This is a genomic window from Streptomyces alanosinicus, assembly GCF_014650595.1.
GTDB lineage: Bacteria > Actinomycetota > Actinomycetes > Streptomycetales > Streptomycetaceae > Streptomyces > Streptomyces alanosinicus.
This window is the reverse complement of sequence record NZ_BMVG01000010.1, coordinates 56,899-113,374: the sequence shown is the minus strand read 5'-3', so window position 1 is coordinate 113,374 and position 56,476 is coordinate 56,899. Positions and strand designations below refer to the sequence as shown.

Genomic DNA, 56,476 nt, shown 5'->3' with positions numbered 1-56,476 from the left:
GTGCCCGAGGACGCGGTCCGGCGGGTCTTCGAGGCGCGCTGGCGGGCCGGCGGCACCGTCACCGTGCGGGCCCGGCTCACCCTCGTACCGTGCGAGGGCCGGTTGCAGGGGCACGAATGGCGGCTCGTCGCCGACGCGGAGCGCCCCTGGGACGAGGCCTGGCCCTCGCCCGCGACACTGTTCTGGCCCGACGGCGCCACCGGTGACGACGGCTCCTGGGACCACCACGCCACGGTCGCCGGGCTGCGCTTCCGGCAGGTCAACGCGCTGCCCGCGGACGACAAGGAGATGCGGCGCCTGCTGCGGGACGCGGCGCGCGAGGCATGGTGCGTGAATGTCGTCGTGCACGAGGCGATGACCCCGGACGAGCAGGGCCGACTGCCGCTGACCCGGCTGCTGCCGCCGGGGCTGCGGCACCGCGTGGTGGAGCACCGGGCCGCGCCGCACCAGTTCCGTGCCGTCAACTGGGCGCTGAAGGACCTCGGTTGCGAGGTGCCGCGCGGCGGCGCGGTGCTGCTGCCTCCGGACCCGGCTCCGGAGGGCTACGACAGCCGGGAGCACAGCGTGCGTAGCGTCTTCCTGGACGGTTCCGAGCCGGCCGCCCTCCTTTCGGCCCTGCGTCACTTCGTCGCACTGCCCCGGCCGCTGCCGCAGGCGACCGAGGAGGCGCTGACCGAGCTGCGCGACGACTGGACCCTGATGACGCTCCAGGAGGAGCTGGAGCGCGAACGGCAGCGGGTCGCCATGTACGCCGAGGCGCTGGAGGCCATGACCACGTCCCGTGATCTCTACAAGGACGCGGCCGAACAGGCGCTGGCGGCCCTCGCCGCCTACCGCGACGTCCCGGCCCCCGCGCCGGCGCTGCCGAACCAGCGGCCCGAGTCCGGGACACCGGGCGCGCTGCGGCAGCTGACGCGGACGTTCGAGCGGCTCACGTTCAAGGGCCGGCGGCAGCCGGCACCGCAGACGCCGGACCTTGCCGGGGCCTCGGCGAACGGCGCGCCGGAGGCGCCGGCGTCGGCCGGGCCCGCCGCGGAGAACGGCGGCGCCGAGGCGACCGACGGCACGACCCGGTCGTCGTAGCGGCATGGACACCACCACGGCCCTGCTGGTGATCGCCATCGTCGTCGCGGCGGCGCTGCTCGCCGTCGCCCTCGTGCTGCTGGTCCGGCTGGTCCGGGCCCGGCGCACGCTGCTGCGGGCCGGGCTGCCGACGGGCCCGCGCTGGGTGTTCTGGGGCGCGGTCGCCTACCTACTGCTCCCCACCGACCTGCTGCCCGATCCGATCTACCTGGACGACATCGGCGTCCTGCTGCTCGCCCTGCGCAGCCTGCGCGCCGCCCGGCCACTGCCACCCGACCCGGTCGATCCCTGAACGGCCGCCGCGTCCTGCGGCGATGTGACGGGAGGCGGACGCCTTCCCGTTCGCCATGGCGGCCGCCCGGGAGGACGGCCGTCCGGTGCAGTGCCCGGCAGCAGCCGGGGGCGCGGAACCGCGGCCTGCGGAACCGACGCACCCGGCGGCCCGAGTCAGCCGGTGCCCTCGCGACGGGCGTCGCCCGCGAACAGGGCACCCAGCAGCACGGCCAGGGCCATGAGCGCGGCCGCCCCGGCCGACGTGACGGCGAGCCACGGCGGGGCCAGGGTCGCCTCCCACAGCCGGGGCGCGTCCGGCAGCCCGAACCGCCCGCCGAGCAGCTGCCCGGCGGCGAGCGCCGCCGTGACACCGGACGCGGCGGTCGCCGCGACGAGCCGGGCCGATGCCGTCCGGGCGGGCAGCGCGAGGGCCAGCAGCCCGCACAGCCCCGCGGCGAGCACGGTGGCCGTGAGGACGCCGTGGGACGGGCCGGTCCAGTGGCGCGGGGCGTGGGCCACTCCGCACAGCAGGACCAGCAGGGCGGTGCCGCGGGTACCCCACGAGAGCGCCGCGGCCTCGGTGGGACGAGCCTTCGTCACGCGCCCCCGCATGAACCGGCCCATCGTCGGCCGCGCCTTCACGGAACGGTTCTGCGCGGAACGGCCCTTCGCGGACCGCGCTTTCGCGGAGCGGTCCTTCGCGCTTCGCTCCTTCACCGAGCGCTCCACCGCCGACCGCTCCACCGACGACCGCCCCTTCGCCTGCCGCTCAGTAACCGGCCGCTCCGTCGCGGATCGGCTCTTGCCGGGCCCTTCCTTCGCGGGTGCTTCCTTCACGGGCCCTTGCGTCGCGGGAGGATCCGCCGCGGGCCCGTCCTGCGCGGGCCCGTCCACCGCGGGGCGTTCCCGCACGGGCGGGGTCTTCTGGCCGGCGGCCGCCGCGGCCCAGGCGTCGAACGCGGACACGGTCTCGGGGTTCACCGAGACCGCGCTGAGCGGGCCGGCGTTCAACGGGTCGGATTTCAGCGGGTTCGTCGACGACAGAGACGAGGACAGAGACGAAGGCACCGACGAAGGCAGAGACGGCAGAACGGCGGACGTCGGCTCGGACGGCGGGCTCTCGCGCCCGGTGCGGTCCGCCGTCAGCCGGCCGATCAGTTCGGCGAGTTCCTCCACGGGTCGGCTGACGGCCACGGCCCGCACCGCGGCCTGCCCGCAGTAGGGCCCCATGGACGTCCGGTGCAGCAGCTGCATCAGCCGGCTCACGTCGTCCAGCGGACGGCGTTCCGCGGCGACCCGGATCGCCTCGTCCGCGCTGGCGGTGTCCCCGGGCGACTCGGTCAGCAGGGTCACGAGACGGGCCAGGTCCTCCACGGACCGGTCGACCCCGACCGCGCGCAGTGCGTCGGCCGTGGTCCGGGCGTGCTCGGGGGAACCCTCCAGCAGCGTGATGAGACGGACGACGTCTTCGACCGGGCGGTTGGCGACGGCCGCCTGGACCAGGCCGGGCAACGGGTCGCCGTACGGGAGACCCTCCTCGTGCGGGAGACCGTCGGCGACCGCCTGAAGCACCTCGTCCTGAAGCATCTCGTCCTGAAGCACCTCGTCAGGAGCCAGGGACATCTCGGCCGGGCTCTCGTGGAGCGCTTCGTGGAGCGCCTCCGGGAGCGGCTTCGCGGGCAGTGCCGGCCGCATGGGCAGGTGGGGGTACAGGCTGGGGACGCCGGTGGGACCCGACCCGGAGGATATGCAGGCGTCGTCGGGACGGGGGCTGGGAGATCGGGTGGTCATCTCGCCTCCAGACGAATGGTGCGGCCGCGTCCGCGCCCCGCCTTCGGCCGCGGCATTACGCACCATTACTAGAAGCCGGTCGGTGGCCCCGCCACTCGGGTGGGGCACCGGTGTGAGGCGGCCGGGTGAACGCGCGGGCAGCGGGTGACGGCCTCGGCCGGGCGGCACGGACCCGCTCCGCCCGGACGGGCGGCGACCAGGCCGTGGGAACGGGCCGTGGAGACAGGCCGTGGGAGCGGGCCCTGGGAGCGGATAGGCCAACGGAGTGGTGCGGCTCCGCCGGTCGATCCGCACGGCTTCCCCGCTTCCGTGCCCTTCCCAGGTGCGTCGCACCGTCCTTCTGGCGCATTCTTGCTGTGTCATCCACCCGGAGGCGCATGGGACGAGGTAGGGGCGATGACTGGGAGCGGTGGCGAGCAGCTGGTCCGTACGCGGGACCGGCTCGCCGCGCTGCTGGCGGACACCTCGACCGGTGCGCTCGGTGCGGCCGGCGGCCGGGTGGCGGGCGTGTACCTGCGCTCCGGCACCCCGGGCCTGCTGCGCCTCGCCGTGCTCGCCGGGCTGCCCGGTCCGCTGTTCCGGCCCTGGTGGCGGGTGCAGGTCGGCCGGCCGTTCCCCGTCGCCGACGCCTACCGTCTCGGCGTACGGGTGGTGCTGGCGAACGCCACCGAGACGGTGCGCCGGTACCCGCAGTTCGCCGCGGGACTGCCCTTCCCGTTCGGGTCGGTGCATGTGCCGGTGCCGGGCGGGAACGAGCCGCTGGGCGTGCTCACGGTGCTGCGCCCGGCCGTCGCCGACTCCGTGGACGAGCTGCTGGACATGGAGCTGCTCGCACGGCTGGCCGAGGGGTTGGGTGCCGAGCTGCTGGGGCTCGCCGACGGGGACCCGGCCGCGGTCGTGTGGGACGCCGAGCCGCTGTGTGTCCGGCCGCCCGCGCGCCGGCCCGCGCAGCCGGCGGTGGCGCGGTTCGGCTGGGACCCCGTGACCCGCGCGGTGCGCCCGGACGACCGTCTGTACGCCCTCCTCGGGCTGTGCCCCGGCGAGTTCGCGGGGACGGACACGGCGCTCGCGGACGCCCTGGCCCCGGACGACGCGGACCGGATCCTGACCGCGCTGCGCGACACCGCCGCCGGAAAGCCGCCGGCCGAGCCGCTGAGCCTGCGGGCGCGGGACGGCGCGCCACGGCTGCTGGACCTGTGGCCGACCGCCGGGGACGGGGGTGCGGAAGGGGTCGGCGGGGTGGTGTTCGACCCCGGTCCCGGCGCGTGCGCGGACGGCGCGGCCGACCTGCTGCCGCAGGGCGTGTTCTGCCTGGACCGGCTGGGCCGGATCGTGTACGTCAACCGGACCGCGGCCCGGCTCGCCGGCCGGGAGCGGCAGTGGCTGCTCGGGCGGCTGCTGTGGGAGGCGATGCCGTGGCTGACCGGTGCACCCTGCGACGACCATCTGCGCGGCGCCCTGCTGGCCCCTGATCCGGTCCACTTCCATGTGCGCCGGCCGGCCGGCGACGGCGGCGAACCCGGCCAGGGCGACTGGCTCGCGGTGTCGGTGCATCCCGGCGAGGACCTGCTGACCTGCACACTCATGCCGGCGAGCCGCGTGGACACCCCGGTGGAGCCGGTCGTGCAGGAGCATGTGCCGGAGGACACGGTGCCCGGCGGCCACTCGATGGCGCCGCTGTACCGGCCGATCGCCCTGGCGATCGCGCTGACGGACGCGGTGACCGCCCGGCAGGTGTCGGCGGTGGTCATGCAGGAGCTGCTGCCCGCGTTCGGCGGCCGGCGCCTCGCCATCTATCTGCTGCAGGACCGGCATCTGTATCTCGCCTGGGAGACGGGTTTTCCGCAGGGGTTCCTCGCGCCGTTCGAGGGGGTCGGCCTGGACGCCCGGCTGCCGGGCGTGGAGTGCCTGACCACGGGGCGGCCGCTGTTCTTCGAGTCGATGCAGCAGCTGCCGGCCGACTATCCGGGCATCCCGCTGGACGCCGACGAAGGCGCCCGGGCCTTTCTGCCGCTGATCGCCTCGGGGCGGCCGGTCGGTTCGTGCATCCTCGGCTTCGACCGCCCGCGCGGCTTCAGCACCGAGGAACGTACGGTGCTCACCGCGCTCGCCGGGCTCATCGCGCACGCCATGGAGCGGGCGCAGCGCTACGACAGCGAGGCGGCGCTCGCGCGCGGACTGCAGCAGGCGCTGCTGCCCCGCCGGCTGTCGGCCCATCCGCAGGTGGAGACCGCGGGCCGGTATCTGCCGGGCACTCAGGGCATGGATGTGGGCGGCGACTGGTACGACGTGGTCGAGGCGGGTGACGGGCTCGCCCTGGTGATCGGGGATGTGCAGGGGCACGGGGTGCAGGCGGCGGCCACGATGGGGCAGTTGCGCAGTGCGGTGCGGGCGTTCGCGCTGGGCGACCGGCCGCCCGACGAGGTGATGAGCGGCACCAACCATCTGCTGATCGGCCTCGACCCCGGTCAGTTCGCCAGCTGTTGCTATCTGCGGCTGGACCCCGCGACGGGCCGGGCCCGGATCGCGCGCGCGGGCCATCTGCCGCCGCTGCTGCTCTCCCCCGACGGCCAGGCCAGGCTGGTGGACGTCCCGGGCGGTGTCGTCCTCGGAGTGGATCCGCAGGCCCGGTATCCGGTGGCCGAGCTGCTGCTGGAACCGGACGCGATCCTCGCCCTGTACACGGACGGGCTGGTGGAGCGGCCGGGCGCGGACATCGACGACGGCATCACCGCGCTGCGGCTGGCGCTCGCCAGGGCCGGGGCCGCGGCCGGCCGGCGCGGCGGGCGCTCGCTGGCCGGGGTCGCCGACCGGCTGACGGCCGCTGCCCGGCATGCCGCCGACCGCCCGGACGACGTGGCGCTGCTGCTCGCCGCGCGCCGTTCCGCGCCCGTGCGCCACCGGTGACCGGATCGCGCCGCTCCGACCGGCGCACGCCGCCGCGGGCGACGGTCTCGCCTGACGGGGCCGGGCAGTGTAGACATGGGCACATGGTGCGACTGCCCGGCCGGCCCGCGACCCGGCTGTCCCGTGCGTCCGGGGACACGCGTGCATCGCAGACCCCGGGAGCGCAGAGTTCGGGCCACACGAGTGGCAGGACCGCGGCCCTGCGGTCGGCGGTGAGCGGACGCAGCGTCGCCGGTCAGGTGTTCGTCCTCCAAGTGGTGATCGTGCTGCTGCTGGTCGTGTCGGCGGTGGTGGCCCAGGTGCTCCAAGTGCGGCGCGACAGCGATCTGGAGGCACAGAACCGTTCCCTCGCCGTCGCCGAGTCCTTCGCGAACGCGCCCGGCACGGCCGCCGCGCTGCGCACCCCGGACCCCACCGCCGTACTGCAGCCGCGTGCGGAGGCGGTCCGCAAGGCGACCGGGGTGGACTTCGTCGTCGTGATGAACACCGACGGCATCCGCTACACGCACCCCAAGCCGGACCGGATCGGCAAGAAGTTCGTCGGCACGATCGGCCCGGCGCTGGCCGGGGGCACGGTCACCGAGCACGTCAACGGCACGATAGGCCCGCTGGTCCAGGTCGTGGTGCCGGTGAAGGACGCCGCGGGCACGGTGGTCGGCCTGGTCTCGGCCGGGATCACGACGGCACATGTGGGCGGCGCCGCCGATCAGACGCTGCCGCTGCTGCTCGGCGCGGCCGCGGCGGCCCTCGCGCTGGCCACGGCGGGCACGGCGCTGGTCAGCAGACGGCTGCTGCGCCAGACGCACGGTCTCGGGCCGTACGAGATGACGCGGATGTACGAGCACCACGACGCGGTGCTGCACGCGGTCCGGGAGGGAGTGCTGATCGTCGGCGACGACGGCCTGCTGCTGCTCGCCAACGACGAGGCGCACCGGCTGCTGGACCTGCCCGCGGACGCCGAGCGGCGCAGCGTGCTGGAGCTGGGCCTGGACGACGAGACGGCGGCGCTGCTGGCCTCGGGCCGGGTGGCCACGGACGAGGTGCATCTGGTCAAGGACCGGCTGCTGGCGGTCAACCAGCGGCCCACCGATCTGCGCGGCGGCCCGGCGGGCAGCGTCACCACGCTGCGCGACTCCACGGAGCTGCGCGCCCTTCTGGGCCGTGCGGAGGTGGCGCGCGAGCGGCTGAACATGCTGTACGACGCCGGGGTGGGCATCGGCACCAGCCTGGATGTGAGCCGTACCGCCGGGGAGCTGGCCACCCTGGCGGTGCCCCGGTTCGCGGACTTCGCGACGGTGGACCTGTTCGACGCGGTGCTGAACGGTGAGGAGCCGAAGCCGGGCACGGCGCTGCGCCGTGCCGCCTGCGCCGGCATCCGCAAGGACTGCCCGCTGTACCCGGTGGACGAGCGGATCCGGTTCGTGGCGACCTCGCCACAGGCGCGCAGTCTGACCACCGGGCAGTCGGTGCTGGTGCCCCGGCTGCGCGACGCGTCCGGCTGGCGCGCACAGGACGTGGAGCGCACCGATCAGGTGCTGGCGTACGGCATCCATTCGCTGATCACGGTGCCGCTGCGGGCGGGCAGTCTGGTGCTGGGGGTGGCGAACTTCTGGCGTGCGGAGAAGCCGCAGCCGTTCGACGCCGAGGAGCTGGCCCTCGCCGAGGAGCTGGTCGCGCGGGCCGCGGTGTCCATCGACAACGCCCGCCGGTACACGCGCGAGCACAGCCTGGCGGTGACGCTGCAGCGCAGTCTGCTGCCGCGCAAACTGCCCGAGCAGGGCGCGCTGGAGATCGCCTACCGCTATCTGCCGGCACAGTCCGGGGTCGGCGGCGACTGGTTCGACGTCCTGCCGTTGTCCGGTGCGCGGGTGGCGCTGGTGGTCGGGGACGTGGTGGGGCACGGGCTGCACGCGGCGGCCACCATGGGCCGGCTGCGCACGGCGGTGCACAACTTCTCCGCGCTGGATCTGCCGCCGGATGAACTCCTCGGTCTGCTGGACGAGTTGGTGGGGCGGATCGACCAGGACGAGCCCGCCGCGGACGGCGCCGCGGCGATCACCGGCGCGACCTGTCTGTACGCGGTCTACGACCCGGTCTCGGGGCGGTGCACCGTGGCCCGGGCCGGCCATCCGCCGCCCGCGCTGGTGCACCCCGACGGCCGGGTGGAGTTCCCGGAGGTGCCCGCGGGGCCGCCGCTGGGCCTGGGCGGGCTGCCGTTCGAGACGGTCGAGCTGGACCCGCCGGAGGGCAGCAGGCTGGTGCTGTACACCGACGGGCTGGTGGAGGACCGTGAGCGGGACATCGACGAGGGTCTCGATCTGCTGCGCGACGCCCTGCGCGGCACGCCGGGTGCCTCGCCGGAGGACACCTGCCGGGCGGTGCTGGACCGGCTGCCGGCCCGGCCGAGCGACGACGTCGCGCTGATCGTCGCCCGCACCCGGGTGCTGGGCGCCGACCGGGTCGCCGAGTGGCAGGTGCCGTCCGATCCTGCGGCGGTGTCGCAGGTGCGGTCCGCGGTGACCGGGCAGCTCGCCGACTGGGGCCTTGAGGATCTGGTCTTCAGCACGGAGCTGATCCTGAGCGAGCTGGTCACCAACGCCATCCGCTACGGACGCGGCCCGATCGCCGTACGGCTGCTGCGCGACCGCACGCTGATCTGCGAGGTCTCCGACCGCAGCACGACCTCGCCGCATCTGCGGTACGCCGCGAGCACCGACGAGGGCGGCCGTGGCCTGTTCCTGGTCGCACAACTCGCCGAGCGCTGGGGCACCCGCTACACCCCGAACGGCAAGATCATCTGGGCGGAGCAGCCGCTGCCGTAGCTGTGCACGGCCGCTGGGCCCATGCCCCGTTCCCGGTCCGTCTGGGCGCGAGGGCCGGTCAGCCGAGGGCGAGGTCGAGGTTGAACGCGGCGCTGATCAGGGCGAGATGTGTGAACGCCTGCGGGAAGTTGCCCTGTTGCTCGCCGGTGCGGCCGATCTCCTCCGCGTACAGGCCGAGGTGGTTGGCGTAGGTGAGCATCTTCTCGAAGGCGAGCCGGGCCTCGTCGAGCCGGCCGGCCCGCACCAGGGCCTCCACGTACCAGAAGGAGCAGATGGAGAAGGTGCCCTCGTCGCCGCGGAGTCCGTCGGGGCTGGCCTGCGGGTCATAGCGGTAGACGAGGGAGTCGGAGACCAGGTCCTCGGCGAGGGCGTCCAGGGTGGACAGCCACTTGGGGTCGGTGGGGGCGACGAACTTGGCGAGCGGCATCATCAGCAAGGAGGCGTCCAGGACGTCGCCGCCCTCGTACTGCACGAAGGCGCCGCGCCGCTCGGACCAGCCGAGGTCCATGATCCGCCGGTAGATGGTGTCGCGGGCCTGCCGCCAGCGGGGCAGGTCGGCGGGGAGTCCGCGCCGGTTGGCCAGGCGGATGGCCCGCTCGATGGCGACCCAGCACATCAGCCGTGAGTAGGTGAAGTTCCGGCGGCCGCCGCGGGTCTCCCACACGCCCTCGTCGGGCTGGTCCCAGTGCACGCACACCCAGTCGACCAGCTGGCACACGTTGTCCCACTGGCCGCTGGAGATCGGCTGGGCCCACTTGTCGTAGAGGTAGATCGAGTCGATCAGGGCGCCGTATATGTCCAGCTGGAGCTGGCCGGCGGCGGCGTTGCCGACCCGGACCGGAGCGGAGCCCAGATGGCCCTCCAGATGCGGCAGGACGCGTTCGGGCAGCTCGGTGCGGCCGTCGATGCCGTACATGATCTGCAGCGGCGGGGTGCCGTCGGTATTGTCGCAGGGGCTGACATGCCTGGTCAGGAAGCGCATGAACGCCTCTGCCTCGCCGGCGAAGCCGAGCCGCAGCAGCGCGTAGACGGCGAAGGCGGCGTCGCGCACCCACACATACCGGTAGTCCCAGTTGCGCTCGCCGCCGAGCTGTTCGGGCAGGCTGGTGGTGGGGGCGGCGACGATGGCGCCGGTGGGGGCGTAGGTGAGCAGCTTCAACGTGAGGGCGGAGCGGTGCACCATCTCGCGCCAGCGGCCCCGGTAGCGGGACTGGTGCAGCCAGCGCCGCCAGTAGGCGACGGTGGCGTTGAACTCGTGCTCGGCCTCGGCGTGCGGGCAGCAGCGGGGGGCCACCACGTCGCTGACCTGGTCGAGGGCGAACACGGCCGTCTCGCCCTCGCCGAGCTTGAAGTCGGCGCGCGCGTCGCGGGCGTCGCACTCCAGGGTCACCGTGGAGGTCAGGGCCAGCGTCCGCTCGGCGGACTCGAACACGACGGTGCTGTCGACGGTGCGCAGGGTGTGCGGGGCGGCGCCGTAGTCGAAGCGCGGGGCCACCAGCACCCGGAAGGGCACGGTGCCGCGGACGCAGACCACGCGCCGGATCAGCCGGTGCCGGCCGGTCTCGGCCGCCCCGTCCGAGGTGACGGGCATGAAGTCCTGCACCTCGCCCACCCCGTCCTCGGTGAAGAACCGGGTGATCAGCACATTGGTGTCGGGGAAGTAGAACTGTTTGGTCCGCGCGGGTACGGCGGCGGCCAGCTCGAAGCTGCCGCCGCGCTCGGCGTCGAGGACGGCCGCGAAGACGCTGGGAGCGTCGAAGGACGGACAGCAGTACCAGTCGATCGTGCCGTTCGTGCCGACCAGGGCCACGCTGCGCAGATCACCGATGAGCCCGTGCTCGGCGATCGGCAGATAGCGAGGGCTGGGGCGGACATCCGCGGAGAACAGGGTCCCGGCCATCGGCGACCTCCCGGTGTGCGCTGCGAGACCCTTCCATGATGCGCCTGGAGATGCAGGGTGCGCCGATGCGGGCAATGGTGAGAGGGTGCCCCGTTCGGCGGCACCGGCACGGATGCGGTCATCCGGACCGATGGAGGAGGCATCATGTCGACAACCACACCCGATGAGTCCAGGTCGGCCGACGACCACTGCACCCCGGACGCCCTGCTCCACTCCGCTCCCTCCCGGGACATCACCGCGGAGGACCTGGTGCTGGCGGCGGGCAGGGACGTCACACCGAAGAACCTCGACTGGGCACGCCGCAAGATGGAGAAGGAGGGCCCGACAGCCATCGAGAGGCTGCTGCCGTAGGGCGGTCCGGGGAAGCAGGAGAGGAACGGGCGGGAGAAAACAAGCGGGGGATTTCGACGGCGGAGATCCCTTCCGGAGCGGACCGGAGGACTGACAGACTGCCGAGGGTGCCCGACTTCGACTTCGACATGCTCGTCATAGGTTCCGGACCCGGCGGTCAGAAGGCCGCGATCGCCGCGGCCAAGCTCGGCCGCAGGGTCGCCGTCGTCGACCGCCCCGACATGCTCGGCGGCGTCTCCCTGCACACCGGGACCATTCCCTCCAAGACCCTGCGCGAAGCGGTGCTGTATCTGACCGGTCTCAGCCAGCGCGATCTGTACGGGCAGAGCTACCGGCTGAAGGACGACATCACCGTCGCCGATCTGACCGCGCGCACCCAGCATGTCGTCGGCCGCGAGGTGGACGTCGTGCGCAGCCAGCTCGCCCGCAACCAGGTGACCGTGTACTCCGGCACGGCCCGTTTCAGCGACCCGCACACCGTCGCGCTGTCCGATGCCTCGGGGCGGGAGCGCCGGCTGAGCGCCGGGCACATCGTCATCGCCACCGGCACCCGGCCGGCCCGCCCGGACTCGGTCGAGTTCGACGGGCGGACGATCATGGACTCGGACAATGTGCTCTCGGTGGAGCGGGTGCCCAGGTCCATGGTGATCGTCGGCGCGGGTGTGATCGGCATGGAGTACGCCTCCATGTTCGCCGCGCTGGGCAGCAAGGTGACCGTGGTGGAGAAGCGTCCCGGGATGCTGGACCTGTGCGACGTGGAGATCGTGGAGTCGCTCAAGTACCACCTGCGGGACCTGGCCGTCACCTTCCGGTTCGGCGAGACCGTCGCCGCCGTCGAACGCCATCCGCGGGGCACGCTCACCGTGCTGGAGAGCGGCAAGAAGATCCCCGCGGACACGGTGATGTACTCGGCGGGCCGGCAGGGCCTCACCGACGGACTCGACCTGGACAGGGCCGGGCTGGCGGCGGACCCGCGCGGCCGGATCGCGGTGGACGAGAACTACCGCACCGAGGTGGCGCACATCTACGCCGTCGGTGATGTCATCGGCTTCCCCGCACTCGCCGCGACCTCCATGGAGCAGGGCCGCGCGGCCGCGTACCACGCGTGCGGGGAGCCCGTCGGGCGGATGCACCAGCTCCAGCCGATCGGGATCTACACCATCCCGGAGATCAGCTTCGTCGGCCGGACCGAGGACCAGCTGACCGAGGACCGGGTGCCGTTCGAGGTGGGCGTGGCCCGGTACCGGGAGCTGGCCCGTGGGCAGATCATCGGGGACTCGCACGGCATGCTGAAGCTGCTGGTGTCTCCGACGGACCGCACGTTGCTCGGTGTGCACTGTTTCGGGTCGGGCGCGACGGAGTTGATTCACATCGGGCAGTCGGTGATGGGGTGCGGCGGGAGGGTGGACTATCTCGTCGACGCGGTGTTCAACTATCCGACGCTGGCGGAGTCGTACAAGGTCGCGGCGCTGGATGCGACGAATCGACTCCGTCAGGTCGACCGGCTGGATTAGCGCCGGGAGGGTGTGGTTCGTCGCCGGGTGCGGGTCCCCGGGTGACGGGTGCGGGACCTCGGGAGAAAGGATCAGTCCGCTGACTGTTCCGCCAGGCCCGCCGTCCACTTCTCCTCGATGCGGCCCGCCTTCCACACCAGCAGGGCGATGGCCCAGGTGGTGAAGAACAGGCCGACGATGACGAAGCCGACGGTGTTGAGGTCGAGGCCGGAGACCCAGTCCCAGAAGGCACCGTGGAGGTCCAGCTTGTCCGCGAGGAGGCCGAGGAGTTCCACGGTGCCGATGATGAGGGCGACAGCCACGGACAGGCCGGTGATGGTGAGGTTGTAGTAGACCTTGCGGACCGGCTTGGAGAACGCCCACTCATAGGCGAAGTTCATGAAGGAGCCGTCGATGGTGTCCAGCAGGGACATACCGGCGGCGAAGAGCACCGGCAGGGTCAGGATGGCGTACCAGGGCAGGCCGGAGGCGGCGCCGGAGCCGGCGAGGACCAGCAGGGCGATCTCGGTCACGGTGTCGAAGCCGAGGCCGAAGAGCAGACCGAGCGGGTACATCTGCCAGGGCTTGCTGATCGAGCCGGTGACTTGGCCGAGCAGCCGGTTCATGAAGCCGCGGTTGTTGAGCTGGTGCTCCAGCGCGGCCTCGTCGTACCGGCCCGAGCGCATCTGCCGGAAGACCTTCCAGATGCCGGCCAGGATGACGAGGTTGATGCCGGCGATCAGGTAGAGGAACGTGCCGGAGACCGTCGTACCGATCAGGCCGGTGACCTCGTGGAGGTGCGAGTGGTCGTCGCGGACGGGTCCGGCGAGGGTCTTCATGCCGAGCGAGAGCAGCAGGACGAAGCCGAAGACGATGCTGGAGTGACCGAGGGAGAACCAGAAGCCGACGGACAGCGGGCGCTGCCCCTCGCCCATCAGCTTGCGGGTGGTGTTGTCGATGGCCGCGATGTGGTCGGCGTCGAAGGCGTGCCGCATGCCGAGGGTGTAGGCGGTCACGCCGATGCCGATACCGAAGGAGTCGGTGCCGACGCTGAGGTGCTGCGGCGCGATGACGCCGATCAGGGTGCCCCAGCCGATGATGTGCAGCGCGAGCACGAACCCGGCCATGCCGCCGGCCCTGATCCACTCCTGCCGTGTCATGGAGGCCCGGACACGGTGCCAGGCCGAGCGCTTGGCTTCGGCCTGGGCAGGGAGGGACGGAGCGGGACCAGGGGCGGCCGTCATCGGGAGGGTCTTCCTTCGGTGGTGCGGGTACGGCTGCGCGGCGCAGCCTTGTGCCATCCTCCCGTACTTGCGAATGATGTGCAGTAAAGGCAGCGGCAGGCCTTTCCCATGGAAAAGGAAAAGCCATGGCAAAGACCTGCCGCGGGTGAGGGCGGGGAAGGGAGTGGTCAGGCGGAGAGCATGCCCCGGCCGAGCCAGTCCTTGGTGTCCCGGACGCCGGGCAGGGCGAAGAAGTAGCCGCCGCCCGTGGGCGAGATGTAGTCGACCAGCGGCTCGTCGATCAGCCGGGTCTGCACGGCCTCGAACTGGCGCTTGACGTCCTGCTGGTAGCAGCAGAACACCAGGCCCATGTCGAGGTTGCCGACGTTGTCCACGCCCCGGTCGTAGTTGAAGCCGCGGCGCAGGATGCGGGAGCTGTCGGTCTTCGCGGTGCGCGGGTTGGCGAGCCGGATGTGCGCGTCCACCGGGATCGCGGTGCCGTGCGGGTCCTTGGCGTAGTTGGGGATGTCGGTCTCCTGGGCGCCGTCGAGCGGGGCGCCGGTGTCCTTGCGGCGGCCGAACATCTTCTCCTGCTCGGTGAGCGAGACCCGGTCCCAGAACTCGACGAGCATGCGGATGATCCGGATGACCTGGTAGCTGCCGCCCGCGGTCCAGGCCGGCTCGCCCTGGCCGTCGCCGACCCAGATCAGCTTGTCCGTCTCGCGGGCGGAGGTGACGTCCGGGTTGGCGATGCCGTCCTTGAAGCCGAGGAGGTTGCGCTGGGCGCCGGTGGGGCGCGGGGCGTTCTGGAAGCCGTCGATGCGCCACTTGATCTGCATGGCGCCGCGGGTGTGCCGGGCGATGTCGCGCAGCGCGTGCAGGACGGTGTCGGTGCTCTGGGCGCAGATCTGCAGGGACAGGTCACCGTGGCACTCGGCCGCGTTCAGGTTGTCGTTGGGGAACGTCCGCATCGGGGTGAGCCGGGCGGGGCTGGCCTTGGCGAGGCCGAAGCGGTCGTCGAAGAGGGAGGCGCCGACACCGACGGTGACGGTGAGGCCGTCCGAGGGGACCTCGGGGCCGAGGATGCCGCTGTCGGAGGGCGGCGCGCCGACACCCAGGTCGCTGGGGGTGCCGCCGGAGGTGAGGAAGCGGGCCCGCTCGGTGATGGTCTTCAGCAGGTCGGTCAGGCCCTTGCGGTCCTCGGCTATGACGTCCAGCGAGACGAAGGTGGCGGCGGCCGGTGCCGCCGTGACGATGCCGGCCTGGTGGGCGCCGTGGAAGGGGACCTTGGCGCCGCTGTCGGCGGCGGAGGTCTGCGCCTCGGCGGTGCCGCCGCTCTCGCCGAGGGCGAAGCCGCCGCCGGCCAGAACCGCTCCGGCGGCGCCGGCGCCCAGCGCGGTCCGCACGAAGGAGCGGCGGGCGGGGCCGACGGGGCAGGTCGGCATGTCGGCGGTCGGCATCGGAGGGTTCCCTTCGGAGTGCGGGTGCGCGGCGGTCATCAGGCGGACTTCCGGATCTCGAGCAGGTCCGGGATCGGGGCGAGGTCCTCCAGCAGCTGGCCGGTGGCGCCGTTCAGCTGCTGCCGGCCGGCCGGGGAGAGCCGGTCGACGGGGGTCCAGTGGTCGCCGTCGTGGGCCGCGTCCAGGAGCTTCTGCACCCGGGCGATGTCCGCGTCGACCGTCGGGAGCTGCCGGGGCGCGCGGGTGGTGAGCAGCGGCTTCAGGACGGTGAGCAGTTCACGGGTGCCGGCGAGGTTGGCGTCGGCGGTGGCGAGATTGGTGCCGCTGCCCTCGTCGGTGTCGCCGGTCAGCTCGAACTGGAGGGTGTTCTCCAGGATCTCGTGCGCGCGCAGCGGCAGGTCGCCGGGGTCGAAGTCCTGGCCGGGGAAGGCCTTCCGCAGTCCGGCGACGTCCGTGGCGAGCTGCTCGGCGGGGCCGGTGAGGTCCTTGGCCGACTGGCCGTGCCACAGGCCGTACTCGATCCGGTGGAAGCCGGCGAAGTCCTTGTCCTGGTCGCCGTCCGGCAGTCCGTCGGCCCGGCCGTTGATCTTCTGGTCGAAGTCCTCGAAGGTGCCGTAGGCGGCGCCGAGCGAGGAGTAGGTGCGGTGGGCGGTGAGCCAGTCGGTGCGGGCCTTGTCCAGGTGGTTGCCGTGGATGTCGTCGGCGAGGGTCCTGGTCTGGCCGGCCAGGGTGGCCAGACCCTGACCGACGTACGCCTTGTACGCCTTCAGGGGGGCGGCGAGGTCCTGTTCGGAGACGGGGACGACCGGCTTGGCCGCGCCGCCGCCGCTGACCGTGACCGCCTTGGAGGTGACGGCCTTGCCGCCGGTGGGGACGCAGCGCCAGGCGTAGGTGCCGCCGGCGACGGTGGCGACGAGGTCGCGGGTGGTGCCGGGGGCGAGGCCCTCGATCTCGCCGTAGACCGCGCTGGTCGACGGGTCGATGAGGTACACCTCGGAGGTCTTGCCGCCGGTGTTCTTCATCTGGAAGGTCTGCCGGCCGGGCTTGGGCGCGCTGAATCCCTTGCCGCACTCGGTGTCGGAGACGGCGACGGTCTGGTCGCCGGCCGGCTTGGGCCGGGAGAGGGCGACGACGAGTCCGGCGATCACGGCGGGTACGGCGACCACGGCGGCCGGCACCACCCAGACCGGGCGGCGCCGCACGGGCCGGCCGGCCTTCGGCTCCCGCGCGGGGCTCGCCTCCGCCTTCGCCGGCTTGGGCGTGTCGCGTACGCCGCGCACGAACAGGGTCATGACGACGACGAGATAGGCGCCGTAGGCCACGACCTGCAGCCAGGTCATGGTGGGGGTGAGGTTGAGGACGCCCTGGACCAGGGTGCTGTACCAGGAGCCGGCGTCGATGCTGCTCGCGAGGTCGACCGCGTAAGCGGTCTTGCCGGGCAGCACGCCGCCTTCCTGGAGGTCCCGCAGGCCGTAGCCGAGGACGCCGGCCGCGATGACGATCAGGACGGCGCCTGTGGCGGTGAAGAACTTCGTCAGGTTGATCTTCAGGACGCGCCGGTACAGGCCCCAGCACAGGCCGGCCGCGAGGACGAGGCCGATACCGGCGCCCGTCAGCGGTCCGGCCGACTCACCGGCCGCCTGCGCGGTGGTCCACAGGAACAGGGCCGTCTCCAGGCCCTCACGGCCGACCGCGAGGAACGAGGTGAGGATCAGCACGCCGGAGCCCATGGCCAGGGCGCCGGTCACCTTCTCCTTCAGCTCGCCGGAGAGGCTGCGCGCCGAGCGGCGCATCCAGAACACCATGGCGGTGACGAAGGCGACGGCGATTACGCTGAGGATGCCGCCGAACGCCTCCTGGGCGGTCTGCGGCATGGAGGCGGCGGTGAAGGTGAGCACCGCGCCGAAGCTCATGGCCACCGCGACGGCGGCCAGGACACCGGTCCACACCTGGGGCAGCCGGGAGCGCGCCTCGGCCCTGACCAGGGTGGCGACCAGAATGGAGACGATCAGTCCGGCTTCGAGTCCCTCCCTGAGTCCGATCAGGAAACTCGGAAACGCGTCGTCCCACATGCCCTGCTGCCCTCCCTGTTAGTTAGTGAAGGCATGCCTTACCTTCGCGGACCATCATGACGACGGCCATGTAGTCCGTTGGTCATAAAGCGGTAATGACAAGGCAAAGCCCGGGAACGATCGCCACTCTCCGTTCGTCTACAGTCCGGTAGACCGTCTACAAATGTGTAGTCGGATCTTGTCGAGGAAGTCGACGCAAGTCGATGGAAAGGGCGTACGGCGATGGCCGCTTCCCCCCACCTGGCAGCGCAGCTCGCGGTCAATGTGCTCGACGCCCACTCCCTGCTCGCCACCTTCGGCGTGCTCGGCGTCGGCGTGGTGCTCTTCGCGGAGACGGGCCTGCTGATCGGGTTCTTCCTGCCCGGGGACTCCCTGCTGTTCACGGCGGGCCTGCTGTGCACCGGGTCCGCGACCGGCACGGTGCACCTCTCCCTCGGTCCGCTGCTGGTCTCGGCGGCCGTCGGGGCGCTGGCCGGCTCGCAGTGCGGTTTCCTGATCGGCCGCAAGGCGGGCGGCGCGCTGCTCGCCCGCACCCGCTCGGCGAAGCTGCGCGAGGGCGCCCAGCGCGCCGAGGAACTGCTGGAGCGCTACGGCCACGCGAAGGCGATCGTGCTGGCCCGCTTCGTGCCGGTGGTGCGCACGGTGCTGAACCCGATGGCGGGCGCGCTCGGCGTGCCGGCCGGCACCTTCACCCTCTGGCAGGTGGCGGGCGGGCTCGTGTGGAGCCTCGGTCTCACCCTCGGCGGATACGCGCTCGGCTCCTCGATCCCGAACGTCGACCAGTATCTGCTGCCGGTGATCGCGCTGATCGTGGCCGTCTCGCTGATCCCCGTTGCCGCCGAGGTCCTGCGCTCCCGCCGGGCCGCGAAGGAAGCCCGCTGATGTTCCTGGCGCTCTCCGGTTCGTCGGTGGACGGGCCGCTGTACCGATACGTGGTGGACCTCGCCCGCCACTCCCCCGCCTGGCTGGACGGCCTGGTGGCGGTGTGGTCGGCGTACGGGACGGCGGTGTTCGCGCTGCTCATGCTCGTCGGCTGGTGGCGGGCCCGCCGGGCGGGGGCGCAGGCGGCCGTCACGGCGCTGGCCGTACCGCTGGTCGTGGTGGCGTCCTTCGCCGCGGACTCCGTACTGAAGCTGCTCGTGCGGGAGGACCGGCCCTGCCGGGGCCTGGCCTTCCGCACGCTGGAGGCGTGCCCGGCGCGCGGGGACTGGTCGTTCCCGAGCAATCACGCCACGATCGCCTTCGCGGCGGCGGTGGCGCTGTTCTTCGTCTCCCGGCGGCTGGGCACGGTGGCGGCCGTGTGCGCGGGCGCCATGGGGGCGTCCCGGGTATGGGTCGGAGTGCACTATCCGCACGACGTCGCCGCGGGGGCGGCGGTCGGCGCGGCCCTGGCGTACGTCGCGATGACCGCCCTGGGCCGGCTGCCGGAGGATCTGCCCAAGCGGCTTTCGGACACCCGGCTGCGCCCGCTGCTGGTGTCATGAACCGCGGCAGGGTCACGGAGCCGGCCGGCACGCTGGCGCTCGCCGGCTGGATGGCGTTCGCGGTCCTGGCCGCGGTGCTGGTGAGCGACCAGGGCGGCCCGCTCTATCTGGACCAGGGCCTGCTGTCCTGGTCCGTAGGGCACCGCACGCCGGTGACGGTGGCGCTGGCCCGCGGGCTGACCGCCACGGGCACGGGCGTCGTGCCGTACGTGATGGTGGCCGTGGCCGGGCTGATCGCGGTCCGCGGCGCGCGCCGGCGGCTGGTGGCCGTGCCGCTCGGCATGCTCTGCCTCGGTGCGGGCCAGGCGGTGCGCCTCGGCATGATGGAGCTGGTCGGCAGGGCCCGGCCGCCGGGGCAGGACTGGCAGACGCAGGCCTCCGGCTGGTCGTTCCCCTCCGGTCACACCACCACATCCGCACTGACGGCCGGGCTGCTGATCGCCGCCCTGTGCCTGCGCTCCCCGCGCGGCCGGACCACGCTGTGCGTGCTGGTCGCCTGCTGGGCGGCGGGGGTCGGGCTGACCCGGGTCTTCCTGGGTGTGCACTGGTTCAGTGATGTCGTCGGCGGCTGGCTGCTCGCCGCCGGCTGGCTCGGTGTCTGCGTCGGCGCGCTCGCCCGCTGGCTGCCCGCGCACCACGTCCCGTGTGCCCCGGAGCCGGGCACACCCCGCCCGAGCGATACGGCCGACAGACAGGTGGAGTGAGATGCGCCCCAGGATCCTCATCGTCGAGGACGATCACGCCCTGCGTGACGTGCTGCGCCGTGGTCTGCACGACGAGGAGTTCGACACGGTGGTCGCCCCGGACGGCGCCACCGCGCTGCGGCTGGCGACGGCGGACGTGGCCGCCACCGTGCTGGACGTCGGGCTGCCCGACGCCGACGGCCGTGACGTCTGCCAGGCCATGCGCGCCAACGGCTTCCTCGGCCCGGTGATCTTCCTGACCGCACGGCACGGACTGGCCGACCGGCTGTCCGGCTTCTCGGCCGGCGGCGACGACTATCTGCCCAAGCCGTTCCACCTCGCCGAGCTGACCGCGCGGCTGCGGGCCGCGCTGCGCCGGGCGGCGCCGCCGGTCACCGCCACCGCCGTCTCGGCGGGCGGACTGGTGCTCGACGGCGTCCGGCACAGCGCCACCGTGCACGGCAGCCGCGTCGACCTCACTCCGACGGAGTTCCGGCTGCTGGCGGCGCTCACCGCGGCCGGCGGGGAGCTGGTGCGCCGCCGCGATCTGCTCCGCGCGGGCTGGCCGGAGGGAGCACACGTCAGCGACAACACGCTCGACCAGTATCTGACCCGGCTGCGCCGCAAGCTGCGCGCCGCCGGCAGCGAGCTGACCATCGCCACCGCCCGCGGCATCGGCCACCGCCTGACATGAGTCTCCCCCGCCGTCCCCTCCTCCCCTGCCTCGCCCGCCTCCGGCCGCGCACCCTGCGCGGCCGGCTCTCCCTGGTCGCGCTGACCACGGCCGCGCTGCTGATGCTGATCCTGACCGTGGTCTTCAACACCGTGGTCCGCCATCGCCTGGAGCGGGAGGCGGACGACGAACTGCGCACCCGCGCGGCGGCGGTCGCCACGACCGTCGACGTCCGGGACGACCGGGTGCGGGTGCTGGAGACCTCGGGCGATCGGCTCCTGGACACCAACGCGTGGATCTACGCCGACGGCCGCCTGCTGGAGCAGCCGCCGGCCGGCTCCGATGCGCTCACCCGTGCCGCCGACGCCCTGGCCGCCGAGCCGCCTGCCGCCGAGGGCCGGCGCGGCTGCCGCACGGTGGGCGGCCCCGACACGGTACGGCTGTGCGCGCACCCGGTGCCGGGGGCGGCGGCGCGGGCCACCGTGGTCACGGCGCTCGACCTCGCGCCCTACCGCAGTTCGGCCCGGACGCTGCTGCTCGGTTCACTGGCGCTGGACGCGGTGATGCTCGTCTGCACCTACGCGCTGACCCGGCTGGCGGTGGGGCGGGCGCTGCGGCCGGTGCGGGCCATGACGGACCAGGCCACGCAGTGGAGCGCCGTGGCGTCCGAGGAACGTTTCGCGGGGCGGGGCCGGCCGGCCGAACTGGCCGCGCTGGGCGCCTCGTTGGACTCCCTGCTGGACCGGATCCGGGCGGTGCTGCGGCATGAGCGGCAGCTGACCGGCGAGCTGTCGCACGAACTGCGCACCCCGCTCAGCCGGATCGTCGCCGAGCTGGACTGGTGGCGGGCCCGCCCGCGCTCCGAGGCCGAGACCCGGGCCTCGTACGAGGTCGTGGCGGAGGCCGCGCAGTCGATGCGCACCATCTGCGACACGCTGCTGGACGAGGCCCGCGAGGGCATGCCCTCGGCCCCCGGCACCGCCGACGCGCCGACGGTACTGCGCCGGCTGGCCGCACACACGGACGCCCCCGGCGCGGTGCGCGTCATCGTCCCGGACGGACGGGTACCGCTCACGGCCGGAGTGCAGCCGGCACTTCTCGAACGAATCGTCAGCCCCCTGCTGGCCAACGCGGTGCGCTATGCCCGTACGACGGTCACGCTCGCCGCGTCCCGGTCGGACGGCTGCATACGGATCGGGGTCACGGACGACGGCCCCGGCGTGCCCACGGCCTTCACGGAGTCGCTCTTCCAGCCGGGCCGGCGGGCCGACCCCGGGGACGGGCACGGCGGAGCGGGCCTCGGCCTGCCGCTCGCCCGGCGTCTGGCCAGGTCAGCAGGGGGCGAGGTGACCTACGACCCGGGGTACGGGCCGGGGGCACGGTTCGTGGTCATCCTGCCGGCAGGCTGACCACGCCCGGCTCGGCCGCAGCGCCGGCAGCCCGGATGCAGCACTTGCGATGATGTTCAAGCTCGTCGCATCCGCTCAGGCCCGCCGGCGGGAGGACGCCGCCGCCTGATCACCTCACACGATCCTTCAGACCGTGATCGCAAGCTTGCCCTGCACGCCGCCGGCACCCAGTACCTCGTGCGCCTCGGACAACTTCTCCAGCGGGAACACCTGCTGGAGGTGCACCCGAAGACTCCCCGCCTCGACCAGCTCGGTCAGTGCCTCCAGGCCGGCCGGGTCCGGCTCCACGCCGACCGCCGCGAAGCGTACGCCGGACCGCTCCGCCAGCCCGGGCAGGGTGGTGCTGAGCCGCTCCACCGCCGTCACCAGCACTCCGCCCTGCCGCAGCACACCGAAGGAACGCTCGGCGTTCCCACCGCCCAGGGTCTCCAGCACCACGTCCACCGGCGCGTCCCGGAGCACCTCGGTGTAGTCCTGGGTCCGATAGTCGATCAGCTGGTCCGCACCCAGCCCGCGCAGGAAGTCGTGCTTGGCCGCGCTCGCCGTGCCGATCACCTCCGCGCCGAGGTGCTTGGCCAACTGCACCGCGACGTGCCCGAGCCCGCCGCCCGCGCCGTGGATCAGTACCCGTTGCCCGGGCCGCAGCTGTGCGATCTCCACCAGTGCGTGCCAGGCGGTCAGGCCGACCAGCGGCAGCGCAGCGGCCTCCTCATGGCTGATCCCCGCGGGCTTGCGAGCCAACTGCCGTGCGGGGGCGACCAGATACTCGGCGTTCGCCCCGGCCGCAGCCGGGAAGTAGGGCATCCCGTAGACCTCGTCACCGACCTTGAACCGGTGCACACCCGGATCGACCTGCTCCACCACCCCGGAGACGTCCCAGCCCAGGACGAAGGGCGGCTCGCCCAGCAACGGGAAGGCGCCGGAGCGGACGAACAGCTCCACAGGGTTCACGCTGGTCGCCTTGACCCGGACCAGCACCTGCGTCGGTCCGGGTGTCGGCTCGGGCGCGTCGTCGACGAGCTCCAGCACCTCGGAACCGCCGAAGGACTTCTGGGTGATCGCACGCATCGTCATGCACTCCTGTTCAGGGGGCCTTTCTGGATGTCCCTATCCTCGGCGCGGCGGTATCTGTTGAACAGAAGGCACTTCAGAGGTATATAGGTACCTCATGGGTACTATCGACAACCTGCGCTTCTACGGCGGCGCGGATGCCTATCTGGCCGCCTGCCCCTCCCGCCAGATCCTGGACGTACTCGCCAACAAGTGGACCATGCTGGTCATGGGCGCACTGTCCGGCGGCCCGATGCGCTTCGGCGAGCTGCGGCGCCGCCTCGACGGCATCACCCAGAAGATGCTCACCCAGACCCTGCGCACCCTGGAGCGGGACGGCCTCGTCACCCGCACGGTCTACCCGACCATTCCGCCGAAGGTCGAGTACGCGGCCACGGAACTGGGCGAGAGCGTCACCGCGCTGATGCACGCGATCCGCGCCTGGTCCGAGGAGAACATCAACGCCGTCCTGGACGCCCGCGACACCTACGACGCGCGAGCCGCCCAGGAGGTACAACCGGTCACGGCCTGACCGCCTTGCACTACCAGCCCGGCGACCCCACTGCGGGAGTTCATCGCCGCGAACGCCGAGGGGTCCAGCGGGCCGCGGAGCGGCTTTACCTCTCGCAACCCGCGCTGACGAAGCAGATCCGCCGCCGTACCGACCGCTTGGGAGCGTGCGCTGCACGTCATTTGAGGCGCCATGGCCCGTGCCGCACGCACGCTACGGGTCGGCTTCATGGCCACCGCCGCCGATGAGCGCACCCAGCTGATCACCGCCGACTTCTCTCCCTCCACCACGGGGACACCGGCCCCCGCAGCCCCCGTATCCGATGACCTACCGGCGGACACCCCTGGCCGCCCCCCTGCTAGAATGCCTGCCAGCAGGAGAGCCTTCTCGGCGCGGATTCCGATCCGCCGGGGAGGCTTTTTTCATGCTCGGGGCCGTGCCCCGGCACTGGCGGGCCCGTCGTGAGGCGCATGCCCCGCCGAGCGGCCTGAACCCGCCGCGCCCACCCGTCGGTTCCTCGTTTCCCAGCCCGCAAGAGGAGAGCCATGTCATGAGCCCACAGACGAACACCCCAGCAGCCACCGGGACGTGGCAGCTCGGCGACCTGACGGTCAACCGTGTCGGGTTCGGCGCGATGCGCCTGACGGGCACCGCGCCCTTCGACCGCGGCGTGCCGCGTGACCGCGAGCAGTCGATCGGCGTGCTCCGGCGGGCGGTCGAACTCGGCGTGAACCACATCGACACCGCCGCGTTCTACTTCTCCGCGACGCGCTCCGCCAACGAGCTGATCAACCGGGCGCTGGCGCCGTACCCGGAGGACCTGGTCATCACCACCAAGGTCTGGCCGGGCCGCGATCCCTCGGGCGCGTGGTGGTGGGCCGCTCCGGAGCAGTTGCGCGGCCAGGTCGAGGAGAACCTGCGCCAGCTCGGCCGCGATCACCTGGACGTGGTGAACCTGCGGGTGCCACCGAGCCGACGGACCGGATCGATCAGCGAGCACTTCGGAGCGTTGGCCGAGTTGCGCGACGCCGGGCTGATCCGCCACCTCGGCATCTCCAACGTCACGTCCGGGCAACTGGCCGAGGCCCGAGCCATCGCCCCGGTCGTCTGCGTGCAGAACCCCTACGGGATCGGTGCGGCGCGCGAGGACCGCGCGCTTGTCCAACTCTGCGGTGAACTCGGCCTCGCTTTCGTTCCGTTCTTCGCGATCGCCGGTCCCGGGCGCGAGGCGGGGCCGGCTCCCGGTGACAGCGAGGAGGTGCGCGCCGTCGCCCGCGCGCACGGTGCGTCCCCCGCGCAGGTCCGGCTGGCCTGGACCTTGCAGCAAGGGCCGCACGTGCTGGCGATCCCAGGGACCGGCGATCTGGGCCACCTCGCACAGAACGTGGCGGCCGGCGCGCTGCGGCTCTCGAAGGAGGAGATGGCACGCCTCACCTCGCTGCGGCCGGCCGACGCCGGCTGACCGAGCCGTTCCGGACGGTCATTTTCGGATGCGGCGTGCCCCTGCTGTTCGCCGACGCCGAAGAGCTCGGCCCGCTACGGCTGTTCGTGCGAAAGGAACCAGGAACCCCTTACTACGGCGGCCCGAGCCACGCTCAACCCGTCGCAGAGGGATCCGGGACCATCACCGCGGCCGACATCGCCCGGGTGCGTGCCCGGCAGCGCGAACTCGGCGTGCCGGAGGCATTCGAGTGGCTCGCCGAGGCAGCTCCAGAGCTTCGTGCCCGTGTCGAGGCCGCCGGCCTACCCGTGGAAGAACGCCCGCTGATGGCCCTCGACCCGCACCGTCCGGTTCCCTCATAGCCTTTGCCGGACGGTGTCACGCTCCGCGTGCTGACGGCCGACGATCCGGTCCTGCCCAAGGCACTCGCTCTGCCTCGCCTGGCCTTCGCCGAGCCGGGCACCGCTGTTGGCCCGGCGGGCCCCGAGCAACTGTCGGCGGCTGCTGAGGAGTTGGCCGCGGACGGCACGGTCGAAGCGGTCCGCCCCACGATCCGCGCCGGGCACAAGACCCTCATGGCCGCCCTTGCCCCGGACGGCACCCCCCTCGCCATCGGCCACTACCACCCGGCGGGCGGCACCACTGAGATCGGCGGCGTCGGCACTCTCCCCATCGCCCGCCGCCAGGGCCTGGCCGCGGCCGTCACGGCGGCCCTGGCCGTTCATGCCCGCGAGCACGGGGAGCGGACCGTCTTCCTCGCCTACGCGGAGGACACCGTCGCCCGCATCTATGCCTGTTTGGGGTTCCGGCCTGCGGACGTCACCCTTCTGATCGCCAACCAGCCCGCACGGTCGTAAGGCCTGGGACTCCTTCCTGACCGACGCTGTCTCGGTAGGTCCAACGGATAAGTACCGAGGGTTGGTTCCCCAGGGGGATGTGAGGTTTCGCCCGGTCCGTAGACCTGTCGCAGCACGCCGTGACCACCCCATACTCCAGAACCTGACAGGCCGGCGGACGAAGGAGCACGGTGAGCGCAGTGACAGCGGCGGGGACCTGGAAGCTCGGGGACCTGGAGGTGAATCGCATCGGCTACGGCGCGATGCGGCTGACGGGCAACGGCATGATGGGAAACTCCGACGGCACGCCGATCGACCGCGATGTCGCCGTCGGCCTGCTGCACAGCGCGTTCGAGCAGGGTGTCGATCACATCGATACGGCCGCCTTCTATTTCTCGCCGCTGCGGTCCGCGAACGAGCTCATCAACCGGGCCCTGTCGTCCTGGCACGGCGACGTGGTCGTGGTGACCAAGGTCGGCCCGTCGCGCGATGCCTCCGGGGAGTGGCTCGACATAACCCGCCCCGAGCAGCTGCGCGGCCAGGTCGAGGAGAACCTGCGCCAGCTCGGCCGCGATCACCTGGACGTGGTGAACCTGCGTCGCAACGGCCCCGGTATGGCCTCGGTCACCGAGCACTTCGGCGTCCTCGCCGAGCTGCGCCAGGCGGGCCTGATCCGGCACCTCGGGTTGTCGAATGTCCGCCCGGAGCAAGTCGCCGAGGCCCTGACGATCGCGCCCGTGGTCTGCGTGCAGAACTCGTACGGCCTGGACTGGCGCCGCGCCGACGAGATCGGACTGGTGGACCTGTGCCGGGAGCAGGGCATCGCCTTCGTCCCGTACTTCGCCGTCTCCGGCCTGCGGCGCGAGGCAGCCGCCGTTCAGGAGCGCGATGCGCGCGTCCACTCCGTGGCACGCGCTCACGACGTGACGCCGGCCCAGGTGCGGCTCGCGTGGACACTCCACCGTGGTCCGCATGTGCTGGCCATTCCCGGCACCACGAACCCGGCACACCTCGCGGAGAACATCGCCGCCGGAAACCTGCGCCTGACCGAGCAGCAGTTGGCTCTCCTCGACAAGCCGGGCGAGGGCACCGCCTGAGCCCCTGCCGACCATGCTCGATGAGGCTGCGCCATATCGAAGTGACTGCTCAGGCGTGACGTGGTGCGGAGCGTTCCTCGGTGATGTCCTTGCGGGTGACGATGAGGTAGACGACCAGGGCGAGGATGACGCCGAGGAACAGCGCGCTGGTCACCACGGTGCCGAGGCCGAGGCCGAGGCCGCCGTCGCCGGTGGGCTGGGAGAGGTAGTCGCCGACGGACGCGCCGAGCGGCCGGGTGAGGACGTAGGCGATCCAGAAGCTGGTCACGGCGCTGAGGCCGAGGGCGAACCGGGCGAGGGCGACGGCGGCGATGGCGGCGGCGAACAGCAGCGCCGACACCCAGTAGCCGAGGCCCATCTTCCCGGCGACCAGGTCGCCGGCGGAGGTGCCGAGCGCGAAGGTGAACAGCACGGCGAGCCAGTAGAAGGCCTCACGGCGGGTGGTGTCGATGTGGTGGATCGACAGGGTGCGCTCGGTGCGGTACCAGAGGGCGAAGACGACCGCCAGGGCGATCCCGAAGACGGTCGTGGTCGTCTCCAGGGCCACGCCCATGTTGTCGGTCAGGTTGTCGCTGACCAGGGTGCCGACGACGCTGATCAGGGCGACGGCGAGCCAGTACACACCGGCGCGGTAGGCCTTGGTGCGGAACTGGACCACGAGCACCACGGCGAGCAGCGCGCTCATCAGCAGCGAGACACCGGTCAGTCCGAGGCCGGCCTTCTCGTTCAGCAGGTCGGCGCAGGTCTCGCCGACCGTGGTGCACAGCACCTTGATCACCCAGAAGTAGACGGTGACTTCCGGCACCTTGTTCCAGCGCACAAGGCCCGGCAAGCCGGTGCCGGTGCCGGTGCCGGCCACCGTGGTCGAAGAGGTCTCTGATGTCATGGTGGCGCCGGTGCTCAGGGCGTGGCGTGCGGTCCGTCCGGGCGCTCGCCGCGCCACAGGATCATCTCCCGGCTCAGTTCCTCGGTCTCCGTCTCGGACAGCCGCTCGAAGCCGTCCTCGGTGATCACCGACACGACGGGGAAGATCCTGCGGGTCAGGTCCGGGCCGCCGGTGGCCGAGTCGTCGTCGGCGGCGTCGTACAGCGCCTGGAGCGCGGCGAGCGCGGCCTCACGGCGGGTCAGGCCCGGCCGGTAGAGCTTCTTCAGGGCGCCCCGGGCGTACGGGGAGCCGGAGCCCTCGGCGTAGAAGTCGGACTTCTCGTACAGGCCGCCGGCCGGGTCGAAGCCGAAGATACGGCCGCGGCCGCCGTCGGGCGCGGTGACGTCGTAGCCGGCGAGCAGCGGGACGACGGCGAGGCCCTGCATGGCCTGGGCGAGGTTCTGCCGGATCATGGCCGCGAGGCGGGTCGCCTTGCCGGCCAGGGTCATCGGGATGCCCTCGATCTTCTCGAAGTGCGTCAGCTCGACCTGGTAGAGCCGCACCATGTCGACGGCGAGGCCGACGGTGCCGGCGAAGGCGACGGCCGTGTGGTCGTCGGCGGGGTGCACCTTCTCCAGGTCGCGCTGGGCGATGAGATGGCCCATGGTGGCGCGGCGGTCGCCGGCGATCAGCACGCCGTCGCCGTAGACGAGGGCGAGGACGGTGGTGCCGTGCGGGAACCGGTCGGCGGCCACCCGTACACCGTCGGGCAAAGCGGGTGCGGTGGGCAGCAGCCCGGGGCGGTGAGCGGCCAGGAACTCGGTGAAGGACGACGTCCCCGGCGTGAAGAACGCCTCGCTCGGCAGCCCCGCGGTCTCTTGGCCCGGCATGGCCCTCCCCCTCCTGTGACGGCATGTGACACCCGACTCCTACCTGGGGTGGGCGCAGGGCAAACTCCCCGTCCTTCACAGGGCTTTGCGCCGCACCAGCACGCCGAGCACCAGCAGACCCGGGAGCAGCGGCAGCCATACGGTCAGCAGCCGGTAGCCGAGCACGGCGGAGGCGGCCGCCGCGCCGGGGGCGCCCGCGACGGTGAGGGCGAGGGCGAGCGCCGCGTCCAGGGAGCCGAGGCCGCCCGGGGTGGGCAGCAGGGCGGCGGCGCTGCTGGCGGCGAGGTAGAGCAGGGCCACCTGCTGCGGGGGCAGCGGCAGGGCGACGGCCTGGGTGACGGAGGCGAGGACCAGACAGTGCAGCGCGGCGAAGGCGAGGGAGCCGCCCCACAGGGCCGCCGCGCGTGCGGGACAGCCGTGCAGGGCGCGGATGTCGGCGCGGACGGCTGACAGGGCCTGCCGGCACCGGGCCCACCAGGGGGTCATCGGCAGGGCGCCGAGCACGACGAGGGCGGCCACGGCGACGGCGAGGGCCGTCGGGGCGGGGTGCGGCCGGCGCAGCAGGCCGGGACAGGCCGGGGCGAGCAGCGCGATCAGGGTCAGGCGGACGGCGGCACCGGCGGTGGCCTTGACGGCGAGGGCACTGGCCGAGCGCCCCGCGGGCAGTCCGCAGCGCATGAGGAACCGCAGGTTCACCGCGCCGGCACCGAGCCCGGCGGGCAGCAGATGGCCGACGGCGGAGGCGGCGAACTGGGCGGCGAGGAGCCGGGGTCCGGGCAGCCTGCGCAGGACCGCGCCCTGCTGGGCGAGTGCCGAGGCCGCCCAGGTACCGAGGGCCGCGGTGGCGCCGACCAGCAGCCAGCCCTGGTCGGCGCCGGCCAGCCGTCCGGCGCCGCTCTCGACGGCGGGCCAGTGCCGCCGGGCCAGATAGAGCCCGCCGCACAGGACGGCGAGCAGAACGCCGGCATGCCAGTGGACGCGGCGCCGGCCGAGGGAGGCGGCGCGGCGGGCCGGTGAGGTCGTCATCAGCTGTCTGCCCCCTCGGCGTGCGGAACCCTTTCCACCCTACAGTCTGTAGGGTCAAGGGCGGGGGTATGCACAGGCGCCGTCGGACCAGGGAAAAACATCAACAAAATACCCGGAATCGCGGCTTCTTGTCGGACGGACGGGGCCATCCGGCCGATGGCACTACGCGCTGTAAGGTTGGAACATGGGTGGCACAGGGGCTCGCGGCAGGGCGGAGCGGCGCAGCGCCGGTGAGCTGGAGAGTGCGGTACTGGCCGCGCTCTGGGCCACCGAGCGGCCGCTGACCCCGGCGGAGATCCAGGCCGAGATCGACGGCGAACTCGCCTACAACACGGTGCACACCATCCTCAAACGCCTCTACGACAAGGGCCTGGTGCTCCGGGACGCCGACGGGCGGCGCGGTGCGTACCGTCCGGCGAAGAACGCGGCCGAGCTGACCGCCGAGGCGATGCACGAGGCACTGAACCGCGGCCCGGACCCGATCGCCGCGCTCCAGCAGTTCGTGACGGGGCTGAGCCCCGAGGAGGAGCGGGCACTGCGGGAGCTGCTCGCCGAGGGCGGCACATGAGGTTCGACGTGTAGAGCCCGCCGGCGCCGTGCCTGCTGGTGCCGTGCCCGCTGCTGCCGTGCCTGCTGCTGCCGGTGGTGGGGCCGGATCGCTGGTCCTGCCGGCCGCCGCGCTGCCCGGGGGCGCACCGGCAGTGATCCACGAGGCCCACGAGGACGGGCACATGGTCACCGATCCGGCGCCCGGGGCGATCGCCCTCGCGTCCTCTCCCGCACGGGTGGCGATCACCGTACGCGCGCCCCGGGCCACACCCGCCGAGCGGGGCACTCGGCGGACACCCGAGCGTGAACGCGCCCAACTGACCTACGGACACGGGCCGTTGGTCGCGGCGACGACACTCGCGGCGGCGGGCCGACCGCTGCTCGCCGCGGTGCGTACGGCCGTCGGCTTCCCGGTGGAGCGGTGGCCCGGTGCGCCGACGAGCAGGCGGCGGCCATGGTCTGCGACCGGCGGACCACCGCCCACCCGCCGCGGCGGCCGTCCTCTCCTCGGAACCCTGTCGGCGACACTCGCGGTGGACGCGACGAGCGATGTGCCGGGTCGGCTGTCGGCGTGCGGAACTGAGACCGCCGACGGGCCGGCGGCCGGCGGTGCCGCCGTGGTTGGTCGCGCGGCCCCGCGTCTCTTCAGCGAGCTGACGTACCGTCAGTCATCGTGGTTCAGATGTCGTTCGGGGCGCGATGCGGTGGTTGCTCCGGGGTGGGCCGGCGGACCGCTGGAGGGACGGTCCGCACCGCCGGTTCCTCCGTGCTCACCGTCACCGGCTCCCCATGGTGACGCAGGGTCAGCGGTGGCCCGTCCAGCAGCGCGTACGTGGTCTTGTCCGCGCCGATGTCCACCCGCAGCCGCCGCCCGCGGAACTGGACGTGGAAGGCGAGCCGGCTCAGCCGCTCCGGCAGACGCGGGGCGAACCGCAGCCGCTCGCCGTCCCGGCGCATCCCGCCGAACCCCGCCACCAGCGCCATCCAGGTTCCGGCCAGCGAGGCGATGTGCAGCCCGTCGCGCGTGTTGTGCTCCAGGTCCTGCAGATCCATCAGGGCCGCCTCGGTGGTGTAGGCGTGGGCGAGGTCCGGATGGCCCGCCTGGGCGGCGATGACGGCCTGGCAGCAGGCCGACAGCGAGGAGTCCCGGACGGTCAGCGGCTCGTAGTAGGCGAAGTTCCGGGCGACCTGGTCCTCGTCGTACCCCGAGGTGAAGTGCTCGCCGCAGGTGTACATCGCCAGCACCAGGTCGGCCTGCTTGACGACCTGCTTGCGGTAGAGGTCGAAGTAGGGGAAGTGCAGCAGCAGGGGGTACTGGTCGGCGCGGGTGCCCGCGAAGTCCCAGCGCTGGTAGCGGGTGAAGCCGGTGTGCTGCTCGTGCACGCCGAGTTCGTCGTTGTAGGGGATGTGCATGGCCTCGGCGGCGTCCCGCCAGGCCGCGCTCTCCTCCTCGCCCACGCCCAGCCGGGACGCCTCGCGTGGATGGCGCTCGGCGGCGTCGGCCGCGGCGAGCAGGTTCTGCCGGGCCATCAGGTTGGTGTACGTGTTGTCGTCGGCGACCGCGCTGTACTCGTCGGGCCCGGTGACGCCGTCGATGTGGAAGACGCCGCGGGTGTCGTGATGGCCCAGCGAGCGCCACAGCCGGGCCGTCTCCACCAGCAGCTCCACGCCGGTCTCGCGCTCGAACGCGGTGTCCCCGGTGGCCTCGACGTACCGGATCACGGCGTCGGCGATGCCGGCGTTCACATGGAAGGCGGCGGTGCCGGCCGGCCAGTACGCCGAGCCCTCCGGTCCGGCGATGGTCCGCCAGGGGAACGCGGCGCCGCCGAGGCCCAGTTGGGCCGCCCGCTCACGGGCCTCGTCCAGTGTGCTGTACCGCCAGCGCAGCGCCTCGGCGACGGCCGCGGGCGCGGTGTGCGTGAGCACGGGCAGCACGAACATCTCGGTGTCCCAGAAGGCGTGCCCGTCGTAGCCGGAGCCGGTCAGGCCCTTCGCCGGAATGGCGCGCTGCTCGGCGCGGCTGCCGGCCTGCAGGACATGGAACAGGGCGAAGCGGACCGCCTGCTGGACCTCCTCGTCGCCCTCCACCTCGACGTCCGCGCGGGCCCAGAAGTCGTCCAGGCAGGCCCGCTGGTCCGCCACCAGGCCCGGCCAGCCGTCGTGCCCGGCGGCGGCGAGCGCGGCGTCGACCTGGTCGGCCATCGCGGGCAGCGAGCGGGTGCCGGACCAGCCGTGGGCGACGAGTTTCTCCACCCGCAGCGTCTGGCCGGGTTCCAGCACGGAGGTGACCGTCAGCCGGGCGACGTCGGCGCCGCTCTCGCTGCGTATGGTGGTGCGGTCGGGGCCGCTGACGACGTGGTCGGCGGCCACGGCCACGCGCAGACCGCTGCGCCGGGTGCGGTGCACGAGCCGCAGCCGGCTGCCGGCGGCGAAGTGGTCCTCCGGCTCCAGCGGGGACTGCAGCGCCATGGCGGTGCGCGGGTCGCCGTCGGACTCGGGCAGGGTCTCGTTGGCGACCAGTTCGGACTGGATCACCACCCGGCTGCGACAGCCGACGGCCTGGACCTCGTACGCCACCGCGGCCACCGCGCGCTGGGTCAGCGACACCAGCCGGGTCGAACGCACGCGGACCGTGGAGCCCGCCGGGGAGGTCCACTCGCAGGTCCGCTCCAGTACGCCACGGCGCAGGTCCAGGACCCGCTCATGGGCGACGAGCCGGCCGTAGCGCAGGTCGAACGGCTCGTCGTCCACCAGCAGCCGGAGCACCTTGCCGTTGGTGACGTTGATGACGGTCTGCCCGGACTCCGGGTAGCCGTAGCCCGCCTCGGCGTACGGCAGCGGGTGCACCTCGTGCACTCCGTTGAGGTAGCTGCCGGGCAGGCCGTGCGGTTCGCCCTCGTCGAGGTTGCCGCGCCAGCCGACGTGCCCGTTGGACAGCGCGAACACGGACTCGCTCTGGGCGAGCACACCGAGATCGAGGGCGGTCTCCCGTACGGCCCACGGCTCCACGCTGTACGACCGGTCGGTGATCACTGCTTGCCTCCCAGCTCGGCGAGATCCTTCACCACGACGCTCGCGCCGTGTGCGTACAGCGCGTCGGCCTGGCCGGCCCGGTCCACCCCGACGACATACCCGAAGCCGCCCGCGCGGCCCGCGTCCATGCCGGCCAGCGCGTCCTCGAAGACGGCCGCCCGCGCCGGCTCGACGCCCAGGTCGTGGGCGGCGGCGAGGAAGGTGTCGGGGTGCGGCTTGCCGGGCAGCCGCCGTTCGGCGGCGACGACGCCGTCGATGCGTACGTCGAAGAAGTGCTCGGCGTCGACGGAGCGCAGCACGTCCTGGCAGTTGGCGCTGGAGGAGACGATCGCCGTGCGCAGCCCCTGGGCGCGGACCGCCGCCAGATAGCGCAGGGTGCCTTCGTAGGCCTCCACCCCGCCGGTGCGGATCCGCTCCAGCAGCAGGATGTTCTTGCGGTTGCCGAGGCCGTGCACGGTCGGGGTGTCCGGCGGGTCCTCGGGGGTGCCCTCGGGCAGGTGGATGCCGCGTGAGTCGAGGAAGGCGCGGACGCCGTCGGCGCGGGGGCGGCCGTCCACGTACTCGTCGTAGTCGGCGACCTCGTCGAAGGGGCGCCCCTGTGCCCCCGCGTAGTCCCGCAGGAACGCGTCGAATGTCTCCTTCCAGGCGGCCGCGTGCACGACGGCCGTCTTGGTGACGACTCCGTCGAGGTCGAACAGACAGGCCTGGATCGCTTCGGGAAGACCGAGCTGAGTCATACCGGCACTCTTCCCCATGGGCGGCGCCGAGTGAGTGGCGCACGCCACAGCGGCCGGTTCTTCTCGGCCTCGTCTCGGCAAAGAATCGCGCTGCCCGGCCCCCGGCCGCGCCGGACCGCGAGGGTGCCACACTGTCCCGTGTGCCGCTGACCTTCGATGACCTTCTCGTTCGTGCGCGTGGCCTCGTGCGGGACGGCCGGCGTGCCGTGCTCGGGATCGCGGGCAGCCCCGGCGCGGGCAAGACCACCCTCGCCGGGCATCTGGTGCGCGCCCTGAACGGCGACGAGCCGCGGTGGGCCGCGCATGTCCCCATGGACGGCTTCCACCTCGCCGACGTCGAACTGGACCGGCTGGGCCGCAGGGACCGCAAGGGCGCGCCGGACACCTTCGACGCGGCCGGGTACGCGGCGCTGCTGCGGCGGCTGCGCGACGACACCGACGAGGTGGTGTACGCCCCCGGCTTCGAGCGCGTGCTGGAGCAGCCCCTCGCGGGCGCGATCCCGGTACCACCGGCCGCCCGGCTCGTGGTCACCGAGGGCAACTACCTTCTGCTGACCGAGGGTTCCTGGGCCCGGGTACGCCCGTGCCTGGACGAGGTCTGGTTCTGCGAGACGGACGAGCACGAACGCGTCCGCCGGCTGATCGCCCGCCACGAGGAGTTCGGCAAGGAGCACGACACGGCCGTGGCCTGGGTCCTGGGCACGGACCAGCGCAACGCCGACCTGGTGGCGGCGACCCGGGGGCGGGCGGACCTGGTGGTGCCGCCCGCCGCGCTGCCCGCCGTCGGGCTCCCCGAGGGGTGACGCTCAGCGGCGCAGGACGAGGGAGGGTTCCCCTCGGCTGTCGCCGGCCACGGGACCGACGACGGCTGTGAACGCCTCCGTGCGCACGACGAGGCCGCCGGGACTGCCGGGATCGCTGGGATTGCCGGGATCCTCCTCGAAGCGGGGCGCGAAGTCGCCGCCGGGGCCGTACCGTACGGCGAACACATGCAGGTGCTCCGGCGCACCCGGTGCCGGATCGGCCTCCAGGGCGCTGGAGGAGACCAGGTGGCGCCAGCCCTCGTCGGGGTTGCCGTAGCCGCGCGGGTCGGCGGCGAGGGTGAACGCCGCCTGTTCCTGGGTGAGTTGGGCCCGGGTGTCGAAGTCGTCGGGGCCGGCGTCCGTGGGATGGGTGAGGCGCAGGCCGCCCGCCGAGCTGACCTCGCTCTCGGCGGTACGGCGCACCCGGTCGCCGTCGTCGGCGGCGTACGGCAGCCCGGACAGCAGGTACGGCGCCCCGTCGAGCCGTTCCACGGCGACCGTGACCCACAGGCGCGTGCCGTCGGTGACGTACAGCGAACGCACATGGCGCAGGACGTGGTCGCGGCCGACGACCGGCTTGGTCACGAGTTTCGCCGTGAGCCCGTCGGCGCGGGCGTCCGCGACCCGGACCTCGCCCATCGGGCGGCACAGCAGGAAGCCGTCGGCGACCGGGCCGAACCCGTGCTGGCGGCGCACGGCGGCGGGCAGGTGGTAGGTGCCGCCCGCCTCGATCATGGCGGGGGTCATCCGGCTGTCGAAGGCCACCGAGACGGTGCCGGAGCGCAGTTGGTGGCGGACGGGCCGCCCCGATGGGGTGCGGTGCCAGCGGGTGGCGTCCTGGATCTGCCAGACCAGCATGAAGGCGAAGTGTCCGTCGATGCCGCCGTCCTGCTGGACGGCGTGCCGGCCCCAGCGGGTGTCGCCCCGGTAGCGGCCGAGGTCGGCGCCGACGCGGGCGCCGAAGTGGCGCAGGCCCAGCACGGACTCGAAGCCGGAGTGCTGTTCGCTGTAGCGGGGTCCGCCGTTGTCGTAGCCGCCCGAGGTCAGGCGGGCGTCGATGTAGCGGGCGAGGGCGTCGCCGTCCTCGGCGAACATCTCCTCGCCGCTGACGCGGTGGGCCTGGGCCAGGAAGGACAGGGAGATCGGGCCGTAGTTGTTGTCGTAGGCGCCGCCGTGCTCGGGCGGCAGCAGGGCGCCCCGGTCGGCCACGCGGTGCGCGCGGATCTCGTCGGTGTACAGGGCGAGGGCGAGGGAGCGGACCGCGGGGGCCTCCTGCGTGGGCAGATGACGGGCGAGCATCAGGCCGCCGACCACACAGCCGATGGCCTGGTTGCCCGCCTGCTGCGGGTTGAAGAAGGTGGCGTCGGTCAGCCAACGCCAGTAGCCGTGCGCCAACTGCCGTAGTTCCGTGCGCTGTTCGTCGTCCAGGAGGCCGTCGGCCGCGTCGAGGAGGTTGACCGCCTGGAGCAGTGCCCAGACGGTGCTCGGCCAGTCGCCGATGGGGTGGGCTCCTGCGGCGAGTACGTAACGGGCGTACGGCAGGCCCGAGTTGATGGTTCTGAGGTTGGGGTAGCCGGGGTTGTCCTCGGTGTGGACGCGCTCGCGCAGGTGGAAGGCGAGGCTGCGGCGGACCGCCGCCGGCAGCCGGGGGTCCTTGCCGCGCTGCCAGGCGAGGGCCAGCAGGGAGGTGATGCCGAGGGAGGTGTCGCCGATGTCGTCGTGGGCGCCGGGGTGTTCGAGGCTGCCCTCAGGGCCTGTCGTCAGCCGGGCGAGGGCCTGCTCGGTGACGTCGGCGAGGACGGCGTCGTAGGCCTGCGGGGTGTCGGGCAGGTCGTGCAGCGGGCCGCGCTGGTAGGGCAGATGCATGCTGGTCAGCCCTTCATTCCGGTGGTCGCCAGGCCTTCGACCAGTCTCTTCTGGAAGACGAGGAAGCAGATGAGCGTCGGGGCGAGGGCGAGTGTCGACATGGCGAACATCGCGCCGTAGGAGGAGCCGCTGGTCTTGTCCAGGAAGAGGGTGAGGCCGAGGGGGACGGTGAAGCGGGCGTTCTGCTGGAGGTAGACGAGCTGGCCGAGGAAGTCGTCGTAGGTCCAGATGAAGGTGAAGATCGTGGTGGTGATCAGGGCCGGCCTCATCAGCGGCAGGATGATCCTGAGGTAGATCTGCAGGGGGTTGGCGCCGTCCATCATCGCGGCCTGGTCCAGCTCGCGCGGGATGGAGCGGATGAACTGCACCATCAGGAAGATGAAGAAGGCGTCCGTGGCGAGGAACTTCGGCACGATCAGCGGCAGGAAGGTGTTGATCCAGGTCAGGTTGTAGAAGATCGTGTACTGCGGGATCAGCGTGGCCTGCATCGGCAGCATGAGCGTGGCGAGCATCAGGGCGAACCAGCTCCTCTTGCCCCGGAACTCGAAGCGCGCGAAGGCGTAGGCGGCCAGCGAGCAGGAGATGACGTTTCCGGTCACCGCGCCGATCGTGACGATCAGCGAGTTGGTGATGTAGAGCGCGAAGGAGTTGCCGGAGCCGCTCCAGCCCTCGGCGTAGTTCCGCGGGTGCAGCCGGTCCGGGATCAGACCGGGGTGGGTGAAGATGTCGGTGTCGGGCTTGAGGGAGCTGCTGAGCATCCACAGCAGCGGGTACAGCATGACGAGCGCGACGCCGATGAGCAGGGTGTGCAGGAGGACACGGCGGGGGCCGGGGAGCGACCGGAGCGAACGCAGCTTCTGGAGCGGCGGAACGCTCGGAGTGATGGCGGACATGATCGGGCGGTCTCCTCGCTCAGTCGTCGTAGTGGACCCAGTAACGGCCGGCGACGAAATTGACCGCCGTGAAACCCGCGATGACCAGGAAGAGCACCCAGGCCAGCGCCGAGGCGTAGCCCATCTGGAGGTCGGTGAAGCCCTTCTTGTACAGGTAGAGCGAGTACAGCATGGTCGAATTGAGCGGTCCGCCCGTGCCGTTGCTCACCACATAGGCGGGGGTGAACGTCTTGAATCCGTCGATGATCTGCAGCACCAGGTTGAAGAAGACGATCGGGGTGAGCAGCGGGAGGGTGATCCGGAAGAACCGGGTGACCGTTCCGGCGCCGTCGATCGCGGCCGCCTCGTACACATCCTTGGGCAACTGCTTCAGCCCGGCCAGGAAGATGACCATCGGTGTGCCGAACTGCCAGACGGCGAGCAGGATGAGCGTGTAGATCGATGTGTCCGGACTTGAAATCCAGTCCTGGCCCTTGATCCCGAACCAGCCGAGCAAGTCATTGAACAGGCCGTCCCCGCCGAACACCTGTCGCCAGACGATCGCCATGGCCACCGCGCCGCCGAGCAGCGACGGCAGATAGAACGCGGCCCGGTAGACACCGATCCCCTTCAGCGGCCGGTTGAGCAGGATCGCCACACCGAGCGCGAGGGCCAGCTTCAGCGGGACGGAGACGACGACGTACAGCAGGGTGGCGTGCACCGAGTCCCAGAAGACCGGGTCGTCGGAGAACATGTGTGTGTAGTTCCGCGCGCCGATCCATCGCGCGGGCGTCAGCAGGTCGAAGTCCGTGAAGGACAGATACAGCGAGTCCAGCATCGGATAGACCGTCAGGCCGAACAGACCGACGAACCAGGGGGCCAGGAAGACGTACGGCCACCATCCCCCGCCGCGCCGTCCGACGGCACGACGGCGCGGGCGTGCACGCTCGCGGCGGTCCGCGGGGGCCGCGGGGGCCGCCGGCTCCTCCCCCTCGGCCTCGTCGCTCTTGGCGCTGGTCATGCTCATCGTCTCCCTGAAGCCTCTCCCGGTGCCGGACCGTGCTGGGGCGGGTGCTCAGCCCGCGAGGATGTTCTGTGCCTGGTCGAAGAACTCGCTCGCCTGCGCCTTGATGGTCTTCCTTCCGAAGGCGACCGCCAGGTTGGACTGGAAGAGCAGGTCGCGGATCCGGTCGGCGCCCTGGGGCGGGGGCACGGGCGCGGGCAGCGCGTCGGTCGCCTTGGCGACGCGCCGGGAGATGTAGTCGGCCGTCGCCATGTTGCGCTTGTCGGTCTCGCTCAGTCCGGCCGAGATCAGCGAGCGTGCCTTCTGGGTCGGCGGGATGCCGCGCTGCAGCTGCATGTCCTTGATGGCGGTGGTGTCCTGGGCGAAGAAGTCCATGATCTTCACCGAGTCGGCGACCCTCTTGCTGGCCTTGGTGGCGCTGAGCAGCACTCCGCCGTTGACGAAGTTGCCCTCGCGGGCGCCGGCGAAGCCGCCCTGCGGGGTGGGCAGGAAGTCCAGCTGGACGTCGGTGATCGCGCCGCCGGCGCCGTAGACGCCGGAGTCGAAGGTGAACAGGGCCTTGCCGATCACGACCGCGTTCTTGGTGAGGTCGTTGTGCGCGGCGGAGGTGATCGCGGGCGGCGGCGAGGCCTGGTCCTTGCGCATGCCGGCCCAGAACTCCCACCACTCCGTCAGGGTGTCGGCGGTGAAGCCGAGTTTCGTGCCGTCGGCGGAGAAGAACGGCTGGCCCTTCTCGCGGGCGAAGATCTCGAAGCACTGCAGGGCGGAGCCGCCGCCGTCGTCGACGCCGTGGATCCTGCCGCCGCTCTTCTTGTGGACGTCGACGGCGATGTTCTTCAAATCGTTCCAGGTCCACTCGCGGTCGGGCAGCTTCAGGCCGAGTTTCTCCAGGCCGCTGCGGTTGACGGTGAGCTGGTTGACGCCGATGCCGGAGGGGACGCCGTACAGCTTGCCGTCGACCGTGCCCGCGGCGAGAAGCGTCGTGGAGAAGCCGGTCAGGTCCAGGGATTTACCGACGTAGGAGTCGAGCGGGGCGAGGATGCCCTTGCGGGCGTACTGGGCGACCAGCGCGGTGTCCATCTGCAGCAGGTCGGGGGCGCTGCCGCCGGCGACCTGGGTGTTGAACTTGTCGAAATAGCCGTCGTAGCCCGAGTAGCGGGTCTCGATCCTGATGGTGGGGTTGCTCTTCCGGAAGACCGCGAGGGCCTTCTTGTAGGCGGCGTGCCGCTCGTCGCTGCCCCACCAGGTCATGGTCAGATCGCCGCCCGCGCTGCCGGCTCCGGTGCCGCCGGCGCAGGCGGTGAGCGCGGGGCCGAGGGCGCCGGCGGCGGCGAGCCCGCTCACGGTGCGGAAGAGGGTTCTGCGCGAGATCCGGTGACCCATCGGGTCCTCCCTGAAGGTGCGTGACGGAGCCCGGCCGGATCGCCACGGCACGGGTGCGGGTGCGCCGTCGCTGCGGCTCGGGTGCATGACTGGGGAAAGGAGCGCCTCCGGGGGGCGGCCTCGCCCGGCCGCGCCGCCCGGTCACGGCTGGGGTCTGCGGCCGGCTCCGGCCGCTGTCGCACGAGCACGCCCTCGTGCGCCGCGCCGTACCTCGCGTACGGCGCGGATGCCGCCCCGAGCCGGTGTCCCGACCGGCTCAGAAAGCGCTTGTCCGGACATTGGCAGAACGAGCCGGAGGCCGTCAATCCTTCCGCCCCGCGGCCTCGGTCACGGTTCGGACACCGCGGGCGACCGCGAGCCGGGCCGCGCCGACGAGCGTGCCCGGCTCGCCGACCGTGCTGCCGACCACCTCGGTGGGCCAGCTCAGCCGGGCCAGTTCGGCCCGGACGCCGGGCAGCAACTGCGGGTCCGCGCCGGTGCTGCCACCGAGCACGATGAGTCCCGGGTCGAGCACGGCGGCGACCGCGGCGGCGAGCCGGCCCACGTCGGCGGCGTGGCGGGCGACGAGGGCCCGGGCCGCGGCGCTGCCCCGGCCGGCGAGGGCGAACAGCTGCTCCGTGGTCGCCGGGCACGGCCCGTCCGTGTCCTGCCAGGCCGCGGCGGCCCGCCGCAGCAGCGAGGCGGCGCCGATGTGGTCCTCCAGGGCCTCCAGGCGCGGCTCCCGGCCGGCGTCCGCGTCCCAGGGGTAGGGCAGCCGGGCCAGCTCGCCGGCGGCGCCGTTGGCCCCGCGCAGCACCCGGCCGTCGATGACGACGCCGAGTCCGACGCCCACGCCGACGCGCAGATAGCCGAAACCGGCGCGGCCCCGGGCGGCGCCCTCGTGGAGTTCGGCGAGGGCGGCGCAGTTGACGTTGTTCTCCAGGTGGACGGGGACGCCCGGCGGCAGCGCGACGGAGACGGCGTCGAAGACCGGGCCCGCCTTGGCGGTCGCCGGTCGCATGCCGGTGCCCTGCGCCGCCCGTGCGGTGACATCGCCGACGGCGACGACGATGGTGCGCAGCGGGCCGGCGGCGGGCAGCGCGCGCAGGGCGGCGCGTACGGCCTGCGCGGCATCGGCCCGGGGGGCGGTGGCCTCGGCGAGTGTGCTGCCGTCGAGGGCGCAGCCGCGGACCCGGGTGAGGTCCGGTCCGAGGTCGACGGCGAGTACGGCGCCGGCCTCCGGTCCGAGCCGGTAGACGGCGGCGGTGCGGCCGGTGCCGCTGGACGCCGTACCGGAGTGGGCCGCGAGAGCGGCGCTCTCCAGTTCCGCGACGGCGGCGGACACCGTCGGTTTGGACAGGCCCGCCAGGCCGGCCAGTTGGGGCCGGGTCGCGCTGCCCGCGCGGGCGAGCACGGCGAAGACCGCGCTCGCGCTCTCGGACAGCCGGGGCGCCGCCACCACGTCGTGTTCCACGGTTTCCCCACAGGTCAGGGGCCGATTCCGGGGACCTCGTCCGCCGGGGCACGGCCATGGGATGCCGGGCGTCACGCCGGCCCGGTCAGGTCAGGCGGCGCCCGGGAGCGGGGCGCCTCTTGACGCACCCTACTTCGTTAGTTAACTTCCTAACGAACTTCACGGTACTCGCCTGCCGTGCTCCGCCCGAGGCCCGTCCCGGGGCTTCCCTACCGCTCCTCCCCTGCCCTCCCTGCTCCCTCCCCTGCTTTCTCAGGCACGGTCCACCCGCCGGCTCCTCACGCACGGTCCGCCCGCCGGCGCGGCACCGCACACCGGCGAAAGAGGTCCCGTGCAGGACTCCACGCCCGTCCTGGTCGGCATCGACGTGGGCGGCACCAAGACACATCTGCGTGCCGTGGCCGGGGGCACCCCCGTCGCCGACCACGTCCGCACGAGCGGCGGCTGGCGGCCGCACGACCCGGTGGCCGCGGCCGGCTGGCCGGCCGCGCTCGCCGCCGAGGTCCTGCCGGCCGGCGTACGCCCCTCGGCGCCGGCCGTCGGCGGCCACGCCTGTGAGACCCCGCGCCAGTGCGCGCGGATACGCTCCGCCCTGCGCGACCATGCCGACACACCCGCGCTGGTCGTGGGCGACGCCGAACTCCTCGTACCCGCCGCCGGGTTGGCACGCGGCATCGGTGTGGTCGCCGGTACCGGCTCGGTGGCGGTGGGCCGGCGCGCCGACGGCACGCCCGTACAGGTCGGCGGCTGGGGCGCGGCCCTCGGGGACGAGGGCGGCGCGGCCGGGCTGGTCCGGGAGGCGGCTCGCGCCTGCTGGGCCGCCCATGACCGCTGTGAGCCTCCCGACGCGTTGGCGGCGGCGCTGCTCGACGCCTTCGGCGAGCCCGAAGTGCCCGCGCCGGGCGCGGCGTTGGAGGGGGCCACGGACCCTTCGGCCGAGTGGGGCCGGCAGGCACCGGCCGTCTTCGCCGCGGCCGAGGCGGGCTCGGCGCTCGCCCGCGGCGTGATCGCCGCGCAGGGCCGCGCCCTGGCCACGCTGGTGACGCTGCTGGCCCGGCGCGGAGTACCGGCCGAGGACGTGGTGGTGGCGGGCGGCACGGTCCTCGCCCAGCCGCTGCTCTACGACGCGTTCACCGCCGCCCTCGCCGAGACGCTCCCGACGGCTAGGGCCTGTCCGGCGGATCAGGTCGCGGGAAAGTGACGGTGCCTCATCGGCCCAGGTGAGTGGGGGCTGGTGCGTCCAGCTGCAAGGCGGAGGAATGAGTCGACGCGGAGCGTCGGCGAGTGACGACAACGCCGCAGATGGGCGTGCCAGCCCCCGCGTCCGCGACAGGATCCGCCGGACAGGCCCTAGGCCGCGGCCGTTGCGGGTGCCGCCGGTCGACGGGGCGGTGGCGCTGGCGCGTTCGCTGTTGTGAGTTCCCTGATGCAGTCCGCGCGCCGCACACCCGGCGTTCACCTGCCGACCGCTGAACGATCACCAGGGTCACCCCCGCGGGTCACACCCCGGCCCTAGATATTCCCTTGTTCAACTTCTTTCCCCGTCTTCCCCCTCCTTCCCTCGTCTTCACCCGTCTTCTCCCTTCTTCACTCGTCTTCATCCGTCTTCATCCCTCCTTTCCCACGGGATCGCACAACTCGGCACATCGTGCCCCGCGCCCGTGGATCATTCCTGAGAGGCACAGGCATGCCGTCACCTGCCGGGCACCCCTCCTCCGTGCTGAACCGGCGCGGGTTCCTCACGACCACGCTGGCCGCGTCGGCGGGCGTGCTCGCCGCTCCCGCCGTGGCCCTCTGGCTGCCGGCGGCCGACGCGAAGGCCGCGACCGCGCCGGCCGCGTTCGTCGACGACTACAGGACGAACGTCCCCGCCAACCTCACACCCGAGACCAACGCCGTGGTCCGGATCCTCGGCGGCTTCGCCCAGGTGTGGAAGACCGGCGCCACCTGGGACACCGGCGCGGTGCTGCGCCCTGAGGTGCTGCGGGCCGACATGCGCTACTGCGCCCGGACCACCGCCCGGCGCACCGACGCAGAGGCGAAGGATGCCTTCATCTACGACCGCCGGCACCAGAGTTACGCCATGATCGCGGGCCTCGGCCCGCTGGCGGACCTGTACACGGCGGGCGCCAAGGCGGTCACGTCGATCACGAGCGCACCCGACGGCACGCCCGCGACCACCGTCAGCGACACCGTGCCCGCGGACGCCCCGGCCGGCTCGGCGCTCGGCGCCGGCGCCCACGACTCCGCGCTCGGCAAGGTCGCCGAACTGGTCGACACCCTGCGCGGCCCGTACGCCTCGGGGAACCCCGCCAAGTACGCCTACCTGTACCCGCGTCCGTGGCGCCTGACCGAGGACAGCGAGGTCGTCGACACCGGCACCACCGACGCGTTCGGCTTCCCGGTGTACAAGTCCGACGTGGTGGTCGCGCCCCAGCTGCTGCGCCAGCGCGGCACCTCGCCGGCCGACGACGGCGGCTACCCGAGCGGTCACACCAACGCCTTCCATCTGGCCGCGCTGGCCTACGCCTACGCCGTCCCCGAGCGCTTCCAGGAGCTGGTGACCCGCGCCTTCGAGCTGAGCCACACCCGGATCGTGGCCGGCATGCATCACACCGTCGACGTCATCGGCGGCCGCGTCATGGCCACCGCGCTCGCCGCGGCCACCCTCGCCGACCCGGCCAACACGCAGCTGAAGGCCGCCGCCCGCGCCCAGGCCCTCGCCTACTTCACCGAGCGGACCGGCACCACCGCCGACACGCTGTACTCCTACGCGCACACCGGCGCCGACCCGTACGCCGACCGGGGCGCCAACGCGCGCGCGGTCCGGCCGCGGCTGACCTACGTGCTGCCCCGGCAGGGCCGCGAGCTGCCGGCGGCGGTGCCGAAGGGCGCGGAGGTGCTGCTGGAGACCCGGCTGCCGTACCTGACCGGCGAGCAGCGCCGCGAGGTGCTGCGCACCACCGCCCTGCCCTCCGGGTATGTGCTGCTCGACGGCTTCGAGCAGTGGGGACGGCTGAACCTGTTCGCCGCGGCGGACGGCTACGGCGCCTTCGACTGCGACGTCGACGTCGCGTTGGACGCGGCGGCCGGCGGCTTCTCGGCCGCCGACGCCTGGCGCAACGACATCGACGGGCGCGGCGGCCTGACCAAGCGCGGCACCGGTTCCCTGACGCTGACCGGCCGCAACCGCTACACGGGCGGGACGGTACTGGCCCAGGGCACACTGGTCGCCGGCGGCGAGAACGCCCTCGGTCAGGGGGACGTACGGGTGACGGACGGCACGCTGGAGGTGTCCGGGTCGCTGCGGGTGCGCGGCGTGTACACGCAGGACGCGGGCACGCTCGGGCTCACCCTGCGCGCCGGCCGGAAGGCACCGCTGACGGTCAAGCACCGTGCGGTGCTGGGGAGTTCGGCGGTGCTGTCGCTGCGGCTGGACGGCGAGCGGCCGCCGGCCGAGGGGACCGTCCTGCCCGTCGTCGACGTGCCCCGGCTGCGCGGCCGGTTCACCCGGATCGAGGTGAACTCCGACCGGCTGCGGGCCGTACCGGTGTACACGGCAGAAGGTCTGTCGGTACGACTCGTTGAGCGGTGACGCCGCCGGCGGTGGGAGCGGTGCGACAGTAGGGCCATGATCGGGTCCTGGACCGTTCCCGCCATCCTCCGGCCGGTGCCATCGCGGGGCGGATGATGGCGCGCGAACAGCAGCTGGTCCTCAGCCGGACGGCTCCCGCGAAGGAGCCGTCCCGTCCGTACGCCCGTGTGCGCCGCCACAGCCGCCTGCTGGCGGGGCTGCTGGCGGCGCTGCTGCTGGCCCAGATGGCCGCCGCGATGGTGACCACGGCCGTGCGGCAGACCCCGACCATCGACGAGCCGGTGTACGTCGCGACGGCCACCGACTATCTGCGCGAGCACCGCATCCGCTACAACCCCGAGCATCCGCCGCTCGGCAAGCTGCTGATCGCCGCCGGGGTGGCGGTGGCCGGCCCGCGCTACGACCCCTCGTACGCCGGCACGCAGGGGGAGGTGGGCCGGCATCTGCTGTACGAGTCGGGCAACGACCCCTGGCGGCTGATGCTGTGGGCACGGCTGCCGGTGATCGTGCTGACGCTGCTGTGCGGGCTGGTCGCCTTCGCGTTCGCCCGCGAGCTGACGGGCACCGCGGGCGCTCTGGCCGCGCTCGCGCTGTACGCCTTCTCGCCCGATCTGATCGCACACGGCTCGCTGGCCACGCTGGACGCACCGGCCGCCGGGTTCGTGCTGACGTCGGCCTGGCTGGTGTGGCGGGCCCGGCGGCGGCCCGTGCCGTACCTGCCGCTCGCCGGCGCGGCGCTGGGCGCGGCCGTGGCCACCAAGATGAACGCCCTGCCGGCGGTACCGGTGGTGATGGCGCTGGCGGCGGTGTCCGCGGTCACCGCGGTCCGGGGGCGGGAGACACGGGAACCGCCACCGGTGCCGACGCGGCGCGGGATTCCGGCGCTGCTCACGGGCGTGGCCGGCGGTCGGCGCCACAAGGCGCTGGTGGCGGTCGCCGGTGCGGGTGTCGTGGCGGTGGTGGCGATCGCCGTCGTCTGGGCGGCGTATCTGACCGTCGATCCGCGGCTGCGGTTCTCGCCCGCCGAACCGGTGCCGGCCCTGCACGGGCTGCGCGGCCGGCTGGTCGACCTGCTGCCGGTGCCCGACGCCTACCGGGCGGGCATGCGGGTGCAGTTCGGCCTGGAGGACCAGCCGTGGCAGGGCTTTCTGTTCGGGCACCTGTACACCGGTGCGCTCTGGTACTACCTTCCGGTGGCCCTGCTGGTGAAGACGCCGCTCGGGCTGCTGGCGCTGGGCGCGGCCGGTGCCGTGGCGGTGGTGGCGCTACGGCGGCTGCGGCCCGCGGCGCCGTATCTGCTGCTGCCTCCCGGGGTGCTGCTCGCGGCGGCGATGACGGGATCGCGGGACTTCGGGACGAGATACGCGCTGTTCGTGCCGATGTTCCTCGCGGTGGCGGCGGCCTGTGTGCCGCGGCCCGGCCGGCGGTGGACGGCCGCCGTGACGGCCGTGCTGGTGCTGTGCACGGCGGGCAGTTCGCTGCGGACGTTCCCGTACTACCTGCCGTACGCCAACGAGGCCTTCGGCGGCCCGGCGCGCACCCATCGGCTGCTGCACGACTCCAACGTGGACTGGGGACAGGACCTGGGCCGGCTCGCCGACCGGCTCCGGCAGCGGTATCCGGGCGAGCGGGTGTGGCTGGTGTACAAGGGCAGCGGCGTGCCGTCGTACTACGGCATCCACGCCACCGATCCCCGTACGGTGCCGCAGCGGCGCGTGCACGGTCTGCTCGTGGTGTCGGACTCCGCGCTCGCCAAGGCGCGCGGACGGCTCGCCGAGCTGATCGGCAGCAGCCGCCCGGCCGGTGACGTGGGCCATTCGATCAGCCTGTTCCGGCGTTGAAACCTCCTGCTCAACCCCCTGTTCCTGACGGGGGGTGAGCTATGTTGAGTGTTTGTGGCAGACAAAGGAGGCGGGCCGGTGCCCTCGCCGCAGCAGGCACGCGCACAGGCATCAGCGATCACGTCCGGCAAGGGTGTGCCCGCGACCGGAGGCGCGGCACCGACCTCCCAGCTGCGGGAACTCTTCGACGGCCCCCGTCTGTCACCGGGGCAGCGGCGCATCGCGCAGTATCTGATCGAGCACATCACCGAGGCCGCGTTCCTGTCCATCACCGAGCTGGCCGACCGCGTCGGGGTCAGCCAGCCCTCCGTCACCCGCTTCGCCGCCGCCGTCGGTTTCAGCGGCTATCCCGCGCTGCGCGAGAAGCTCCAGTCGATCGCGCTGAGCACCCTGGCCGGCGGGGCGGGCGAGGAGGACCGGGCCAACGAGCTGCAGGCGGCCGTCGACGCCGAGATCGAGAACCTGGAGAACCTGCGACGCGACTTCGCCGACCCCGACCAGATCATCCGGGTCGGCCGCGAGCTGTCCCGTTCCACCCCGCTGACGGTGCTGGGCCTGCGTATCTCGGTGTCGCTGGCCGAGTACTTCGGCTATGCCGCCCGCCGGATCCACCCCGATGTGCGGCTGGTCACCCGGGGCGGCAGCGTGGCCTACGACGTCCTGCTGCAGTGCCGCGAGGCCGGCGGCACCTGGGTGCTCGCCTTCGCCATGCCCCGGCACTCCCAGGAGACGCTCCAGGCGATCCGGGTGGCGCGCGGCGCCGGTCTGAAGGTCGCGCTGGTGACCGACCTGGCGCTCGGGCCGCTGGCCGACGCGGCCGACATCACCTTCGCCACCGGCACCGGCTCCCGGCTGGTGTTCGACTCCTACGCCGCCCCGGGCGTGCTGGCCGCCGCGCTGCTGCAGGCCATGACCGACGCCGATCCGGAACGCACCCAGGCCCGGCTGGAGAAGTACGAGCAGCTCTCCGACCAGCACCAGTTCTTCCTGAAGGACTGAATCCGGGGGGCTGAATCCGGGGGCTGAATCCGAGGGCTGAACCGGGCGGTCCGGTCCGCGCGGCCGTACACGGATGCGGTGAAGATCTTGCGGTCTCCGATGCCGTGGACAGGGATCATCCACGACAAAGCACGCATGAATGTTTTCATACGTCTTGCAAACAGCACGGCATATATAAATACTGCTCACGGATCGCGCCCGACCCACTCCGGGCACGTTCCGCACCTGCGGACTCACCGCCCGCACACCGCCCCGAGAAAGCCGACGGACCGCCCATGCGTACGCAAGTCTCCGCGCCGCACCGGTTCCCGACGCCCAGGGCTCCCGCACGGACACCGCCGGCCGCCGTCTCCTACCCATGTCGGCTCCCGGGGTGTGCCGGGGCGCATCGTCTGCGCGAGGCGCCCGGGGCGGCCCCGGCCATCCCCTAGGCCGGGGCCGCCCCGCACCCGTCGGAACACCCTCACGACGCCGCACACCGGAAGCGATGATCATGACCCTGACCAGCACGCGTATCAGTCCCGACTGGCCCTGCCAGGTCAAGCCCCCGGGTTCGTTCGACTGGGAGCGCTCGGCGGCCAAGTGGCTGCGCGAGCTGATCCCCGCGCGCTACGCCAGCTATCCGGCCCTCATCCGCCATCCCGTGCTGCTCGCCCGGCACGCACAGCTGCAGGTCCAGCAGGAGGTCCGGGTGGCCCGGACCGCGCTGCAGACCGCGCGGGCGGAGCTGCCGATGCTCGGGCTGCCCGAGTCGGTCATCGAGCACACCATCAAGCTGTACGCCGCCGAGGTCATGCAGTTGCAGCACATCGCCCGCAGCGTCCGCGCGGTCAGCGACGCCCTCGCCGGGCGCGGCGCGGGCCGCTGACCGGCACTCCCGCACGGCCCGCGCGGATCGGGGCCGGTGGGGGCAGTCGTCGGGCCGGGGGTCAGTCGTCGTCCCGGTGCCGCCAGTACCAGCACACGCCGACGACCAGGGCCAGCAGGAACACGGCGGGCACGAGCAGGCCCGGAATGCGGGAGCCGGTCATCGGCCTGGCTTTCTGTGGTGCGGCGCAGCCCGCGACCGTCGGCCGCGGGCTGACCATGATGAGTGCTGTCCCGTCCGCACGCCCACGCTTTTCCCTGGACCTTGCCCGGTGTTCGAAGGCGTCCGTGCGTGTCGTTCACGACGTGGCGCCGGAACCGGTGCGCGACTCCAGCGCACGGCGCGTGTCGTCGCCGTAGACGCCGGTCTCGTCTCCGCTGACGCCGTACCAGAGCTGGAACCGGGCCACGGCCGCGGTCAGATCGGCGTCGTAGGTGCCGCTGACGGAGCCGTCGCGGTAGACGTCCGGGACGCGCAGCAGGCGTTCCTGCAGTGCGGTGACCTCGGGGCCGGTGTCGCCCTGGCGCAGGGTGCCGGGGCCGTCGGGGTCGGTGCCGGCGGTGGGCGTGAGGGATGTGGCGGGAGTGGGAGCGGAGGTGGGGGCGGGAGCCTGGGTGGTGGTCGCGGTGCGGTGCGGCGGTGGGGCCGCGCCGGCCGTCTGGCGGCCGGGGAGGAACAGGGCACAGCCGAAGCCGAGGAGGGCGGCGGCCGCCACGGCCCCGACGACGGCCACCCGCCGCGGACCGGCAGAACGCCGACCGGAAGAACGCGGAGTGGCGGAACGCGGAGTGGCGGAAGTGGGTCCCGGTGCCGGTGGGACGGGTGGCAGCTCCCGCGTCTCCTCCTCGGCGGCGGGCGCCGTCCGGGCCGGCGTGCTCTCCATCTCGCGCATCAGCTCCGCGAGGGCGTCGAAACGGCGGAGCCGCAGCACCCGGACGGGTTCCAGGACCGGCCCGGAGTGCGGCTGTTCGGGATCGGGCGGTGTCGGCACCTGGCTCTCCTTCCGTCCCGCAGCGACGGGACCTCCGAGCTCCCCGTGCTGAGATACGGCCCGTGCGGCACCCCTGTTCAGGGCTCGGGCCCTCGCCGTCGTAAGGGCCCGACCCGACGGCAGATCGGCGCCCCGCAGGCGCTGCTGGACATCTGTGTGCTGCACTACGACGCCCGCGACGGCAGCTGGAGCACGATCGACAAGGGCGGCTCGGCGAACGTGCTGAACCGCACGTTCCTGACGATGTACGTCGCTCACGGCACCGACCCGGTGAACGCCTCGTACGCCTGTCTTCTGCTGCCGGGTGCGTCGCCGCGGTCATGTCCGCGCCGGGCACCCTCGTCTCGGCGGCCACCGGCGCCTCGCTGACGCTGTCCTTCGGCGATCTCACGGGCACGGCGGGGCCACCCGGCAGATCACGGTCAGGCTGGGCTGAGCGCTCCGTGCACGAACCGGCTCAGGGACGCCGTGAACGCGCTCACGAAGGCATCCCTGGCCTCCTCCGGCAGCGCCTCCAAGGACAAGTAGGGGTTGAGGTCCTCCAGTTCGACCAGCAGCAGACCGCCGTCGCGGGTGCGGCAGGCGTCGACGCGCTGGATGCCGTGCCCGAGGTCGTTCCAGTCGATGAAGCGGCGGGCGAACTCCAGGTCGGCGGCGGTCGCCGCGTACGGCTTCAGCTCCCAGCGGCGCTCCGGGTCGGGGGCGTACAGCGCGTACTGGAAGTCGTCGTCGACGAAATAGAAGGACACCTCGTGCACGAAGTCGACACAGGGCTGGATCAGGACCTGGCCGCCGGCGAGCGCGGCGACCTGCCCGGCGGGGACGATCCGCAGGCCGAGGGAGTCCGCGCCGAGTACCGGCTTGACCACGTACCGCTCGGCGGCCGGCAGCAGGCGCAGGTCCTCGGCGCGGCCGACCGTCGGGATGACGGGGAGGCCCGCGGCGCTCAGGTCGAGCAGATACTGCTTGCCCGCCATGTCCGCCTTGCCGGTGAGCGGGTTGTACACCCGGGCGCCGGTGGCGAGCGCACGCGTGCGGAAGGCTTCGTAGGCCTGCTGATGGCCGAGGACGGGCCCGCTGTTGCGGACGACCACGGCGTCGAAGCCGTCCATCAGCGCCGCGGCGTCCAGCGGATGGCACAGGGCGAGGTCGAAGCGGGCGCGGAGCCGGGAGGTGAGGAGTATGTCCTCGTCGCAGTAGCGGCGCCCGCGGGCCTCGTACGCCAGGTCGGTGACGTAGAGCAGGCGGGGGCGGGCGGCGGGCATGGGGGCTCTCCTCGGGCGGTACGGCCGTGTCGGCCGTGGTTGGAGAAAGGTTACGTCGCGGTGCGGCCGCTGCTGTCCCCGGCCGGGGTCCTCACACCGTGGGCGATTCGGCGGGGGGACGTCGGGCTCGGTGACATCGAGGACGGCATGCAGCCGGCCGGTGAGCAGGTGCTCGGTGAGGGCGGCGGTGTCGACCGGGGAGCCCCGGGCGGTGTTGACGAGGGGCGCGCCGTCCTTGAGGAGGGCGAGGCGACGGGCGTCGAACGTGCGCCGGTTCTCGGGCAGTTGGGGGGGCATGGACGGTCACCACGTCGCTGCGGGCGGCGAGTTCGTCGAGGCCCGTGGGCTCCGCGCCCAGCGCGCGGGCCTCGGCGGGGTCCACGAAGGAGTCGGACAGCAGGACGTGCAGGTCGAACGGGCGCGGTGCGGTGGTAGTTGCCGTGGCCGCTGTAGTACGGCAGGAGGCTGGGCGCGGTGCGGGGCGCGGGCGTAGTCACGGGCGACGCCGAGGACCGTTTGTCGGGCACATAGCGATGAGGCTGGAGGCGGCGAACAGGTCGCGGTGGTTCTTCGTGGCGGCGAGGACGAGGAGGCCGTTGACGACGATCTTCGACAGCAGGGTGGGCGCCGGGGCACGTCGCCGGGCGGGGGTGCCCGCGGCGGGCCGGCGGGCGGCTGCGGAGGTGTCGTGGGTGAGGAGGGTCATACCGCCGCCTTCCAGCGGTTGCCGAGCCGGGTGACGACGAAGGACAGCGCGATGCCGAGGGCGGCGAGCATCAGGGACGCGGCGGCCGCAAGGCCGTAGTCGTGCTGCACCAATCCCGGCGGACAGGTTGACCATGGACAGCGGCACATGATCGTTCGCGTAGAAGTCCCAACTGCCGCGCCAGCTGGAAGAACCGTTTCGCGCGGGCGGTCGCACCGTCCCGGAGCACTCAGTTCCCCCTCTGAGGCACGTGGGCTGCACTGAGTGTCATGGGCCTCGTCCGGGTGCTACGTTCCCCTCCATGAGCTCCAGAAGCGCGGCGCAGGCCGCGAAGCCGCCGATGCGGGAGGCCCTCGTCGCGGCGGCGTTCCGGCTCTTCCTGGAACGCGGTTACGAGCAGACGACCGTGGACGACATCGTCTCGCTGGCCGGGGTCGGCCGGCGTTCGTTCTTCCGTTATTTCCCCTCCAAGGAGGACGTGGTCTTCCCCGACCACGAGCGCTGCCTGGCCGACATGACCGCGTTCCTGGCCGCGCGGGACCGGGAGCACGAACCGGTGCGGCGGGTGTGTGACGCGGCCCGGCTGGTGCTCGGGATGTACGCGGAGAACCCGTCGTTCTCCGTGCAGCGCTATCGCCTCACCAAGCAGGTGCCGGGCCTGCGCGCCTACGAGCTGTCGGTGGTGTGGCGCTACGAGCGCGCGCTCGCCGAGTATCTGCGCGACCGGTTCGCGGGGCGCCCGGACGGGACGCTGCGGGCGGACGTCATCGCGGCCGCGGTCGTCGCCGCGCACAACAACGCCCTGCGCTCCTGGCTGCGTTCGGACGGCCTGGGCGATCCGGGCGCGGCGGTGGACCATGCGCTCGGGCATGTGCAGAACACCTTCGGGCGGGCCGCCGGGCCCGGGCCGGCACGGCCGCCCATCGGCCCCCTGCCGGCCGCGGACGCCGACGACGTGGTGGTGCTGGTGTGCCGGCGGGACGCCCCGCTGTGGCGGGTGGTGCGGGAGCTGGAGGAGGCGGTCGGTCGCGCGTGAGGGTGCTCGGGTGACTCATTTTGGGGTACGGAGTGCCTTTACGAGTGACACTGAGTGCCATACTCTGTCGCCGTGCACGGTGGCACAGCCGCCGCGCACTCGTGTGCCCGGTGCGCGCCGGACACACGGCATCGCGGCCGAGCGCAGGGAGTTGACCAGCGTGTACCACCACTCAGCAGACGCCTCGCATCCGGCGGCCGGCTCCGCGGCGGGTGTTCTCGATCCCGCCCCCGCGGACTCCAGGGACGCCATCACCTTCCAGCGCTGCACCTGGTGCGGCAGCGCGACCTATCACCGGCTGCTGTGTCCGGTGTGCCAGGGCAGTGAGCTGCGCACCGAGCGCAGTGAGGGCGTCGGGACGGTACGGCACTCCACCGTGGTGCACCGCAACACGCCCGCGGCGCGCAATGTCTCGCTGATAGAGATGGCCGAGGGGTTCGTCGTACGCGGCCGGGTCATGGGCCCGCCGGTCGGCATCCACAGCGGTGACCGGGTCCGGCTGTCCACCGCGCAGGACCCGGTGCGGGGCGAGCCGGTCTTCCAGCTGCTGGACGAGTCGTACCGGAGCGCCTGGACCTGACGGCACCGCGTGGACGCCGGCGCGGCGGAAGCGGCGGAAGCGGTGGGCAACCGGCCGTATCCGGACCGGCGTTGGCGTCGTCCGGTCATGTGATCGACCACTTCTTCTTCACAGGCAACCCACAGGCTTCACGTTCCGTCCTCCGGGGGCGAGGGGCTCCCGGGACGGCCGGGACGCCCGAAGTCGGGGCTCAAGGAGGAACAGTGGTCCGTGCCCGGCGCATATGGGTGACCGCCGCCGCGCTGCTCGCGGTGGCGGGCGCGTCCCCAGGGGCGGCAGTCGCCCGGCCTCAACCACCGTCACCGGCGGACACGTTGGCGGCTTCGGTCGACGGCGCGCTGCCGCCGGGCTGGCGGATCACCGGCGGACGGTCCGCGCCCGAGCTGGTGTGGCGGTCGGACCGGCCGGTGCCGATGGGGGACGCCCGGGTCGAGTTCCGGTCGGACGGGCGCCTGTTGGGAGTGCCACGGCCCGGCGCGGACGGGCGCACCTTCCGGCTGCCGCTGGACGGACACCGGGCCGGGGAACCGGACGTGCTGCGCGGACTGCATGTGTGGTCCGGCGGCCGGCGACTGGACGCGCCCGGCGGCACCGGGGCCACGTCCGCGGTCCGGCCGCCGGCGCCACTGCCCGCGAACCCGGTCGATCCGGGCAAGCCCGGCGCGTACCGGACACAGACGGGCGAGTACACCCTGAAGTCGGTCAAACTGCCGGACTTTCCCGTACCGGTGGAGATGCGCGCGGTGGTCGTCGCGCCCGTCGGCGCCTCGGGCCGCCGCCCGCTCGCGCTGTTCCTGCACGGCCGGCACTCCACCTGCTACCAGGGACCGAACAGCACCGGCGACTGGCCCTGCAAGGCCGGTACGCAGCCGATACCGAGCCACCGCGGCTATCTGCGCGACCAGCGACTCCTCGCCTCGCAGGGCTATGTGACCGTCTCGATCTCAGCCAACGGCATCAACGGGCAGGACTTCGCGGCCGAGGACGGCGGCGCCCAGGCCCGCTCCTCGCTGGTGCGGCTGCACCTGGCCCACTGGGCCGACTGGGCCGCGCACCCCCAGGCCGCCCCGTCCGTCGTACGCCGGGCACCGCGTGCCGATCTGTCCCGGGTGCTGCTCGTCGGACACTCCCGGGGCGGCGAGGGCGTGAACCGGGCGGCCCTGGACAGCCTGTATCCGCCGCCCGCCGGCCGGGACGGCTATCACGGCCCGGTCCGCTGGAAGATCCGCGGCATGGTCCTGATCGGCCCCACCGTGTTCGGCCAGAACCCGGTGCCCGACGTGCCCTCGATGACGATCCTGCCCGGCTGCGACGGTGACGTCGCTGACCTGGAGGGCCAGCTGTACGTCGACGGCACCCGCGCGGTCAGCGACGGCAGCGCGCTGCACAGTGCCGTGTACGTCGTGGGCGCCGACCACAACTTCTTCAACTCCGAGTGGACGCCCGGCCAGGCCGCGGCGCCCGCCGGGGACGACTTCGGCGACGACCCGCGCCACCCGGACGCGGTCTGCGGCAAGCACGCGGCGACCCGGCTCACCGCCGACCAGCAGCACCGGGCCGGTGCGACGTACATCGCGGCCGCCGCGCGGCTGTTCCTGGCCGGGGACGACCGGGTACGGCCGCTGCTGGACGGCTCCGGCAGGCGGGCGCCGTCGGCGGACCCGGCGCGGGTCCTCAGCCACGCCGTGGGGGCGCGCCGGGGTGCCGGGTTCCTGCCGGACGGCGGGGTGTCGGTGAGCGGCGCCCGGCTGTGCGACGCGGTCGGTGCCGGCCCGGCCGCGTCCTGTCTGGGCCAGGGGGCGAAGGGGGCGTCGCCGCACTTCGCGCCGTGGGAGATCGGCCGCGAGTCCGGCCGGCACGCGATCGCGCTGCGCTGGACACATGCGGGTACCCCGGCGCGAGTGAGCGTCCGCCGGCCGGTGTCGCTGTCCGGGGCGAAGGAGCTGGCGCTGCGGCTGTTCGTGCCGCCGAACTCCACCGGCACCCAACTGGACGTGTCCCTCACCGACGCCTCGGGCAGGACGGCCACGCTGGGGCGCGTCCGTGCCGACGGGCTGCCCGGCACCGGGCGGACCGCGTCGTACTGGGCGCGCGAGTTCCGGCTGCCGCTGACGGCGGCCACCCGCGCCGGGCTCGCTCTCGGCTCGGTCAAGTCCATGGAGCTGACCTCGCGTTCGGCCTCCGGGCAGGCCTGGCTCATGGACGCGTGGGGCTGGCGGCCTGGGACACCGGCGGCACGGGCGGCCGAGCTGCCCCGCGTGGACGTCGGGCGTACGACGGTGAACGAGGGTGACTCGGGGATGCGTACCTACCGCGTCCCGGTCCGGGTGACCGGCCACGGCAGCGGACAGGTCCGGGTGTATGTCGTCGACCCGGTCACCGGCAAGGCCACGGACCGGCTGGTGACGGTGCGGCCGGGCGGTCATGACATCGATGTACCGGTCACGGTGAAGGGCAACACGCGCTACGGCCCGGACATGTCGTACGACATCCTCGTCAAGGCGGTCCATGGTGCGGTCGTCGGGTCCTACCGGGGCGGGATCACGGTCCACGACGACGATCCGGCACCGAAGATCACCGTCACTCCGGTCGCCGGCCGGGTCACGGAGGGGCAGTCCCTGAAGTGGCGGCTGTCCCTGTCGGAGGCGGTCGACGCGGACATGAGCCAGATGTTCACCGTGGTGCCGGGCACCGGGCCGGAGCTGTCCACGAAGGACGTCTCGGCGCGCTGGCTGCAGGAGACCGGCGGGGTGAAGGCCGACCCGGAGCGTCCGCTGTCCAAGGCCTCCGTCTATATGTGGGTGGAGTTGCCGCCGGGGAGGACGAGCGCCGACATCACCATGCCCACGGTCAAGGACACGGTGCGGGAGCCGGCCGAGTCGGTGAGTTTCCAGCAGGTGGACATGAACACCGGTGAGCCGAGATCCGGCGGGCTGGTGCTGACCGGTTCGGTGCGGGACGCTTCGTAGCCCGCGGGTCCCGGGTGGCCCTCACCGCTCTCGCTCCGCGAGGGTCACCCGGATGCCGACCGTGCCGTCCGCGCCGCGCCGCAGCCGGCTGCCCAGCAGGGTGAGGCGGCCGACGATGCCGTACTTGCGGGCGAGCAGGTTCCGGTAGCGGGCGGTGGTGGCGGCGTCGACGAGTCGCGCGGTGGCCGGCCGCTGCTCGCCGGTGGGGTTGCCGCGCAGGTCGCAGGGGCCGACGAGGACGTCGGGGCGGCGCCGGATCCGCTTGACCTTGAAGCTGTCGGCGACCGTCCAGACGCCGAGGGCGTCCCCGTCGCGGACCACCCAGACCGGGGTGGCGACCGGGGTGCCGTTCTTGCGGTAGCTGGTGACCAGCAGGTACTTGCCGGAGCCGAGCCGGTCCAGCTGTGTGTCGTCCATGCCCGGAAGTCTAGGAGCCGGCCTGCTCGGGGGCCTGCCGAGGTCATGGGACGGCCGGATGCCGGGGAGCCGACGCGGAGGTCAACTCGGGCGTCTAGATTGCCTCTTGAGGGGTGTGTCACCACGGTGCACCACCCTCTTCTCAGACA

At 72.8% G+C, this 56,476-nt stretch carries 47 protein-coding genes and 2 pseudogenes (1 of these 49 cut by a window edge); 27 read left to right on the top strand and 22 right to left on the bottom strand.

Features of this window, described 5'->3' with window-relative positions:
- Both IE277_RS22375 and IE277_RS22370 read left to right on the top strand, forming a co-directional pair.
- Positions 1-1,083: the 3' portion of a hypothetical protein gene (locus tag IE277_RS22375; RefSeq protein WP_189955132.1), read on the top strand. It extends 153 nt beyond the left edge of the window; the window shows 1,083 of its 1,236 coding nt (coding positions 154-1,236); its start codon lies beyond the left edge, outside the window; it ends in the stop codon at positions 1,081-1,083.
- Between the two features lie 4 nt (positions 1,084-1,087).
- On the top strand, positions 1,088-1,375 hold the full coding sequence (locus tag IE277_RS22370) for a DUF1232 domain-containing protein (RefSeq protein ID WP_189955130.1): 288 nt from the start codon (positions 1,088-1,090) through the stop codon (positions 1,373-1,375).
- A 155-nt stretch (positions 1,376-1,530) separates the two neighbouring features.
- Here IE277_RS22370 and IE277_RS22365 read toward each other — a convergent pair whose 3' ends face one another.
- Positions 1,531-3,147, bottom strand: a complete 1,617-nt coding sequence (locus tag IE277_RS22365) for a hypothetical protein (RefSeq protein ID WP_189955128.1) — start codon at positions 3,145-3,147, stop codon at positions 1,531-1,533.
- Between the two features lie 396 nt (positions 3,148-3,543).
- Between IE277_RS22365 and IE277_RS22360 the strand changes: the two genes are divergently transcribed.
- Together IE277_RS22360 and IE277_RS22355 are read left to right on the top strand one after the other, a co-directional pair.
- Entirely contained in the window at positions 3,544-6,054 is a 2,511-nt protein-coding gene (locus tag IE277_RS22360) for a SpoIIE family protein phosphatase (RefSeq protein WP_189955126.1), read from the top strand.
- 83 nt (positions 6,055-6,137) lie between these two features.
- Positions 6,138-8,876, top strand: coding sequence for a SpoIIE family protein phosphatase (locus IE277_RS22355; RefSeq protein ID WP_189955124.1), 2,739 nt, complete (start codon positions 6,138-6,140; stop codon positions 8,874-8,876).
- A 58-nt stretch (positions 8,877-8,934) separates the two neighbouring features.
- Here IE277_RS22355 and IE277_RS22350 read toward each other — a convergent pair whose 3' ends face one another.
- Positions 8,935-10,776, bottom strand: coding sequence for a glycoside hydrolase family 15 protein (locus IE277_RS22350; RefSeq protein ID WP_189955123.1), 1,842 nt, complete (start codon positions 10,774-10,776; stop codon positions 8,935-8,937).
- Positions 10,777-10,920: 144 nt separating this feature from the next.
- On the opposite strand from IE277_RS22350, the gene IE277_RS22345 reads away from it, so the two are divergent.
- A complete protein-coding gene (locus IE277_RS22345; RefSeq protein WP_189955120.1) occupies positions 10,921-11,127 on the top strand; it encodes a hypothetical protein in 207 nt (68 codons plus the stop codon).
- 128 nt (positions 11,128-11,255) lie between these two features.
- Entirely contained in the window at positions 11,256-12,641 is a 1,386-nt protein-coding gene (gene sthA, locus IE277_RS22340) for a Si-specific NAD(P)(+) transhydrogenase (RefSeq protein WP_373310853.1), read from the top strand.
- A 71-nt stretch (positions 12,642-12,712) separates the two neighbouring features.
- Here sthA and nicT read toward each other — a convergent pair whose 3' ends face one another.
- The 3 genes from nicT to efeU all read right to left on the bottom strand — a co-directional run bounded on the left by nicT (position 12,713) and on the right by efeU (position 17,375).
- Positions 12,713-13,864 carry a Nickel transporter NicT gene (gene nicT / locus IE277_RS22335; protein WP_189955116.1) on the bottom strand — a complete coding sequence of 384 codons (1,152 nt, stop codon included), beginning with the start codon at positions 13,862-13,864 and terminating at the stop codon, positions 12,713-12,715.
- A gap of 167 nt (positions 13,865-14,031) precedes the next feature.
- On the bottom strand, positions 14,032-15,303 hold the full coding sequence (gene efeB, locus IE277_RS22330) for an iron uptake transporter deferrochelatase/peroxidase subunit (protein WP_189955114.1): 1,272 nt from the start codon (positions 15,301-15,303) through the stop codon (positions 14,032-14,034).
- 38 nt (positions 15,304-15,341) lie between these two features.
- Positions 15,342-17,375, bottom strand: a complete 2,034-nt coding sequence (efeU, locus tag IE277_RS22325) for an iron uptake transporter permease EfeU (RefSeq protein ID WP_189955113.1) — start codon at positions 17,373-17,375, stop codon at positions 15,342-15,344.
- 222 nt (positions 17,376-17,597) lie between these two features.
- Between efeU and IE277_RS22320 the strand changes: the two genes are divergently transcribed.
- Genes IE277_RS22320 through IE277_RS22300 form a run of 5 tightly spaced genes read left to right on the top strand, consistent with a single transcriptional unit; the run spans position 17,598 to position 21,624 of the window.
- Positions 17,598-18,257: a DedA family protein gene (locus IE277_RS22320; protein ID WP_189955111.1), complete on the top strand. Its 660-nt coding sequence runs from the start codon at positions 17,598-17,600 to the stop codon at positions 18,255-18,257.
- Positions 18,257-18,859, top strand: coding sequence for a phosphatase PAP2 family protein (locus tag IE277_RS22315; RefSeq protein ID WP_189955109.1), 603 nt, complete (start codon positions 18,257-18,259; stop codon positions 18,857-18,859). The genes IE277_RS22320 and IE277_RS22315 overlap by 1 nt, the downstream gene beginning before the upstream one ends.
- A complete protein-coding gene (locus IE277_RS22310; RefSeq protein ID WP_189955108.1) occupies positions 18,856-19,563 on the top strand; it encodes a phosphatase PAP2 family protein in 708 nt (235 codons plus the stop codon). The genes IE277_RS22315 and IE277_RS22310 overlap by 4 nt, the downstream gene beginning before the upstream one ends.
- A gap of 1 nt (position 19,564) precedes the next feature.
- Complete coding sequence (locus IE277_RS22305; protein ID WP_189955106.1) at positions 19,565-20,236, top strand: response regulator transcription factor; 672 nt, start codon at positions 19,565-19,567, stop codon at positions 20,234-20,236.
- Positions 20,233-21,624 carry a sensor histidine kinase gene (locus IE277_RS22300; protein WP_189955104.1) on the top strand — a complete coding sequence of 464 codons (1,392 nt, stop codon included), beginning with the start codon at positions 20,233-20,235 and terminating at the stop codon, positions 21,622-21,624. The genes IE277_RS22305 and IE277_RS22300 overlap by 4 nt, the downstream gene beginning before the upstream one ends.
- Before the next feature lie 126 nt (positions 21,625-21,750).
- Here IE277_RS22300 and IE277_RS22295 read toward each other — a convergent pair whose 3' ends face one another.
- Positions 21,751-22,692 carry an NADP-dependent oxidoreductase gene (locus IE277_RS22295; protein WP_189955282.1) on the bottom strand — a complete coding sequence of 314 codons (942 nt, stop codon included), beginning with the start codon at positions 22,690-22,692 and terminating at the stop codon, positions 21,751-21,753.
- A 100-nt stretch (positions 22,693-22,792) separates the two neighbouring features.
- Here IE277_RS22295 and IE277_RS22290 point away from each other — a divergent pair, with 100 nt between their 5' ends.
- From IE277_RS22290 to IE277_RS22275, 5 genes are all read left to right on the top strand, one after another.
- Positions 22,793-23,206, top strand: a complete 414-nt coding sequence (locus tag IE277_RS22290; RefSeq protein ID WP_189955103.1) for a winged helix-turn-helix transcriptional regulator — start codon at positions 22,793-22,795, stop codon at positions 23,204-23,206.
- A gap of 529 nt (positions 23,207-23,735) precedes the next feature.
- The gene (locus tag IE277_RS22285; protein WP_189955101.1) at positions 23,736-24,647 is read left to right on the top strand and encodes an oxidoreductase; all 912 of its coding nucleotides are present in this window, start codon (positions 23,736-23,738) and stop codon (positions 24,645-24,647) included.
- A 35-nt stretch (positions 24,648-24,682) separates the two neighbouring features.
- Positions 24,683-24,988: a hypothetical protein gene (locus IE277_RS49585; protein ID WP_373310847.1), complete on the top strand. Its 306-nt coding sequence runs from the start codon at positions 24,683-24,685 to the stop codon at positions 24,986-24,988.
- A gap of 27 nt (positions 24,989-25,015) precedes the next feature.
- The gene (locus IE277_RS49580) at positions 25,016-25,483 is read left to right on the top strand and encodes a GNAT family N-acetyltransferase (RefSeq protein ID WP_373310846.1); all 468 of its coding nucleotides are present in this window, start codon (positions 25,016-25,018) and stop codon (positions 25,481-25,483) included.
- Between the two features lie 170 nt (positions 25,484-25,653).
- On the top strand, positions 25,654-26,559 hold the full coding sequence (locus IE277_RS22275; RefSeq protein WP_189955099.1) for an oxidoreductase: 906 nt from the start codon (positions 25,654-25,656) through the stop codon (positions 26,557-26,559).
- Positions 26,560-26,608: 49 nt separating this feature from the next.
- On the opposite strand, the gene IE277_RS22270 is transcribed toward IE277_RS22275, so the two are convergent.
- The 3 genes from IE277_RS22270 to IE277_RS22260 all read right to left on the bottom strand — a co-directional run bounded on the left by IE277_RS22270 (position 26,609) and on the right by IE277_RS22260 (position 29,340).
- Complete coding sequence (locus IE277_RS22270; RefSeq protein WP_189955097.1) at positions 26,609-27,445, bottom strand: COG4705 family protein; 837 nt, start codon at positions 27,443-27,445, stop codon at positions 26,609-26,611.
- A gap of 14 nt (positions 27,446-27,459) precedes the next feature.
- The gene (gene prcB / locus IE277_RS22265; RefSeq protein WP_189955095.1) at positions 27,460-28,314 is read right to left on the bottom strand and encodes a proteasome subunit beta; all 855 of its coding nucleotides are present in this window, start codon (positions 28,312-28,314) and stop codon (positions 27,460-27,462) included.
- A 75-nt stretch (positions 28,315-28,389) separates the two neighbouring features.
- Positions 28,390-29,340 carry a lysylphosphatidylglycerol synthase domain-containing protein gene (locus tag IE277_RS22260; protein WP_189955093.1) on the bottom strand — a complete coding sequence of 317 codons (951 nt, stop codon included), beginning with the start codon at positions 29,338-29,340 and terminating at the stop codon, positions 28,390-28,392.
- Between the two features lie 184 nt (positions 29,341-29,524).
- On the opposite strand from IE277_RS22260, the gene IE277_RS22255 reads away from it, so the two are divergent.
- The gene (locus IE277_RS22255; RefSeq protein ID WP_189955090.1) at positions 29,525-29,908 is read left to right on the top strand and encodes a BlaI/MecI/CopY family transcriptional regulator; all 384 of its coding nucleotides are present in this window, start codon (positions 29,525-29,527) and stop codon (positions 29,906-29,908) included.
- Between the two features lie 659 nt (positions 29,909-30,567).
- On the opposite strand, the gene IE277_RS22250 is transcribed toward IE277_RS22255, so the two are convergent.
- A complete protein-coding gene (locus tag IE277_RS22250; protein WP_189955088.1) occupies positions 30,568-32,922 on the bottom strand; it encodes a glycoside hydrolase family 65 protein in 2,355 nt (784 codons plus the stop codon).
- Positions 32,919-33,659 (bottom strand): HAD family hydrolase, encoded by a 741-nt coding sequence (locus IE277_RS22245; RefSeq protein ID WP_189955086.1) that lies wholly within the window; start codon positions 33,657-33,659, stop codon positions 32,919-32,921. Before IE277_RS22245 ends, IE277_RS22250 begins: the two co-directional genes overlap by 4 nt.
- 140 nt (positions 33,660-33,799) lie before the next feature.
- Between IE277_RS22245 and IE277_RS22240 the strand changes: the two genes are divergently transcribed.
- Positions 33,800-34,462, top strand: coding sequence for a nucleoside/nucleotide kinase family protein (locus IE277_RS22240; protein ID WP_189955084.1), 663 nt, complete (start codon positions 33,800-33,802; stop codon positions 34,460-34,462).
- 3 nt (positions 34,463-34,465) lie between these two features.
- On the opposite strand, the gene IE277_RS22235 is transcribed toward IE277_RS22240, so the two are convergent.
- From IE277_RS22235 to IE277_RS22215, 5 genes are all read right to left on the bottom strand, one after another.
- Complete coding sequence (locus IE277_RS22235) at positions 34,466-36,328, bottom strand: hypothetical protein (protein WP_189955082.1); 1,863 nt, start codon at positions 36,326-36,328, stop codon at positions 34,466-34,468.
- Positions 36,329-36,333: 5 nt separating this feature from the next.
- Complete coding sequence (locus IE277_RS22230; protein WP_189955080.1) at positions 36,334-37,221, bottom strand: carbohydrate ABC transporter permease; 888 nt, start codon at positions 37,219-37,221, stop codon at positions 36,334-36,336.
- Between the two features lie 19 nt (positions 37,222-37,240).
- Entirely contained in the window at positions 37,241-38,221 is a 981-nt protein-coding gene (locus IE277_RS22225; RefSeq protein WP_189955078.1) for a carbohydrate ABC transporter permease, read from the bottom strand.
- A 54-nt stretch (positions 38,222-38,275) separates the two neighbouring features.
- On the bottom strand, positions 38,276-39,607 hold the full coding sequence (locus IE277_RS22220) for an ABC transporter substrate-binding protein (RefSeq protein ID WP_189955076.1): 1,332 nt from the start codon (positions 39,605-39,607) through the stop codon (positions 38,276-38,278).
- 301 nt (positions 39,608-39,908) lie between these two features.
- On the bottom strand, positions 39,909-41,060 hold the full coding sequence (locus IE277_RS22215; RefSeq protein WP_189955074.1) for an ROK family protein: 1,152 nt from the start codon (positions 41,058-41,060) through the stop codon (positions 39,909-39,911).
- A gap of 331 nt (positions 41,061-41,391) precedes the next feature.
- Between IE277_RS22215 and IE277_RS22210 the strand changes: the two genes are divergently transcribed.
- The 5 genes from IE277_RS22210 (at position 41,392) to IE277_RS22190 (ending at position 48,363) form a co-directional block, all read left to right on the top strand.
- Positions 41,392-42,261: a BadF/BadG/BcrA/BcrD ATPase family protein gene (locus tag IE277_RS22210; protein WP_189955072.1), complete on the top strand. Its 870-nt coding sequence runs from the start codon at positions 41,392-41,394 to the stop codon at positions 42,259-42,261.
- 486 nt (positions 42,262-42,747) lie between these two features.
- Positions 42,748-44,655: a phosphatase PAP2 family protein gene (locus tag IE277_RS22205; RefSeq protein ID WP_189955070.1), complete on the top strand. Its 1,908-nt coding sequence runs from the start codon at positions 42,748-42,750 to the stop codon at positions 44,653-44,655.
- 92 nt (positions 44,656-44,747) lie between these two features.
- Positions 44,748-46,496 (top strand): phospholipid carrier-dependent glycosyltransferase, encoded by a 1,749-nt coding sequence (locus IE277_RS22200; protein WP_189955068.1) that lies wholly within the window; start codon positions 44,748-44,750, stop codon positions 46,494-46,496.
- Positions 46,497-46,574: 78 nt separating this feature from the next.
- Positions 46,575-47,495: a MurR/RpiR family transcriptional regulator gene (locus IE277_RS22195; RefSeq protein WP_189955067.1), complete on the top strand. Its 921-nt coding sequence runs from the start codon at positions 46,575-46,577 to the stop codon at positions 47,493-47,495.
- Between the two features lie 487 nt (positions 47,496-47,982).
- A complete protein-coding gene (locus IE277_RS22190) occupies positions 47,983-48,363 on the top strand; it encodes a hypothetical protein (protein ID WP_189955065.1) in 381 nt (126 codons plus the stop codon).
- Between the two features lie 298 nt (positions 48,364-48,661).
- Here the strand turns inward: IE277_RS22190 and IE277_RS22185 are convergent, their stop codons facing one another.
- Positions 48,662-49,354: a peptidoglycan-binding protein gene (locus IE277_RS22185; RefSeq protein WP_189955063.1), complete on the bottom strand. Its 693-nt coding sequence runs from the start codon at positions 49,352-49,354 to the stop codon at positions 48,662-48,664.
- Between the two features lie 45 nt (positions 49,355-49,399).
- On the opposite strand from IE277_RS22185, the gene IE277_RS22180 reads away from it, so the two are divergent.
- Positions 49,400-49,723, top strand: a complete 324-nt coding sequence (locus IE277_RS22180) for a polysaccharide lyase family 8 super-sandwich domain-containing protein (RefSeq protein WP_229881897.1) — start codon at positions 49,400-49,402, stop codon at positions 49,721-49,723.
- Positions 49,724-49,776: 53 nt separating this feature from the next.
- Here the strand turns inward: IE277_RS22180 and IE277_RS22175 are convergent, their stop codons facing one another.
- The 4 genes and pseudogenes from IE277_RS22175 to IE277_RS22160 all read right to left on the bottom strand — a co-directional run.
- The gene (locus tag IE277_RS22175) at positions 49,777-50,619 is read right to left on the bottom strand and encodes an ATP-grasp domain-containing protein (RefSeq protein WP_189955280.1); all 843 of its coding nucleotides are present in this window, start codon (positions 50,617-50,619) and stop codon (positions 49,777-49,779) included.
- Positions 50,620-50,775: 156 nt separating this feature from the next.
- Positions 50,776-50,916 (bottom strand): annotated as a pseudogene (locus tag IE277_RS49215) (NAD(P)-dependent oxidoreductase); the annotation flags it as partial.
- A gap of 196 nt (positions 50,917-51,112) precedes the next feature.
- On the bottom strand, positions 51,113-51,325 hold the full coding sequence (locus IE277_RS22165; protein WP_189955059.1) for a hypothetical protein: 213 nt from the start codon (positions 51,323-51,325) through the stop codon (positions 51,113-51,115).
- Positions 51,322-51,429 (bottom strand): annotated as a pseudogene (locus tag IE277_RS22160) (sugar ABC transporter permease); the annotation flags it as partial. The gene IE277_RS22165 and the pseudogene IE277_RS22160, both read right to left, overlap by 4 nt.
- Positions 51,430-51,626: 197 nt before the next feature.
- Between IE277_RS22160 and IE277_RS22155 the strand changes: the two are divergent.
- The 3 genes from IE277_RS22155 (at position 51,627) to IE277_RS22145 (ending at position 55,910) form a co-directional block, all read left to right on the top strand.
- Positions 51,627-52,361 carry a TetR family transcriptional regulator gene (locus tag IE277_RS22155; RefSeq protein WP_189955058.1) on the top strand — a complete coding sequence of 245 codons (735 nt, stop codon included), beginning with the start codon at positions 51,627-51,629 and terminating at the stop codon, positions 52,359-52,361.
- Between the two features lie 160 nt (positions 52,362-52,521).
- Positions 52,522-52,941 (top strand): Zn-ribbon domain-containing OB-fold protein, encoded by a 420-nt coding sequence (locus tag IE277_RS22150; protein WP_189955278.1) that lies wholly within the window; start codon positions 52,522-52,524, stop codon positions 52,939-52,941.
- A gap of 203 nt (positions 52,942-53,144) precedes the next feature.
- Complete coding sequence (locus IE277_RS22145; protein ID WP_189955056.1) at positions 53,145-55,910, top strand: alpha/beta hydrolase; 2,766 nt, start codon at positions 53,145-53,147, stop codon at positions 55,908-55,910.
- Between the two features lie 21 nt (positions 55,911-55,931).
- On the opposite strand, the gene IE277_RS22140 is transcribed toward IE277_RS22145, so the two are convergent.
- Entirely contained in the window at positions 55,932-56,327 is a 396-nt protein-coding gene (locus tag IE277_RS22140) for a PPOX class F420-dependent oxidoreductase (protein WP_189955054.1), read from the bottom strand.
- Positions 56,328-56,476 lie beyond the last annotated feature (149 nt).

Excerpts from the sequence above, each read along its gene's own strand:
- IE277_RS22370 (WP_189955130.1), top strand. The coding sequence starts at position 1,088 with ATGGACACCACCACGGCCCTGCTGGTGATCGCCATCGTCGTCGCGGCG.
- IE277_RS22365 (WP_189955128.1), bottom strand. The coding sequence starts at position 3,147 with ATGACCACCCGATCTCCCAGCCCCCGTCCCGACGACGCCTGCATATCC.
- IE277_RS22360 (WP_189955126.1), top strand. The coding sequence starts at position 3,544 with ATGACTGGGAGCGGTGGCGAGCAGCTGGTCCGTACGCGGGACCGGCTC.
- IE277_RS22355 (WP_189955124.1), top strand. The coding sequence starts at position 6,138 with ATGGTGCGACTGCCCGGCCGGCCCGCGACCCGGCTGTCCCGTGCGTCC.
- IE277_RS22350 (WP_189955123.1), bottom strand. The coding sequence starts at position 10,776 with ATGGCCGGGACCCTGTTCTCCGCGGATGTCCGCCCCAGCCCTCGCTAT.
- IE277_RS22345 (WP_189955120.1), top strand. The coding sequence starts at position 10,921 with ATGTCGACAACCACACCCGATGAGTCCAGGTCGGCCGACGACCACTGC.
- sthA (WP_373310853.1), top strand. The coding sequence starts at position 11,256 with ATGCTCGTCATAGGTTCCGGACCCGGCGGTCAGAAGGCCGCGATCGCC.
- nicT (WP_189955116.1), bottom strand. The coding sequence starts at position 13,864 with ATGACGGCCGCCCCTGGTCCCGCTCCGTCCCTCCCTGCCCAGGCCGAA.
- efeB (WP_189955114.1), bottom strand. The coding sequence starts at position 15,303 with ATGCCGACCGCCGACATGCCGACCTGCCCCGTCGGCCCCGCCCGCCGC.
- efeU (WP_189955113.1), bottom strand. The coding sequence starts at position 17,375 with ATGTGGGACGACGCGTTTCCGAGTTTCCTGATCGGACTCAGGGAGGGA.
- IE277_RS22320 (WP_189955111.1), top strand. The coding sequence starts at position 17,598 with ATGGCCGCTTCCCCCCACCTGGCAGCGCAGCTCGCGGTCAATGTGCTC.
- IE277_RS22315 (WP_189955109.1), top strand. The coding sequence starts at position 18,257 with ATGTTCCTGGCGCTCTCCGGTTCGTCGGTGGACGGGCCGCTGTACCGA.
- IE277_RS22310 (WP_189955108.1), top strand. The coding sequence starts at position 18,856 with ATGAACCGCGGCAGGGTCACGGAGCCGGCCGGCACGCTGGCGCTCGCC.
- IE277_RS22305 (WP_189955106.1), top strand. The coding sequence starts at position 19,565 with ATGCGCCCCAGGATCCTCATCGTCGAGGACGATCACGCCCTGCGTGAC.
- IE277_RS22300 (WP_189955104.1), top strand. The coding sequence starts at position 20,233 with ATGAGTCTCCCCCGCCGTCCCCTCCTCCCCTGCCTCGCCCGCCTCCGG.
- IE277_RS22295 (WP_189955282.1), bottom strand. The coding sequence starts at position 22,692 with ATGCGTGCGATCACCCAGAAGTCCTTCGGCGGTTCCGAGGTGCTGGAG.
- IE277_RS22290 (WP_189955103.1), top strand. The coding sequence starts at position 22,793 with ATGGGTACTATCGACAACCTGCGCTTCTACGGCGGCGCGGATGCCTAT.
- IE277_RS22285 (WP_189955101.1), top strand. The coding sequence starts at position 23,736 with ATGAGCCCACAGACGAACACCCCAGCAGCCACCGGGACGTGGCAGCTC.
- IE277_RS22270 (WP_189955097.1), bottom strand. The coding sequence starts at position 27,445 with ATGACATCAGAGACCTCTTCGACCACGGTGGCCGGCACCGGCACCGGC.
- prcB (WP_189955095.1), bottom strand. The coding sequence starts at position 28,314 with ATGCCGGGCCAAGAGACCGCGGGGCTGCCGAGCGAGGCGTTCTTCACG.
- IE277_RS22260 (WP_189955093.1), bottom strand. The coding sequence starts at position 29,340 with ATGACGACCTCACCGGCCCGCCGCGCCGCCTCCCTCGGCCGGCGCCGC.
- IE277_RS22255 (WP_189955090.1), top strand. The coding sequence starts at position 29,525 with ATGGGTGGCACAGGGGCTCGCGGCAGGGCGGAGCGGCGCAGCGCCGGT.
- IE277_RS22245 (WP_189955086.1), bottom strand. The coding sequence starts at position 33,659 with ATGACTCAGCTCGGTCTTCCCGAAGCGATCCAGGCCTGTCTGTTCGAC.
- IE277_RS22235 (WP_189955082.1), bottom strand. The coding sequence starts at position 36,328 with ATGCATCTGCCCTACCAGCGCGGCCCGCTGCACGACCTGCCCGACACC.
- IE277_RS22230 (WP_189955080.1), bottom strand. The coding sequence starts at position 37,221 with ATGTCCGCCATCACTCCGAGCGTTCCGCCGCTCCAGAAGCTGCGTTCG.
- IE277_RS22225 (WP_189955078.1), bottom strand. The coding sequence starts at position 38,221 with ATGACCAGCGCCAAGAGCGACGAGGCCGAGGGGGAGGAGCCGGCGGCC.
- IE277_RS22220 (WP_189955076.1), bottom strand. The coding sequence starts at position 39,607 with ATGGGTCACCGGATCTCGCGCAGAACCCTCTTCCGCACCGTGAGCGGG.
- IE277_RS22205 (WP_189955070.1), top strand. The coding sequence starts at position 42,748 with ATGCCGTCACCTGCCGGGCACCCCTCCTCCGTGCTGAACCGGCGCGGG.
- IE277_RS22200 (WP_189955068.1), top strand. The coding sequence starts at position 44,748 with ATGATGGCGCGCGAACAGCAGCTGGTCCTCAGCCGGACGGCTCCCGCG.
- IE277_RS22190 (WP_189955065.1), top strand. The coding sequence starts at position 47,983 with ATGATCATGACCCTGACCAGCACGCGTATCAGTCCCGACTGGCCCTGC.
- IE277_RS22175 (WP_189955280.1), bottom strand. The coding sequence starts at position 50,619 with ATGCCCGCCGCCCGCCCCCGCCTGCTCTACGTCACCGACCTGGCGTAC.
- IE277_RS22165 (WP_189955059.1), bottom strand. The coding sequence starts at position 51,325 with ATGACCCTCCTCACCCACGACACCTCCGCAGCCGCCCGCCGGCCCGCC.
- IE277_RS22155 (WP_189955058.1), top strand. The coding sequence starts at position 51,627 with ATGAGCTCCAGAAGCGCGGCGCAGGCCGCGAAGCCGCCGATGCGGGAG.
- IE277_RS22140 (WP_189955054.1), bottom strand. The coding sequence starts at position 56,327 with ATGGACGACACACAGCTGGACCGGCTCGGCTCCGGCAAGTACCTGCTG.